This window comes from Aeromonas bestiarum, assembly GCF_000819745.1.
Classification (GTDB): Bacteria; Pseudomonadota; Gammaproteobacteria; order Enterobacterales; family Aeromonadaceae; genus Aeromonas; species Aeromonas bestiarum.
The window spans coordinates 56,167-103,470 of record NZ_CDDA01000029.1 but is presented as its reverse complement, the minus strand read 5'-3'; the positions used below and the strand labels follow the sequence as shown (position 1 = coordinate 103,470).

The following is a 47,304-nucleotide window of genomic DNA, read 5'->3' as shown; positions in this document are numbered from 1 at the left end:
GGGCACCACGCTCAGCACCACCCTGGGTTTGTGCAGTACATAGTGGTCCAGTACCCGCTTTACCTCGGCGGGCGTCACCCGCGCCATCCGGTCGAGATAACGGTGCAGGTAGTTGGGCTCCTGAAACAGGCTGTGGCCCGTGCCCAATAATTCCGCCTTGCCGGCCACGCTGTCCAGCGACCAGACCAGGTTGGCACGCAAGGCATTGGCAGAGTGCTCGAGCCGGGCCCCGGGGATGCCCTCCTGGGCCAGTCTGGCGATGACACCGTCTATCTCACGCTTGATGGGTTCGAGCTCGGCGCCCTGCTCCAGATTCGGAATGGCCTGGATCACCAGCATGCAGGCGAGCACGCCACACTCATGGCGGGCCGAGACGAACACCAGCTTGCCGCTCTGTTGCAACTGTTGTTGCAGCAGGCCACTGGCGGATCCCCCCAGTTGATCGGCCAGCAGATCGAGGGCTTCGAAACTCGGGTCCCGGGCCGAAACGGTCGGATAGGCCAGAACCAGCATGGGGTCCTGTACCGGGGCCGTCAGGGTACGATATCGACTCTTTTTCAGTGCCACAGGCCGGGGCACTGAGCGAGCCTGGCCGGGGGCTGGCGACAAGGCGCCGAAGTAGCGTTCGACCCAGGCCAGGGTTTGCGCCGGCTGGATATCACCGCCGATCACCAGGGTGGCATTGTTGGGGCCATACCAGCGCAGGAAAAACTGGCGCACATCCTCCAGGGTGAGGCGCTCCAGATCCGCCATCCTGCCAAACGGCGTGTTGAAATAGGGGTGATTGGGTGGATAGAGGGTACGGTTCAACACCTCCAGCACCCGGCCATAGGCAGGTGTGTCGACCAGGTCGGCTCGCTCGTTTCTGGCCACGTCACGCTTGGCATCAAACTTTTGCTGGTACAGGGTATCGAGCAGGAAGCCCATCCGATCCGCCTCCAGCCAGAGTACTTTCTCCAGCTGATTGGCCGGCACCGTCTGGTAATAGCGGGTTTGATCCCGTGTCGTCAGCCCGTTGATGTCACGCCCCCCCACCTGCTGCAGCAGGCGGATATGCCCCTCCTCCCCCACATGGGCCGAGCCCTGAAACATCATGTGTTCGAACAAATGCGCCATGCCGGACTGGCCCGGCGCCTCTTCGGCCAGCCCGACCCGATAATTAACTTCCACATGCACCAGAGGATCCGAGTGATCCTGGGTCAGGATCACCGTCAGGCCGTTATCAAGCCGATATTGCTGGTAAGGCACGATCAGCGGATTGGTGCCTTTTTTTTGCTCCTTGACCAGTACCGGGCCAGCCAGAGCCAAGGCACTGAATAAATACAATAAACTCCACGCGACTCTCATTTTGTTTCCCAATTCTCAAGTCTGAACATTATTATTGTTATCTGTTGTTGCACTCACGCCATATTCACGCCGATTCGCCAGCGGCCCCATTATTCATCTCTATTTGTGTGGTGATATGAATCATGCTGGCAGGTCAGTACGCTGGCGACATATCGTCAGATGACTGACCCTTGTATCAATATTTGCACGCCATGGGTGCCATGCCTGCGCACGGGTAGCCCCCGGGGCCAAGGCCACCAGTGTAATCAATCGGGGCCTTCAGGGATATCTCGCGGGCACCGTCATTTGTAACAAGCCATGAGATGACCAGAGAGAAGCGTTAATCATGGCCATCACAACCCTTATTTCCGAGCCGAATGTATCGCCATTTTTCAATGTGTCAAAAGGCGCACGCGGATGCATTTCTCACCGGGTGACTATTTACCATTGAGTCAGGAGAAAATACGCAACCGGTGATGAATAATATCAATTCAATTAATAACGAGACGAGGCCTCTCCATGTACACAATCTAAGTGAATATGCCATTGCGCCGGAACGCCCGCGCTCTGCACGCCAAAATGGGCAAAAAAACAGGGGGCCTAGGCCCCCTGCTTCACACTCACCTCGGTTGGATCAACCGCGATCCAGCAGTATGTTGAGCATGCGGCGCAGCGGCTCGGCGGCGCCCCACAACAGCTGGTCACCCACAGTGAAGGCAGCCAGATATTCCGGACCCATGTTGAGCTTGCGCAGACGTCCCACCGGGATGCTGAGGGTGCCGGTGACGGCAGCCGGGGTCAGCTCGCGGGCCGTGATGTCGCGATCGTTGGGGATCACTTTTACCCAGTCGTTGTGCGCGGCCAGCAGGGCTTCGATCTCGGGGAGCGGCACATCCTTCTTCAACTTGATGGTGAAAGCCTGACTGTGGCAGCGCAGGGCGCCGATCCGCACGCACAGACCATCCACCGGGATGGCGGCATCTTCAATCCCCAGGATCTTGTTGGTCTCGGCCTGGCCCTTCCACTCTTCGCGGCTCTGGCCGTTGTCGAGCTTGGTGTCGATCCAGGGGATGAGACCACCGGCCAGCGGTACGCCAAAGTTGTCCACCGGCAGGGTGCCGGAGCGGGTCTTCTCGGTGATCTTGCGCTCTATGTCGAGGATGGCAGAGGCGGGATCCGCCAGCTCCACCGCCACTTCGTCATGCAGCAGGCCCATCTGGGTGACCAGCTCGCGCATGTGGCGCGCGCCGCCGCCCGATGCGGCCTGATAGGTGGCCACGCTCACCCACTCCACCAGATCGGCCTTGAACAGACCGCCGAGGGCCAGCAGCATCAGGCTGACGGTACAGTTGCCGCCGACGAAGGTCTTGAGCCCCTTGTCCAGCGCCTGCGCTATGACGTCGCCGTTGACCGGATCCAGGATGATGACCGCGTCCTTCTCCATCCGCAGGGAGGAGGCGGCATCAATCCAGTAGCCCTGCCAGCCGGCGGCTTTCAGGCGCGGATAGACATCCTTGGTGTAGTCGCCGCCCTGCGCCGTGATGATGATATCCTGCTTGGCCAGCGCCTCGATATCGAAGGCGTCCTGCAGGGTACCGGCATCGACACCGAAGTTGGGGGCGGCCTCACCGGCCTGGGAGGTGGTGAAGAAGGTGGGTTGAATGCGGGCAAAATCCTTCTCTTCCTGCATCCGGCTCATCAGTACCGAACCCACCATGCCACGCCAACCGACCAAACCTACTTTTTTCATAATGTCCTACCCTGGATAGCTGCTATAGAAAATTGTGTATTGAAACCCGTAACCCCTTGTCCGGCGCGGGCCGTTCACAAACAGATTACAAAATACGTGTTGCGAAAAATGCGTCTATCCACATTACGGATTGTGACGACGGGCGCAAGTCGAATTGCGCAATATTCTGTGCCGTTCGCTGCAATATCCGCCAGCCAGCTCCCGGCTGATGCGATCTCTTGGCACCCGGCGTCAGCTTGGGGCATGATTGAAACCGACTGGCAGCCACTGCCCCCTGGGGACGACCCCTGGGCCTCATGATGTGCAGGGACGACCCTGCTTCCTGCGGAATATCCTTATGTCCTGGTTACTCCTGTTGCTGGCCGGCCTGTTCGAGGTCGCTTGGGCCATTGGCTTGAAATACACCGACGGTTTCAGCCGTCCCCTCCCTACCCTGCTGACCCTGAGTGCCATGGGGGTGAGCGTTGTGCTGCTCGCCATGGCGGTCAAACAGTTGCCGCTCGGCACCGCCTACGCGGTCTGGACCGGCATAGGTGCGGTCGGCACAGTGCTGATGGGGATCTGGCTGTTCAACGAGCCCGCCACCCTGGCACGGGTGCTCTGCCTGATGCTGATCATCGGCGGGATCCTGGGTCTGAAGTTTATCGGCTGAACCAACGGCAGATCCCGGATCTGTGGATAGCTAAACGGGGCTCTTGCCCCGTTTTTTGCCTGCCAAACGCGCCGACCCCTGCTATTATCTGCGGCCAAACATGAGCCAATAAAAATCAGGATATTGTGATGACCGACCACACTTTTATTCCCGGCAAGGACGCGGCACTGGAAGACTCCATCGACCGCTTCCAGACCAAGCTGCAAGCCCTGGGGTTTGATATCGAAGAGGCCTCCTGGCTCAACCCCGTGCCGAACGTCTGGTCGGTGCATATTCGGGACAAGGAGTGCGCCCTCTGCTTCACCAACGGCAAGGGTGCCAGCAAGAAGGCGGCACTGGCTTCGGCCCTTGGCGAATATTTCGAGCGTCTCTCCACCAACTATTTCTTCGCCGACTTCTATCTGGGTGAGCAGGTCGCCAACGGCGACTTCGTGCACTACCCCAACGAGAAGTGGTTCCCCATCGAGGGCGATCAGTTCCCGGCCGGTCTGCTCGACAGCTTCACCCGCAAGTTCTACAACCCGGACGGCGAAGTGGCCGCCGACATGCTGGTGGATCTGCAATCGAACAACGAGGAGCGCGGCATAGTCGCGCTGCCGTTCGAGCGCCAGTCCGATCACCAGACCGTCTACATCCCGATGAACATCATCGGCAACCTCTATGTCTCCAACGGCATGAGCGCCGGCAACACCCGCACCGAGGCCCGCACCCAGGCCCTGTCCGAGGTGTTCGAGCGCCACGTGAAGAACAAGATCATCGCCGAAGCCCTGAGCCTGCCGCTGATCCCGAATGAGGTGATTGCCCGTTATCCCGGCATCAAGGCCTCCATCGATGCGCTGGAAGGCGAAGGCTTCCCCATCTACAGCTTCGATGCCTCCCTGGGCGGCCGCTATCCGGTCATCTGCGTGGTGCTGCTCAACCCGGACAACGGCACCTGCTTTGCCTCCTTCGGTGCCCACCCGCGCTTCGAAGTGGCCTTCGAGCGCACCGTCACCGAACTGCTGCAGGGCCGTGGCCTCAAAGATCTGGACGTGTTCGTGCCGCCGTCATTCGACAACGAGCAGGTGGCGGATCACCACAACCTGGAGACCCACTTCATCGACTCCTCCGGCCTCATCAGCTGGGATCTGTTCAAGCAGGATGCGGACTTCGAGTTCGCCGACTGGGATTTTCGCGGCACCTCGCAGGAGGAGTTCGACCATCTGATCGGCATCTTCCACGAGCTGGAGCAGCCGGTCTACATCGCCGACTACGAGCATCTGGGTGTCTACGCCTGCCGCATCCTGGTGCCGGGCATGTCCGACATCTATCCGGCCGAAGACCTGCTGCTGGCCAACAACAACATGGGCGCCAACCTGCGGGAAGTGATCCTAGCGCTGCCGTCGCTGGAGTGGGATGCCGAGCAATACATGGCGCTGTTCGACCAGCTGGACGAAGAGGGGCACGACGAGCGCACCCGCGTCCGTGAGCTGCTCGGCATCGCCGCAGCCAAGGGTACAGCCCTGCACACCCTGCGCGTCGGCGAGCTGAAAGCCATGCTGGCGCTGGCCGCCGGTGAGCTGGAAACGGCACTGGATCTCATCGACTGGACCATGGAGTTCAACCAGTCGGTGTTCCCGGCGGATCGCGCCAACTACTACCGTGCCCTGCGCGCCTGCGTCGAGCTGTTCATCGACCAAGAGCGGGATCCGGAGCAGTACCGCGCCGTGTTTACCCGCATGTATGGCGAGCAGACCCTGGCCGATGCCTGGGCCAACGCCAGCGGTGAAGCGCGCTTCCACGGGCTGGAGGCGGCCGATCTGTCCCTCGTCCAGTTCCCGCAGCACCAGAAACTGCTGGCAGCCTATGAAAAGCTGCAAAAGGCCAAGCGAGCCCATCATTGGGCCTGATGTGGTAGTATTTGGGGGGGCCTTGATGGCCCCTTCTGTTTTATGGTGCCCCGGCTGGGGATTTGTTATTCAAGGATGAAATAAAAAACAAAAAATACCCCTTAGGGGGTTGCCAACGTCGAGTCCATGATGCGGGGGGGATGCAAAGATGCCTTGCCAGTACCTTTTTTCAGGCTTGACAAATAAATTCTTTAAAATCATTACATTAAAAAATCAGCATTTCTGTTTCAGCTGAAACCTGGTGTAAAGAGAGGCTTCCAGGGGACTCAAATTTTTGTAGTAAAATTACATTCACAATCTGCAATTCTTGATCGGAGTCAATTTTGACGATCTGGCCCTTTGTTATGATTTCCACAGGCAAAACAGCAGGTACATGAGAATTGAAAGCAGAATCTCCCTTTGATTGTCTCAAGCCAGAAGCCATCGCTGCACTGGCAGAAGATATAACCTATGCCAAGGCAACCAAGCCGGCTCATAAGGTCATCCCCCTGGCCATCACAGCAGGCGCTTTCATCGCCATCGCTTTTGTCTTTTTCATCACAGTCACCACGGGTGCCGGCAACGTGGCCTGGGGCCTCAGCAAGCTGGTCGGCGGTCTCTGTTTCTCCCTCGGTCTCATTCTGTGTGTGCTGCTCGGTGCCGAGCTGTTCACCTCCACCACCCTGACGCTGGTGGCCAAGGCGGCCAATCGCATCACCTGGGGTCAACTGCTCAAGAACTGGGGTCTGGTCTACTTCGGCAACCTCATCGGCGGTCTCATCATAGTCGCGCTCATCATCATGTCGGCCGAGTACATGGCGGCGGATGGTCAGTGGGGCCTGAACGCCCTGAAAGTGGCCCAGCACAAGATCCATCACACCTTCTTCGAGGCCCTCGCCCTCGGTATCCTCTGCAACCTCATGGTGTGTCTCGCCGTGTGGATGGCCTTCGGCGCCCGCAGTGCGACCGACAAGGTGATGGTCATGCTGCTCCCCGTCGCCATGTTCGTGGCTTCCGGTTTCGAGCACAGCATCGCAAACATGTTTATGATCCCGGTCGGTATCGCTATCCATGCGGTAGCAGGCCCGGAATTTTGGCAGGCCATCGGCCAGGATCCGGCGACCTTCGCCGACTTGACCGTATCCAACTTCGTCCTACACAACCTCATTCCCGTCACCATTGGTAATATCATTGGTGGTGGCGTCATGGTTGGTCTGACTTACTGGTTTATCTTCCGTCGTCATCATTAAGGATGATTGCGGGATACTACATCAATACCGTGTGAGGTAATGAAAATGGCAGAACTTAACGAACAGTTCCAAAAAGCATGGGAAGGCTTCGCGGCCGGTGAATGGCAGTCCTCTGTCAACACCCGTGACTTCATCCAGAAGAACTACACCCCGTATGAAGGTGACGAGTCCTTCCTGGCTGGCGCGACCGAAGCTACCACCAAGCTGTGGGACAAGGTCATGGAAGGCATCAAAATCGAGAACCGCACTCATGCGCCGGTCGATTTTGATACCGACCTGCCCTCCACCATTACCGCTCACGATGCCGGCTATATCGATCAGGGCCTGGAGCAAATTGTAGGTCTGCAGACCGACAAGCCGCTCAAGCGCGCCATCATCGCCAACGGCGGTATCAAGATGGTTGAGACTTCTTGCAAGGTGTACGGCCGCGAGCTGGATCCCATGGTCAAGAAAATCTTCAGCGAGTACCGCAAGACTCACAACCAGGGCGTGTTTGACGTTTACACCAAAGACATCCTGAACTGCCGCAAGTCTGGCGTCATCACAGGTCTGCCGGATGCCTACGGCCGTGGCCGCATCATAGGTGACTACCGTCGTGTCGCCCTGTACGGCATCGACTTCCTGATGGCTGACAAGCTGTCCCAGTTCAAGTCTCTGCAAGCTGACCTGGAAAACGGCGTCAACCTGGAAGCCACCATCCGTCTGCGCGAAGAGATCTCCGAGCAGTACCGTGCCCTGGCCCAGATCAAAGAGATGGCCGCCAAATATGGCTGCGATATCTCTGTACCGGCTGCGAGCGCCAAAGAAGCCGTGCAATGGACCTACTTCGCCTACCTGGCGGCAGTCAAGTCCCAGAACGGTGCCGCCATGTCCTTCGGCCGTACCTCCAGCTTCCTGGACGTGTACATCGAGCGTGACCTGAAGAAAGGCGTGATCACCGAGCAAGAAGCTCAGGAGCTGATGGACCACATGGTCATGAAGCTGCGCATGGTTCGCTTCCTGCGTACTCCTGAATACGATTCACTGTTCTCCGGCGACCCCATGTGGGCGACCGAGACCCTGGCCGGTATGGGCGTTGATGGCCGTACCCTGGTCACCAAGAACAGCTTCCGTATGTTGAACACCCTGTACACCATGGGCCCGTCCCCTGAGCCGAACCTGACCATTCTGTGGTCCGAGAAGCTGCCGGTCGGTTTCAAGAAGTACTGCGCCAAGGTATCTATCGAGACCTCTTCCGTTCAGTACGAGAACGACGACCTGATGCGTCCGGACTTCAACAACGATGACTACGCCATCGCTTGCTGTGTGTCCCCGATGATCGTCGGCAAACAGATGCAGTTCTTCGGTGCTCGTGCCAACCTGGCCAAGACCATGCTGTATGCAATCAACGGCGGTATGGACGAGAAGCTCAAGATCCAGGTCGGTCCCAAGACCGAGATGGTGACCTCCGAGTACCTCGACTACAACGACGTGATGGATCGTCTGGATCACTTCATGGACTGGCTGGCCAAGCAGTACGTGGCTGCCCTGAACATCATCCACTACATGCACGACAAGTACAGCTACGAAGCCTCCCTGATGGCGCTGCACGACCGTGACGTGTACCGCACCATGGCTTGCGGCATCGCCGGTCTGTCCGTTGCGGCTGACTCCCTGTCTGCCATCAAGTACGCCAAGGTCAAGCCGGTTCGTGACGAAGATGGCGTTGCCATCGACTTCGAAATCGACGGTGAATACCCGCAGTTCGGTAACAACGACTCTCGTGTCGATGACATCGCCTGTGACCTGGTAGAACGCTTCATGAAGAAAATTCAGAAGCTGAACACCTACCGTGGCGCCGTGGCTACCCAGTCCGTACTGACCATCACCTCCAACGTGGTGTATGGCAAGAAGACTGGTAACACCCCGGATGGCCGTCGTTCCGGTGCACCGTTTGGCCCGGGTGCCAACCCGATGCACGGTCGTGACCAGAAGGGTGCCGTTGCTTCCCTGACTTCCGTTGCCAAGCTGCCGTTCGCCTACGCCAAAGATGGTATCTCCTATACCTTCTCCATCGTGCCGAACGCCCTGGGCAAAGACATGGAAGCGCAGAAATCCAACCTGGCTGGTCTGATGGACGGTTACTTCCATCACGAGACCAACCTGGAAGGCGGTCAGCACCTGAACGTCAACGTGATGAACCGTGAAATGCTGCTGGACGCCATGGAAAACCCGGAGAAATATCCGCAGTTGACCATCCGCGTATCCGGTTATGCCGTTCGCTTCAACTCTTTGACCAAAGAGCAACAGCAAGACGTCATCACCCGTACCTTCACCGCTTCTCTGTAATCGCTTATTGCTAAGCAAGAGTCGCAGTGACTAAAAACCGGCGCCCAGGCGCCGGTTTTTTTATGTCTGATTGTCAGCAGGCATCGACTCGAAAGAGTGATGACGGCCCTCCTTCCCCTTCACCCGGAAGTGACCGAGGTGGATTCTCCCCTCACCCCCTTGTTCCCCGTCTCTTCCCTCTTGTCAATGAAACGGAAAGCAGCAACGAGATCCCTCTATAGGCCCCATAGTCCCCGCACTGCGCGCTTGGTGCACTCTCCCGCAGGCAAGGGGACACAGAAGCCTGTCTATCGCTCGCAGCAGGCCACCAGATAGCAACAGGGGCAGAAGAGTATGACTCCCCTGCCCCTGCGGCATATCAATGGCACTGTGGACCGGATAACGGCTTGGCTAGTCTGATTTAACTCGCCCAGGTGATGATGTGATCGATCCACTCACCGGCATGGGCTTCGTGTATCACCTTGCCGCGCACCGACTGTCCAGCCTGATGCATGGCGGAGCGACTGCCGGTGATCAGCGGATGCCACTCAGGCAAGGTCTGCCCCTCGGCCAGCAACCGGTAGGCACAGGTCGAGGGCAGCCAGTCATACTCGGCAATCTTGTCATGGGTGATCTGCAGGCAGTCCGGCTCCTTCTTGAAGCGGTTGCCGTAATCGGAACACTGGCAGGTCTTGGTGTTGAGCAGATCGCAGGCGACATTGGTGAACACCAGTTCGTCGGTATCCTCGTCAATGAGCTTGTTCAGGCAGCACTTGCCGCAGCCGTCGCACAGGGATTCCCACTCCGCATCCGTCATCTGCTGCAGGGGCTTTTCCTGCCAAAAAGGAGTTGGCTGCATTTTCTCGACTTGCTGCATGGAAGGGGCTCGCTAAATAGACCAGTAAAGCGCGTGGTTATACGCCTTATGGCCCAATTTTTCAAGGTCGATGGTAAGTATCAGGCATCATTCATTCCACCGACTCTACTCCATCAAAAGGATCTGACTGATACTTGTCAGCTCTTTATACTGGAATGAAAATTAATTTAAATAGGCAGATCTACCTCAGCTATGCCTTGTTCACTCAATTTATGTCGTTGGGACGCTATCTCTAAAAATAAATCTCGGTCATGCTCCCCTACAAGACATATTACAAACTCCCAACGAGGAGGAAAGCTACTCAAAATCACATTTATTCCAGCTTCTTCTAACAGCGTTGACAACATGTTTGATGCTGGCCTAGTTTCTGATAACCAATATCTGCCATGCTTGTCAATGGATTGAACAGCTGGCATATAATAATTTTTAAAAACAATACTTCTGAGATTGTTATAGTCAACATTCATGTCTAGCCCCTCAACACATAGCCGAACTATACCTTGAAAGAATTAATGAGTTTACTTATTTGCTCGATCCCATCAAACGTAGATGGCAGATTACCATCTTCCGTTACTATCCCTGAGAATATCACTCGTTCAAATCGCTCTAGAGCATCAGCATCTTTACTCTTTATCTCACTAGCATACCCAGAATAACTTTGGATAAATCTGCACAATGTCTTTCTAAGGTCGATCTGTAGTAATTGAGACTTAACCGACTTGTAATTAAATAGAAGAACCCTAAAATAATATATCGATATTGCGACTAAAGATATGGTTGGAAAAATAGATACCAATAGCCCATCTCTGATGACATTTAAGTTATCTATATTAGCATAAATGAATGCAAGCTCAGCTACTATTGGCAAGACTATAACCAAAGACAACAGTCTAAGCCAAAACAAGATCCCATCACGCTCACGTATCTTTTCTTTTGATAAGTCATCAAAACCTTGATACAAGCCAACGAAGTTAAATGCATTCTCATATCTAGATAGAGACGCCTCGATTGTTTTTACTCTACTCTCTTTCTCACTTAAGTCTCTATCCCATTCTTCTTTAAGGTTTTTAGCTTTCGCTGAAACAGCATCAAAATTCTTTAAACTTTCAATTCCCTCACTGTTTGCGATCTCCTTGAAAATACTAATAGGCATGTCACGGATCGCAAACTCAATTTGTTCCTTTGCTGTAACTTCAAATAAGCTTACATTATCAAAAACGAAGCGTCTTGCAGCTTCGAACTCCATCGCCAAGTCATTTTTGGTTGAGAGATACAACTCGAAAAGAAACCTAAAACACATCGAGCAAATTTCATCCAATCGTTCTTTCGTTAGCTCTTTTTCATCAGCAAGCCTATTAATGAATTGATCGCCTATCCACTTTATATTTATCTGGCAGAACGTATTCCATTCATCAGGTCTTTTTTCCATAGCATTAATAATTAGGCGGATAAGACTATTCCGTTGTTTATCGAAGTCATTCGAAGGAACTAAGCCATCAATTTTTTTCCTAAATTTAGAAAGTACAGTTTTACTCTGGTTTGTATCAAATAATTCCATCATAAATATTGCCACTCACAAAATATGAAAAAATTTGTCATTTAGTTAGCCGCTATCCTACGCAGGGATCTATTCAAGATCTAGCTGTAGATAGAATAACTATTCTAAATGTGCCCACCATCATATTCTATCCATAAAAAATGCCGCCCTAGGGCGGCATTTTTCTATCAGAGATAACGGGCTGAAAGGAATTACCAGCCGGTTACTTCACGCAGGGCCTTGCCGATATCGGCGAGGGAGCGCACGGTTTTCACGCCGGCATCTTCCAGGGCGGCAAATTTCTCTGCCGCCGTGCCCTTGCCACCGGCGATGATGGCGCCCGCATGACCCATGCGCTTGCCAGCCGGGGCGGTAACGCCCGCGATATAGGAGACCACCGGCTTGGTGACGTGGGCCTTGATGTAGGCAGCCGCTTCTTCCTCGGCGCTGCCGCCGATCTCGCCGATCATGACGATGGCTTCGGTCTTGGGATCGTTCTGGAACATCTCCAGGATGTCGATGAAGTTGGAGCCTGGGATGGGGTCGCCACCGATACCGACGCAGGTGGACTGGCCGAAGCCCTCGTCCGTGGTCTGCTTGACCGCTTCGTAGGTCAGGGTACCGGAGCGGGAGACTATGCCCACCTTGCCCGGCTTGTGAATGTGGCCCGGCATGATGCCGATCTTGCACTCACCCGGGGTGATAACGCCCGGGCAGTTCGGACCAATCATGCGCACGCCGGTTTCCTGCAGCTTCACCTTGACCTGCAGCATGTCCAGGGTCGGGATGCCTTCGGTAATGGTGACGATGAGCTTGATGCCAGCATCGATGGCTTCCAGGATGGCGTCCTTGCAGAAGGGCGCAGGCACATAGATGACGGAGGCGGTGGCGCCGGTGGCTTCGACCGCGTCACGCACTGTATTGAACACCGGCAGGCCCAGGTGGGTGGTGCCACCCTTGCCCGGTGACACGCCGCCGACCATCTGAGTACCGTAGGCAATGGCCTGTTCGGAGTGGAAGGTACCCTGACCGCCGGTAAAGCCCTGGCAGATCACCTTGGTGTCTTTGTTGATCAGAACGCTCATTATTTGGCCTCCGCTGCTTTAACCACTTGCTGAGCTGCGTCAGTCAGACTCGTTGCGGCGATGATATTGAGGCCGCTGTCGGCCAGTTTACGGGCACCCAGTTCGGCATTGTTGCCTTCCAGACGCACTACCACGGGCACCTTGACCCCCACTTCCTTGACCGCGCCGATAATGCCTTCCGCGATCATGTCGCAGCGCACTATGCCGCCGAAGATGTTGACCAGCACGGCCTGCACCTTGGTGTCAGAGAGGATGATCTTGAAGGCTTCGGTCACGCGCTCCTTGGTGGCGCCGCCGCCGACGTCCAGGAAGTTGGCCGGTGAGCCGCCGTGCAGGTTGACGATATCCATGGTGCCCATGGCCAGACCGGCGCCATTGACCATGCAGCCGATGTTGCCATCGAGCGCCACATAGTTCAGCTCCCACTGGGCGGCGTGCGCTTCGCGGGGGTCATCCTGGGAGGGGTCATGCATCTCGCGCAGCTTGGGCTGACGATAGAGGGCGTTGGCGTCGATGTTGATCTTGCCGTCGAGGCAATGCAGGTTGCCCTGGGCGGTGATCACCAGCGGGTTGATTTCCAGCAGTGCGAAATCGCAATCCAGGAACATCTGGCCCAGACCCATGAAGATCTTGGTGAACTGCTTGATCTGATCGCCGACCAGACCCAGCTTGAAGGCCAGCTCGCGCGCCTGATAGGCCTGCGGGCCCACCAGCGGATCGATGGCGGCCTTGTGAATCAGTTCCGGGGTTTCGTGGGCGACTTTCTCAATCTCCACGCCACCTTCGGTAGAGGCCATGAAGACCACGCGACGGCTGCCACGATCGACCACGGCGCCCAGATAGAGCTCCTTGGCGATGTCGGTGCAGGATTCCACCAGGATCTTGGTAACCGGCTGACCGTTGGCGTCAGTCTGATAGGTCACCAGGTTCTTGCCGAGCCAGTTCTGGGCAAAGGCGCGGATCTCGTCCTTGCTCTTGGCCAGCTTGACGCCGCCCGCTTTACCGCGGCCACCGGCGTGGACCTGGCACTTGACGACCCAGGTATTGCCGCCAATCTTGTCGGCCGCTTCAGCAGCTTCCTGCGGGGTAGCACAGGCATAACCTTCGGAGACCGGCAGGCCATACTCGGCAAACAGCTTTTTTGCCTGATATTCATGCAGATTCATAGATGCTCTATCCGTGTTGTAGGTATTTCCGTCCGGGGCTCGTGTTTCTCAATCCCCTGTGAATGGGGGCCTGGGCGGCCCCTCGTTATCTTTCTAATTCGCTCAGAATGTCGCTGGTTGCCTAGACATCCAGCAACAGACGGGTCGGATCTTCCAGCAGCTCCTTGATGGAGACCAGGAAGCCCACCGACTCGCGACCATCGACGATGCGGTGATCATAAGAGAGGGCCAGGTACATCATCGGCAGGATCTCGACCTTGCCGTCGACCGCCATGGGTCTGTCCTGGATCTTGTGCATCCCCAGGATGGCGCTTTGCGGCGGGTTGATGATGGGGGTGGACATCAGGGAGCCGAACACGCCACCGTTGGTGATGGTGAAGTTGCCGCCGGTCAGTTCGTCCACGGTCAGCTTGCCGTCACGGCCCTTGCCCGCCAGATCCTTGATGGCCTTCTCGATGTCCGCCAGGCTCATGTTGTCGCAATCGCGCAGCACAGGCGTCACCAGCCCGCGCGGGGTGGAGACGGCGATGCTGACGTCGAAGTAGTTGTGGTAGACGATGTCGTCACCGTCCAGCGCAGCATTCACTTCCGGATAGCGCTTGAGGGATTCAACGACCGCCTTCACGTAGAAGGACATGAAGCCGAGCTTGATGCCGTGCTTCTTCTCGAAGATCTCGCCGTACTGCTTGCGCAGCTTCATGATGGGCGCCATGTTGATCTCGTTGAAGGTGGTCAGCATGGCGGTGGTGTTTTTGGCTTCCAGCAGACGCTCGGCGATGCGCTTGCGCAGACGGGTCATTGGCACACGCTTCTCGGTGCGACCGACCAGCGGCGCTACCGCAGCTACAGGGGCAGCCGCGACCGGCGCGGCGGCAGGCTTGTTGCCACCCTTGATGAAGGCTTCCACATCTTCCTTGCTGATGCGACCGCCCTTGCCGGTGCCGGTCAGCTTGGTCACGTCGATGGCGTGCTCGGCCACCAGGCGGCGCACCGAGGGGCTCAGGCCATCGGCGCCGTCATCGGCCACGGCTTCCACCGGCTTCTCCCTGGTCTCTTCACCGGCCACGGGAGCCGGCTTGAGCATGGCGATCAGCTGGCGGGACAACACGGTCGCCCCTTCCGCTTGCAGGATGTCGCCGAGGACGCCGGCTTCCGGCGCCGGGACTTCCAGCACGACCTTGTCGGTCTCGATGTCGACCAGTACTTCGTCACGGGCAACCAGATCACCCGGTTTCTTGTGCCAGGTGGCGATGGTGGCGTCCGCCACTGATTCCGGCAGGTCCGGTACCTTGATCTCGATAGTCATGTAATCAGTTCCTTGTTACTTCTTGTTCAGGGCTTAGGCCAGAGTAAGGGCGTCTTCCACCAGGGCTTTTTGCTGCTTGGCGTGGACCGACATGTAACCGACGGCCGGTGAGGCCGAGGCCGGGCGACCGGCATAACGCAGACGGGCATGGCTTGGCAGCACGCTGTCATAGTGATGACGGGTGCTGTACCAGGCGCCCTGGTTCTGCGGCTCTTCCTGACACCAGACGAAGTCGGTGACGTGGGCATAGTCGGCCAGAATGGCGCGCACTTCCTCCTCCGGGAAGGGGTAGAGCTGCTCGATCCGCACCAGGGCCACATCGTGCTGCTCGGCCTTGCGACGGGCATCGAGCAGGTCGTAGTAGACCTTGCCGGAGCAGAACACCACCCGCTTGACCCCCTTGGGATCCAGGGCGTCGATTTCGCCAATGGCGTTCTGGAAGGTGCCGGTCGCCAGCTCGTCGAGCTTGCTCACCGCCAGCGGGTGGCGCAGCAGGGATTTGGGCGTCATGACGATGAGCGGACGGCGCATCGGGCGCACCACCTGACGGCGCAGCATGTGGAACACTTGCGCCGGGGTGGACGGCACGCACACCTGCATGTTGTGCTGGGCACACATCTGCAGATAGCGCTCGAGACGGGCGGAGGAGTGCTCCGGGCCCTGCCCCTCATAACCGTGGGGCAGCAGCATGGTCAGACCGCACATCCGGCCCCACTTCTGCTCGCCGGAGGAGAGGAACTGATCCACCACCACCTGGGCGCAGTTGGCGAAGTCGCCGAACTGGGCTTCCCAGATGGTAAGACCGGCCGGCTCGGCGCTGGCGTAGCCATATTCAAACGCCAGTACCGCGTTTTCGGTCAGCACTGAGTCGTAAATTTCAAAGGGACCTTGCTCGTCGTGCAAGTTGCACAGCGGAGTGTAGGTACTGGCATCGCTCTGGTTGTGCAGCACGGCGTGGCGGTGGAAGAAGGTGCCACGGCCGGAGTCTTCCCCGGTGAAGCGGATGCGAGAGCCCTTGTCCACCAGGGTGGCGTAGGCCAGGGTCTCGGCAAAGCCCCAGTCCAGCAGCTTGTCGCCGGCGGCCATCAGCCGTCTGTCTTCGTAGATCTTCTCGACCTGGCGCTGCAGCACGTGGGTGGCCGGATACTGGCTGATGCGCTCGCCCAGGGATTTCAGGTGATCCATGGGCACAGTGCTGTCATAGCTCATGGCCCAGTCGTGACCGAGATAAGGGGTCCAGTCGACGGAGTGCAGCTCCATTGGACGCCACTCCTTGCTCACCCGCTCGCCCCGATCCAGGGTATCGCGATAGTCGTTGACCAGGGTGGTGGCCAGCTCCTGACTGATGCTGCCTTCCGCCACCAGCTGGTCGGCGTAGATCTTGCGCGGGGTCGGGTGCTGTTTGATCTTCTGGTACATCAAGGGCTGAGTTGCACTGGGCTCGTCGGCCTCGTTGTGACCGTGACGACGGTAGCAGACCAGCTCGATCACCACGTCGCGCTTGAAGGTGTTGCGATAATCCAGCGCAATCTGGGTCACCAGCACCACGGCTTCCGGGTCATCCCCGTTGACGTGCAGCACGGGGGCCTGCACCGCCTTGGCGATGTCGGTACAGTATTCGGTGGAGCGCAGGTCACGTTGATAGGAGGTGGTGAAGCCTACTTGGTTGTTGATGACGATGCGCACAGTGCCGCCGACGCCGTAGGCACGGGTCAGGGACATGTTGAAGGTTTCTGCTACTACGCCCTGCCCCGCGATGGCGGAGTCACCGTGGATGGTGATGGGCAGGACGCTGGAGCCATCCTTGTCGCCGCGTCTGTCCATGCGGGCACGGACCGAGCCGATGACCACGGGGTTGACGATCTCGAGGTGAGACGGGTTGAAGGCCAGCGCCAGGTGGACGTTGCCGCCCGGGGTGGCGAAGTCGGAGGAGAAGCCCATGTGGTACTTCACATCCCCTGTGCCCCAGGATTCACCGTGCTTGCCGGCGAACTCGTCGAACAATTCTTGCGCCCGTTTGCCGAGCACGTTGATCAGCACGTTCAGGCGACCACGGTGGGCCATGCCGATGACGGCCTCTTTGCAGCCCTGCTCACCGGCGCGGCGAATAAGCTCCTTGAGCATGGGCACCATGGCATCGCCCCCTTCCAGGGAGAAACGCTTGGCCCCCGGGAACTTGGCGCCCAGGTATTTTTCCAGCCCTTCGGCCGCGGTCAGGCTCTCGAGGAAGCGGGTCTTCTCCTCTGTGCTGTAGTTGCCCGTGGCTTCGATGGATTCAAGACGGTCTTGCAGCCAGCGCTTCTCCTCGGTAGAGGTGATGTGCATGTAGTCTGCACCTATGCTGCCGCAATAGGTTTTCTTTAGCGAGGCGTAGAGATCGGAGAGCACCATGGTCTCGCGACCTATGGCGTAGGAGCCCACGTTGAAGGTGGCCTCCATGTCGGCGCCCTGCAGATTGTGGAAGGCAGGATCCAGTTCGGCAACGGTTTCACGGGTCCAGAGTCCAAGGGGATCCAGATTGGCATTCTGGTGACCACGGAAGCGGAAGGCGTTGATCAGTTGCAGCACGCGCACCTGTTTCGCATCCACTTGCGGATCGGACACGGGGGCACTGTAACGGGAGGGATCCTTGGCCAGACGACGGAAATAATCGCGGACTTGGGAGTGAGGTTGTTCAACCGCATGGCCATTGACCTGGGGCAGCGAGCTAAACAGGCTGCGCCACTCGTCGGCTACGGATTCGGGGTCTTCCAGGAAGGATTCGTACAAATCCTCAATATAGCTTGCATTCGCACCAGCCAGGTGAGATGACTCCAACCAGGCCTTCATCACGCCGTTATGCATTTCTATCCCTTGTACATCTTGTTCACTGCAGCGCAGCTTGTAGGGTTTAAATAGCCATCCAGCCATGGGGTCGGATGGCTATCCAGAGGTCGGGCCTGGCGCGTGACGCCCTGGCCCTGATACTAAACAGCCCGATTGAGCAGCATCGACTTGATCTGACCGATGGCCTTGGTCGGGTTCAAGCCCTTGGGACAGACGTTCACGCAGTTCATGATGCCGTGGCAACGGAACACGCTGAAGGCGTCATCCAGGTTACCCAGTCGTTCGCTGGCGGCGGTGTCGCGGCTGTCGGCCAACCAGCGATAGGCGGCGAGCAGCCCGGCCGGGCCGATGAACTTGTCCGGGTTCCACCAGAAGGAGGGGCAAGAGGTGGAGCAGCAGGCACAGAGAATACACTCGTACAGGCCATCCAGCTTGGCGCGCTCTTCGGGGGATTGCAGGTGCTCACGCACGGGCGGCAATTTCTCATCGTTGATGAGGAAGGGTTTGACCTTCTCCCACTGGGTGTAGAACTGGGTCATGTCGATCACCAGATCGCGGATCACCGGCAGGCCGGGCAAGGGGCGAATAACGACGCTATTGCCCTTCTTCAGCAGATCGGAGAGCGGGGTGATGCAGGCAAGACCGTTCTTGCCATTCATGTTGAGACCGTCTGATCCACAGACCCCTTCGCGGCAGGAGCGGCGGAAGGCGAGCGTGGGATCCAGCTCTTTCAGCTGGATCAGTGCATCGAGCACCATCATGTCGGAACCTTCAGGAATATCAAGACGATATTCCTTCATATAGGGGACGTTATCAACATCCGGATTGTATCTGTAGACAGAGAATGTGACGTTCATGTTGTTTGGCTCCGCAATCGTTAAGTCCGCACCTTGGAGAAGAGAGATGGGAATGCCTCCCACCTCTTCACAGACCGGTACATGCTGCGATAAGCCGACTGTCTGCTCTTCATGGTGCCTGTCTCCGCCATCGGTCAGTAAGTCCGGACCTTGGGTGGGAATGCCTCACGGGTTTTCGGAGACATGTTGACAGCGCGACGGGTCATGGACTCTGTGTCCGGATGATAGAGGCTATGGCACAGCCAGCCCTCATCGTCACGATCCGGGAAATCGAAGCGGCTGTGGGCACCCCGACTCTCGGTACGGAAGTTGGCCGCCACCGCGGTGGCAAACGCCGTCTCCATCAGGTTGTCCAGCTCCAGGCACTCGATGCGCTGGGTGTTGAACTCCTTGGAGGTGTCGTCCAGACGGGCATTCTTCAGCCGCTCGCGGATGCGTTTCAGCTCGGCCAGCCCTTCGGCCATGGCGTCACCTTCACGGAACACGGAGAAGTTGTTCTGCATGCAGGTCTGCAGATCCTTTCGGATCTGGGCCGGGTCTTCGCCGTCGCGGTTGTTTTCCCAGCGATTGAAACGGGCCAGCGCGGCGGCCAGATCAGACTCGGAAGCCTCGCGACCATGTTCCATCTCGCCCAGGGTGTTGACCAGGTGCATGCCCGCAGCGCGGCCAAACACGATCAGATCCAGCAATGAGTTGCCGCCCAGACGGTTGGCTCCGTGCACGGAGACACAGGCTATCTCGCCCACCGCGAACAGACCGACCACGGGGACGTCGTTGCCGTCCTTGTCCTGGGTCAGACACTGGCCATTCACGTTGGTCGGCACGCCGCCCATCATGTAGTGGCAGGTAGGTATGATGGGGATGGGTTCCTTGACCGGATCCACGTGGGCGAAGGTGCGAGAGAGCTCGCAGATGCCAGGCAGACGGGATTCCAGTACCTCTTTGCCGAGGTGATCCAGCTTGAGCTTGATGTGCGGGCCCCAGGGACCGTCACAGCCACGGCCTTCGCGGATCTCGATCATGATGGAACGGGCCACCACGTCGCGACCGGCCAGATCCTTGGCGTTCGGCGCGTAACGCTCCATGAAGCGTTCGCCGTCTTTGTTGAGCAGATAACCGCCTTCACCACGACAGCCTTCGGTCACCAGCACCCCTGCCCCGGCGATGCCGGTCGGGTGGAACTGCCAGAACTCCATGTCCTGCACGCCGACGCCGGCGCGCAGCGCCATGCCGACGCCATCACCCGTGTTGATGTGGGCGTTGGTGGTGGACTGATAGATGCGACCGGCGCCGCCGGTGGCCAGCACGGTTGCCTTGGCCTTGAAGTAGACGACTTCGCCACTCTCCATGTCGATGGCGGTGCAGCCAACGATGTGGCCGTCCTGGTTTTTCACCAGATCCAGCGCATACCACTCGGAGAAGACGGTGGTCTTGTTCTTGACGTTCTGCTGATAGAGGGTGTGCAGCAAAGCGTGACCGGTACGGTCCGCTGCGGCTGCGGTACGAGCCGCCTGCTCGCCACCAAAATTCTTGGACTGGCCGCCAAACGGACGCTGGTAAACGGAGCCGTTGTCGAAGCGGGAGAAGGGCAAGCCCATGTTCTCCAGCTCATAGACAGCCTCGGGGCCCGTCTTGCACATGTATTCGATCGCTTCCTGGTCACCGATATAATCGGAGCCCTTGACGGTGTCATACATGTGCCATTGCCAGTTGTCGTCGTGGGCATTGCCCAGCGCAACCGTGATCCCGCCCTGGGCAGAAACCGTGTGAGAACGGGTCGGGAAGACCTTGGACAACAGAGCGCAGCTCTTGCCGGACTGGGCAATCTGCAGCGCGGCGCGCATGCCAGCACCACCGGCACCGATCACGACCGCATCAAATTCACGAGTTGGAATAGTCACCTTACACCCCCCACAGCACAACGAAGCCGGTCATCAGGTAGACAAACAGCACCACTACCAAGGCAAATTGCAGCGCACCGCGCAGCCCCACCGGCTTGATATAGTCGGTCAGCACCTGCCACAGACCGATCCAGGCGTGGATCAGTACGCACAGCAGCGCCAACAGGGTGAATACCTTGGTGAAGGTTTTGGCGAAGAAGCCGGTCCACACCTCGTAGCTGATGTCATTGAACGCGACAAAGCCAACCAGATAGAGGACGTAAGCCGTCATGATGAGGGCGGTGGCGCGGATCAGGATGTAATCATGAACACCGCTGCGCCCGAATGTTGCAGAATTGGTTACCATACCAGTACTCCCGCCAATACCGCCAAAACCGCGGTGATCACGAAGGCCACACGGGCACTCTGATTACCGGATTCCAGCTCTTCCCAATAGCCCATATCCATGACCAGATGACGCAGACCGCCCACAATGTGGTAAGCCAGCGCAGTCAGGATCCCCCACAACACGAATTTGACCAGGAAGTTGTCCATGATGGACACCACGGTTTCAAATCCTTCGGGAGAGGCGAGTGAAGTACCAAGCATCCACAGCAAGATAGAGAGCGCCACAAAGGTGATCACCCCTGAGACACGATGCAAGATGGAAGCGATGGCGGTGACAGGAAAGCTGATCGTCTGTAGGTCGAGGTTTACAGGTCTCTGTTTATTTTTCACGGCTTTGCCCACTCAGCTCCATTGAGCACGTTAGTTATTGTTTTTACACGCTTATGAGGGCACGGAGTGGCGTTTGTTAGGTTTTTGTTACCAAAACGACTCAAAAAAGCCAAAAACAACATTTTCAATATCGCATCCGACTTTGCGCAAGCGTTTCAAACACCGACAGCCATCACCCACGAGGCGCAGTATATCGGCGGGCTTAACCAATGACAATCAATTAGCTACAAAGAAAACCCAAAACCGTAAACCAGATCTCACAACTCATTTAACAACTCATTAATGATCATCCAGAAAAATTGACAGCGCCCCTGAACTCTGTTTCAAATAAGGCGCTCCAGCCGCCCTGGTACGGGTCAGAACCTTTGCCAGCGTCATCAAACTCGTAATAAAGTAGAGCTGGAATCAAATTATAAAAGAGCAAAGGAGACGTGCTATGGCTGATAAGATAGCCACCCTACATCTGCCCGGTAAAGACCCGGTAGAACTACCGATCCTGTCAGGGACTGTCGGACCCGACGTGATCGACGTCAGAAAATTGGGCGCGCAAGGGTACTTCACCTTTGACCCCGGTTTTATGGCCACCGGTGCTTGTAAATCATCCATTACCTATATCGATGGCGATCAGGGTGTCTTGCTGCACCGTGGTTACCCCATCGCCCAGTTGGCCACCCAGGCCAGCTACCTCGAAGTCTGCTATATCCTGCTGTACGGCGAGGCGCCCACCAAGGCGCAGTACACAGAGTTTGAACGTCTGGTCACCCGCCATACCATGGTGCACGAGCAGATCGCCTTCTTCTTCCGCGGCTTCCGTCGTGACTCCCACCCCATGGCAATCATGTGTGGCGTGGTCAGTGCGCTGTCCGCCTTCTATCACGATGCGCTCGACATCAACAACGAAGAGCACCGCGAGATCTGTGCCTTCCGTCTGCTCTCCAAGATGCCGACCCTGGCCGCCATGTGCTACAAGTACTCCATCGGTCAGCCGTTCATGCAGCCGCGCAACGCCCTCTCCTATGCCGGCAACTTCCTGCACATGATGTTTGGCGTGCCGACCGAAGAGTACAAGGTCAACCCCATAGTCGAACGCGCCATGGACCGCATCTTCACCCTGCATGCGGATCACGAGCAGAACGCCTCCACCTCCACAGTGCGTCTGGCCGGCTCCTCCGGTGCCAACCCGTTTGCCTGTATCGCCGCCGGGATCGCCTCCCTGTGGGGACCGGCTCATGGCGGTGCCAACGAAGCCTGCCTCAAGATGCTCGAAGAGATAGGCTCAGTGGAGCGCATCCCCGAGTTCATCGGCCGCGCCAAGGACAAGAACGATCCCTTCCGTCTGATGGGCTTCGGTCACCGGGTCTACAAGAACCACGATCCCCGTGCCACCGTGATGCGCGAAACCTGCCACGAGGTATTGACAGAGCTGCAGATCAAGGATCCGCTGCTGGATGTGGCCATGGAGCTGGAGCGCATCGCGCTGTCGGACCCCTACTTCATCGAGAAGAAGCTCTACCCGAACGTGGACTTCTACTCCGGCATCATCATGAAGGCCATCGGCATCCCCATGTCCATGTTCACCGTGATCTTCGCCATCTCCCGCACCATCGGCTGGATCGCCCACTGGAACGAGATGCACTCGGACCCGGATCAGAAGATCGGCCGTCCCCGTCAGCTCTATACCGGCCTGGCCCAACGGGAATTCACCCCGCTCGATCAGCGTTGATGCGCTGAGTCGACACGGTTTGTTACTAAGGCGGTCATTGACCGCCTTTTTATTTGCCGCTCTAATGCCCCCTTTCGATTTAGAAGGAGTCCATCATGAGACCATTGTTCATCAGCGCCGCCCTGCTGCTCAGCGCCTGTCAGAGCGCACCGACCCCGTCACAGGGGGAAACCCTCTACATCAACAGCCAGCTGGTACACTGCGTCGGTGTCGGCCCCATGCAATGCATGCAGGTTCGCAGCGACGAGCAGCAGGCCTGGACTCTCTTTTATCAGCAGATAGAAGGCTTTCAGTTTGAACCCGGCTACCAGTACCAGCTGACCGTCAGCAAGGAGCAACTCAGCGACGTGCCGGCGGATGCCCCTTCCCTGCGTTATCGCCTGATCAAGCTGGTCAGCAAGCAGGCCGCTCGTTAAGACGCCCACCATAATGGGCATCGTTTGGAAATGATTGTTCAGTTCATGGCCGCATTCTGATACGCTGGCTGACGCACACATTATTTAATCAGCGTACCCAGGCAGCGATGCCCCATGACTATGATCCAGATCCGCACTACCCGGGCCAATGACTGGCCTACCATCATGGCCATTCAGGATGAGTGTTATCATCAGCTGGATCCTGAACCCCTCGAGGTCATGAGCAACAAGGCCGAACTGGCTCCCGACTGCTGTTGGGTGGCCGAATATCAGGGCAAGGTACTGGGTTACCTGCTCTGCCATCCCTGGCGCGCCCATCAGCCGCCCTCCCTCTCGGTACCCATGCAGACACTGGCGGGGAACGACGAGTTCTATCTGCACGATCTGGCCGTGTCAGCGCAGGCGCGCGGCAAGGGCATAGGCCAGCGGCTGCTGGAAACCGCTCTCGCCTTCGCCAGCGCGGAAGGTTACGAGCATGCCGGACTGGTGGCGGTGCAGGATGCCCCAGCCTTCTGGCGCAAGCAGGGCTTTGTGCCCACCAAGACCCCAAAATCATTGGACGAGTACGGTGAGGGCGCCGTCTATATGCGGCTGCCCTTGACCGATCTCGCCTGAGGGTCGCCCGATTGCCAATAAAAAAGGCGCCTTGCGGCGCCTTTTTTCACATCATCGACTCATCAAGCCTTGAACTTGCTGAATACCAGGGATGCGTTGGTACCGCCAAAGCCGAAGCTGTTGGACATGACGGTATTGAGATCGGCCGCTTCGTACTCACGTACTATGGGCAGCCCCTCGGCCTTCTCGTCCAGGGTCTCGATGTTGATGCTGGGGGCGATAAAGCCATGCTCCATCATCAGCAGGGAGTAGACGGCCTCGTGTACGCCGGCGGCGCCCAGCGCATGGCCTGTCATCGCCTTGGTGGCGGAGATCTTGGGACCCTTGGTGCCAAACAGAGTCTGGATGGCTTCCAGCTCCTTGGTATCACCAACCGGGGTAGAGGTGCCGTGGGTGTTGATGTAATCCACAGTGCCAACACCCTGCATCGCCATCTTCATGCAACGCACGGCGCCTTCACCGCTCGGGGCGACCATGTCGTAGCCATCGGAGGTGGCACCGTAACCGGTCAGCTCGGCATAGATGTGAGCACCACGGGCCAGGGCATGTTCCAGCTCCTCAACCACCAGGATGCCGCCGCCACCAGAGATGACGAAACCATCGCGGTCGGCGTCATAGGTACGAGACGCTTTTTCCGGGGTGTCGTTGTACTTGGTGGACAGGGCGCCCATGGCGTCGAACTGTATGGTGGAGGACCAGTCCAGCTCTTCACCGCCGCCAGCGAAGACCACGTCCTGCTTGCCCAGCTGGATCAGTTCCATGGCGTGACCGATGCAGTGAGCAGAGGTGGCGCAAGCGGAACTGATGGAGTAGTTCACACCCTTGATCTTGAACGGCGTGGCCAGACAAGCGGAGGTGGTGGAAGACATGGTGCGCGGCACCATGTAAGGGCCCACCCGCTTGACGCCTTTCTCGCGGGCAATGTCGCAAGACTCGGAGGTGTTCTTGCCGGAGGCACCACCGGAACCGACTACCAGGCCGGTACGCTCGTTGGAGACCTGATCTTCCGGCAGACCGGCATCTTCGATGGCCTGCTGCATGGAGAGATAGGCATAGGCCGCAGCGTCACCCATGAAACGCATGACTTTACGGTCGATCAGTTCAGACGGCTCGAGTTTGATGTTACCCCAGACACGGCTGCGCAGGTTGTGCTGCTCGAACTGCTCGGAATAGGTGATGCCGGATTTACCTGCTTTCAGGGAGGCCAGCACTTCTTCCTTGTTGTTGCCGATACTGGAGATGACGCCGATACCGGTGATCACTGCTCTTCTCATTAATTCATCTCGTCTGGAAAAACTGGCACCGAGTCTACCCGCTTTCGGCTGCCAAACTGGTCTGCTTTCACGTAGAATGCCCGCGTTCTTATGACGCGAGCAGAGGAAAACGTGAGTCAAACATCCTTACATCATGCCCGATTGGACTGGAATGAAGCGGGAACTCCAGTCTCCAGTGACTTCGGGGATGTGTACTTTTCCAATGATAACGGTCTAAGTGAAACCCGCTACGTCTTTTTGCAGCAAAATCGGTTGCCAGCGCGATTTTCGCACCACGATAGTGACAGTTTCGTGATAGGTGAAACAGGTTTCGGCACAGGCCTTAACTTTCTGGCGACAATGGCCGCCTTCCTGGAACAGGCGCCTCAAACCGGCAACGGCGCCCGCCTGCACTTCATCAGCTTCGAGAAATATCCCCTCACCCAGCGCGATCTGAGCAAGGCGCTGGCGGCCTGGCCCGAGCTTGCTCCCTTGAGCCAGGATCTCATCGCCCAGTGGCCGCTGCCGGTCCAGGGCTGCCATCGCCTGCAGTTTGCCAAGGGCCGCATCCGGCTCGATCTCTGGTTTGGCGACATCAAGGAGATGTTGCCGCAAGTCCCCCATCAGGAGGGCGGGCTGGTGGATGCCTGGTATCTGGACGGCTTCTCCCCCGCCAAGAACCCCGAGATGTGGACGCAAGCATTGTTCGATGGCCTGGCCCGTCTCGCTCGCCCCGACGCCTCCATTGCCACCTTTACCTGCGCCGGCTTCGTTCGCCGCGGCCTGATTGCCGCAGGCTTTGCCATGAAAAAGGTCAAGGGCCACGGCAGCAAGCGGGAGATGCTGATAGGGGATCGCACCGACAAGCAACCGGTGCAGACCATAGCCCCCTGGTATGCCCGCCCCGCAGGCCCGGACGGCGAGGTGCTGATCATAGGTGGCGGCATCGCCTCGGCCATGACGGCGCTCTCGCTGGTGGAGCGGGGCCGCAGGGTGACGCTCCTGTGCGAAGGCCGCGAGCCCGCCACCGGTGCCTCCGGCAACCGGCAGGGCGCCCTCTATCCCTTGCTCAATGGCGAGCACGATGCGCTGTCGCGCTTCTATTCGCTGGCCTTTGGCTATGCGCGCCAGCGGCTGCTGGCCCTGGCCGAGCGCCACCCCATCGCCTTCGATCTGTGCGGCGTGGTGCAGCTCGGCTATGACGACAAATCCAGCGCCAAACTGGCCAAGATGGGTCAGGGTCCCTTCCCTCCCGAGCTGATGCACTCCCTTTCGGCCACAGAGGCCGAACGGATCGCGGGCCTGCCCAGCGGCCATGGCGGCGTCAGCTATCCGCTGGGGGGCTGGCTCTGTCCGGCCGATCTCACCCGCGCGGCCATCAGGGAGGCGCAGGCCAGCGGCCTGCTGCAGGTGGAATATGACACCCCCATCACGACGATCGATGAGCGAGCGGATGGCTGGCGGGTGGAGAGCGACACCGGCCGCCAATGGCAGGCTCCCATTCTGGTGGTCGCCGCCGGCCACCAGTTGCCCGCCCTGCTCCCCTTTGCCGAACTGCCGCTCTATCCGGTGCGCGGCCAGGTGAGCCATGTGCCGACCACGGCCAGTTTGAGCCGGCTCAAGACGGTGCTCTGTTACGACGGCTACCTCACGCCCGCGCACAACCACCAGCACTGCATCGGCGCCAGCTACGGCCGCAACCAGAACAGCCTCGAGTTTCGCGCAGAAGAACAGCAGCAGAACCAGGCCAGGCTGCAAGCCTGCCTGCCGGATCAGAGCTGGCCAGCCGAAGTGGATGTGAGTGGCAATGAGGCGCGGGTGGGTGTGCGTTGCGCCAGTCGGGATCACCTGCCGGTGGTGGGGCCAATCGCCAGATTGGCAAACCTGGCGGATCACTACGCCCAGCTTCAGCGTGATCAGCAAAACGCAGCACCACTGCCGCTGCACCCCGGCCTCTATGTGCTGGGGGCGCTCGGCTCACGGGGCCTCTGCTCGGCACCGCTATGTGGCGAGCTGCTCGCCAGCGAGATCTGTGGCGATCCACTACCGCTATCTGCCGATCTGCTGGAGGCGCTCCATCCGACGCGCTACTGGGTGCGCAAGCTGCTCAAGGGCAAACCCCTCAACTGACCGCCAGCTCCGGTTGGCAGATCCAGTCCAATAAAAACGGGCTCCCCAGCGGGAGCCCGTTTTTATCTCAGTCAACAGCGACCGATGCGCTAGATGCCCTTGGGCCAGATCAGCCCCAATTTGCGGCCGTGATCCGTCTGCTGCTGCAACCGGGTGAAACGCTCGCGCGAGCTGGCCAGCACCCCCTGCCCCTGTTGCCAGGCCTGATATTGCAGGGCGGCGCAATCACGCTCCACCGGCAGTTGTGCCAGCTGGATGCCAAGCTGGCTGACGCTTTCCAGCAAGATGTCCTTGTGACGGCTCTCATAGTCGAACATGGCGGCCACCAGCTTGTCCCACTTCTGGCGCTCGGCGGCGGATGCCCTGGCCTTGTCCATCCAGTTCGGCACCATCACCTTGATCCGGGTGGTGACCCTCACCTGCTCCAGCGCGCAGCGATCGACCTCGGGGCGGGTCTGCAACTGCCAGGAAAGTTGGTAGCTGGCCATGCCGATATGGCCTCTGGCCTGGGTTTGTCCCTGCTTTGCTATCTGGCGGGCCACGCTGACCACATCCGGTCCAAAAACCCGGTAAAACTGGAAATCAACCTTGATGTCAGGCGCGACCTTGATGCCGGCATAACGGGAACTTTCGGCCCCTGCCGCGGCGGCATACAACAAGGCTGCCACCATGAAAACTTTGCTGACCATTCCCATTTCTGCTGCCTTGACCTCGTTGATGACCGGGGTGTTATTTTAATTAATAATCAACGTATTAATACTCGAAGCAGGAGATTAACCGCGATCCCCGCGACTGTCACCTACTCCCGTCACAAAGCCTAAGTGTCAGGTTGACAAGTCGCAACCCCGCGCCTTCATTGATTTGCAAGCAAGATCACAAGTGATGATGGACATCATGGTGGCTTACCCCTTATTGGATAATAATCACCGAGTTTTATGTCGATACAGTTCGGGATTGGCCAGATTAACCTCCAAGTTGACGCCAAAAATGTATCCACCTTCATTTCGTACTCAGGAACTCACTCTATGATGGAACTCCTTATTGGCACCCTGGTCACCCTGGCCGTGGGTCGCTACATCTTCAAGGGCTACTCGGCCACCGGAGTGCTGCTCAGCGGCGGTCTGCTGCTGCTGACCATTACCGCCCTGATGGGCAAGGCCGTACTGCCTGCCAGCGTCACCTCCACCGGTCACGTGGCCACCGACGTCTTTGAATATGTGCGCTTCCTGCTGGTGGATCGTGGCGGTGGCCTTGGCATGCTGATCATGGTGTTGTGCGGCTTCGCCGGCTACATGAGCCACATAGGCGCCAACACCATCTTGGTGAAGCTGGCCAGCAAACCGCTCGGTATCATCAAGTCCCCCTACATACTGCTGGTCGCCGCCTATCTGGTGGCCTGTGCCATGTCGCTGGCGGTGAGCTCCGCCACCGGCCTCGGCGTGCTGCTGATGGCCACCCTGTTCCCGCTGATGGTCAACATGGGGATCTCCCGTGGCGCGGCGGCGGCGGTGTGCGCCTCTCCGGCCGCCATCATACTGGCGCCCACCTCGGGGGATGTGGTGATGGCCGCCCAGGCCGCCAACATGGAGCTGCTCGACTTTGCCTTCAAGCTGACCCTGCCCATCTCGCTGGTGGCCATCGCCGCTATGGCGGTGACCCACTTCTTCTGGCAGCGCTATCTGGATCAGAAATCGGGCGAGCACAATGAGCCTGTCGCCCCGAGCGATCTCATCACGGATGCCCCCGGCTTCTACGCCATACTGCCGTTCACCCCCATCATAGGCGTGCTGCTGTTTGATGGAAAACTGGGCCCCAAGCTCGACATAGTGACCATCATCGTCATCTGTCTGGTGCTGGCCGCCCTGCTGGAACTGGCGCGCAAGCGCAATGGCAAAGAGCTGCTCGACGGTCTGCAGGTGTGCTGGCGCAGCATGGCTGACGCCTTCGCTGGCGTAGTCATGCTGCTGGTGGGTGCCGGTGTGTTTGCCCAGGGTCTGATGGGGCTCGGCTTCATCGCAAATCTGCTGGATCTGGCCCAAAGCTTTGGCACAGGCGGCATCGTCATCATGCTGGTTCTGGTGGTCATCACCACATTGGCGGCCTTTACCACGGGTTCCGGCAACGCCCCCTTCTACGCCTTCGTGGAGCTAATTCCCCATCTTGCCACCAGTCTGGGCGTCAATCCCGCCTACCTGGTCATCCCCATGCTGCAGGCTTCCAACCTGGGTCGCACCATATCCCCGGTCTCCGGCGTGGTGGTCGCCTGTGCGGGCATGGGCAACCTCTCCCCGTTCGAGGTGGTCAAGCGCACCTCGGTGCCGGTCGCCGTCGGCCTGGTGGTGGTGATCCTCGCCACCCAGATCATGGTCCCCGCCTGACATTCGGCCTGCACCAGCGCGGGGCCTGACCCAGGGCCCCGCCTGATCTGGCGATTGTTTCACCAGCCTGGCGTCCTGCCGGGCTGGTATCTTCCCCCGAGCTTGGAGTAGACTCTGTGCTCTTTTTTCTCTAAGGAGGACCGAGATGAGTATTACGGTTCAACTTGCCCATTTCAGTGACTGCCACTCCCATTTCGATGGCGCCCCCATGCGCTTCTCCCCCGTTGGCGAGTCCGAGTGGCGCACTCAGTGTGGCGGCTATGCCCGCATCCTTTCCCGGCTCACCGCCCTGCGCCAGCAGGCCGACGCGGCGGGTCAGACCTGCCTGTTCCTGCACGGCGGTGACACCTTCCAGGGTTCGCTTTATTTCAACCGATTCAAGGGACGCGCCAACGCAGATCTGCTGAGCCTGCTGCGACCGGATGCCATGGTGATCGGCAATCACGAGTTCGATCTGGGCAACGGTCCTCTGGTGGAGTTTTTGCGCCAGCTCGACTTCCCTGTGCTTGCCGCCAACCTGGACAGCAGTCAGGAACCGGCCGATACCCCGTTGCGGCTGAGGGGGCTGCCCATGCTGCATGATGCCAGCCGCCCCTGGCACAAGCGCATCATAGACGGCGTACCCTTCGCCCTGCTCGGCATCACGCTGCCGCAGATGGCCGCCATCGCCAACCCGGATGCCTATACCCATTTTCACGGCATAGAGGAGACGCTGGTTGCTGCGCTAGCGGAGATCAAGGCCGAAGGCATACACCACATCATCTTGCTGAGCCACCTGGGGCTGGAGCAGGATAAGCGTCTGGCGGCCCGCTTTCCCGAACTCAGCCTCATCATAGGCGGCCACACCCACAGTCAGCTGGGGGATCTGGCGCCGCTCGGGCTCGAGAGCGACGGCAGCTATCCGCTGATGGTGAACGAGGTGGCGATATTGCACGCGGCCCACAGCGCGCTCTGTCTCGGGGTGTGCGAGCTGGAATTTGACGCCCGTGGCCGGGTGCAACGCAGTCAGGGCCGGCTGGAGTGGCTGCCCTGGCAACCCTGGCCGTTTGACTCTGTGCCGCCGGCCGGACTGCACTTCTGCGAGCCGGCTCCCGCACTTGAGCTGCATCTGGCCAAGCGCTACCGGCCCGAGCTCGAGACCATGACCCAGCGCATCGTGACCCGGCTCGCCGGGCCGCTGCACCATCAGCGCCTGCCCGATGCCAATTTGCCCGCCGGCAGCCAGGTTGCCCCCCTGGTGGCCCACGCCATGCTGACCGGCGCCCGCGAGCAGGTCGGTCAGGTGGATTTCGCCCTGCACAACGCCGGGGGCGTGCGCTGCTCCCTCGAACCCGGCCCCTTGAGCGAGGCGGACATCGCCGGTCGCCTGCTGCCCTTTGCCATTCCGCTCACCCTCTATCGGGTGCACGGCCATGAACTGGCCGAGGCGCTGGAGGGGGCCATCGACAACGCCACCAACAACGGTGTGACGGGCAACGGCAGCGGCAGCTTTCCTTATACTGCCGGGGTCCGTTTCAGCTACCAGGCAGACAAGCCCAAGGGGGCCAGGATCACCCGGCTGGAGTGGGAGGCGAGCCCAGGTCAGTGGCAACCGGTCGAGGCAGATGCCATCTATCGTGGCGTCTCAAGCGCCTATACCGCCTCCGGCAAGGAGGGCTACACGGCGCTGGCCCGCACCCTGACCCAGCACAATCAGGAGCTCGGCATCACGCTGGCGGATGCCTTCATCCGCTGGGCCCGCTATCTGCCCGAGCTGAGTGTCATGCCGCCGCTGCTGGCGTATCAGGGCCCTGGCGTAGTGTCGTGACCCCTGGGGGACTCAGGCCACAGCTTCTGCCGCGTTCGTCATGAAAAAGTGCCGCTTTCTTGCCAGAAGGCGGCACTTTTGCAAATTATTTCAAGCACATCTCCCTCGCCCATTGCATAGCGCAGTCAGGCTCGGCAAGATAGGCCCGCTTTCGAGACTTCCCAGCAGGAACAGGTCACCCATGAATCATGCCATCCGTTTTACTCCTCCTCGTGTCAATCCGGGCCTGCGGCCCTTGGTGATCCTGCTCACCGGCCTGCTGGCCTTGCTGTTCTGCCTGCGCAACCCGCTGTTTCATGGCATGGCTCCCGGCTTCGATGCGTCCTTGTTCGCTGTGATGGGCAAGATGTGGAGTGAGGGGGGCGTGCTCTATCGGGACATGATCGACATCAAGGGCCCCATGATCTTCGCCCTCGATGCACTCGGCTACAACCTGGCTGGCTTCTTCGGGATCTGGCTGCTGGAGTGGGCGCTCTGCTGGCTCGGTCTGCTGGCCAGCTGGCAGGCATTCGGCCAGCTCGGCCTCTCCCTGCGCGCCCGCCTCGGCACCATGCTGGCGGTGCTGGCGCTCTACAGCACCCGTTATTACTACGGCAACATGACCGAGGACTGGACCTTCCATCTGGCCCTCCTCGCCCAGTGGGCCTTCATCACCATGCTGCTGGACAAGCGCTTCAGCTGGGGACCGGCTCTGGTGGCGGCGCTGACCTTCGCCATCGTGGCCTGGATGCGCACCAACAACGGCGCCTTCTGGGGCGCCTGGTATCTGGTGCTGTTCTGCCACTGGTGCCTGCGCGAGCAGTGGCGCTGCGCCTTCGCCCTGCTGTTCTCCAGCCTGCTGGGTCTGGCCCTGATAGGCGGCCCCCTGTTCGCCTACTTCCAGCACCACAGCCTGCTGGCCGAATTCAAGTATTACGCCTTCGACATCTTCTTCGAGGGGAGCTACGGCAACGGCTTCTCGCCGGATGTGGGCAGCGTCGGCCTGCTGCGTACCGGCCTCATCATGCTGCTGCCCGCCTTCATCGTACTCATGATGGGCCGGCGACAGGAGTGGTATCTGCCCGCCCTGTGCGCCACCCTGTTCGGCGTGGTGTTTACCCTGGTCGCCAACTCCGTCTCCGGCCATGTGTTCGATCACTACGATGTGCTCTATCTGCCGCTGGCCCTGCTGCCGCTTGCCTGCCTGCTGGATCGCAGCGAACAGCAGGCCGATGGCCTCGGCCTGCTCTGCATCTCGCTGGTGGTACTGACCGCCAGCTGGCTCTTGGCCCAGCAGCTCGGATACGGCTGGAGCACCAAGGAGTGGTCGCTGGAGCGGGTGCGGGAAGTGCTCGGCAACAGCCTGTTGTGGGCCCTGCCCGTGCTGATCCTGGTGCCCCTGTGGCGCGCCTGGGATGTGCGCAGTGCCACCCCCTGGCTCGCCTCGCTGGCCATGCTGGCCCTGCTGCTCAACAACGCCTGGGAAGGCAGCCTGAAGGGCAGGCCGTTCAACCCGCCGGCCCAGGTACGGGTCGATCGGATCAAGGCCGAAACCGGCCCGACCGACAAGATCTGGGTCGATGGCATACAGCCGCAATATTATCTGTGGACCGATCGCCAGCCGGCCTCCGCCTATCTCTTCTTTGCCAACGTCAATCCGCCCTACGACGTGCGTGAACGTGTGCTGGCCGACATCAAGCGCCAGAGTCCCAAGTTCATCATCGCCAAGCCGGAACGGATTGCCGACGAGCTGAAAAAACCGAGCTCCCCTTCCAGCCTCGCCTTCTATCAATATCTGGTGAGCCAGTATGAAGAGGTGGACCCGGGCCTCTATCGCAGGCGCTGATCCCGCACCATCGCCAGCCAGGGCCGTCATTGATCACAATGACGGCCCTTTTGCTTGGATGAACACACGCCGGGAAGGGAGCAAGCCCTACCCAAGCCGAGACAGGATGACTACAATGGCGCTCTTTTTGATGTGACGAGTGACAAACCATGGTGGAACTGACCTATCTCGGGGGCTACCCGGACCCGCTCAAGGCCCAGGTACAACAGCTGATCGCGGCCGGCAAGCTGGGCGACATGCTGGAGAAACGCTACCCGGACAGCCACCTGATCCAGAGTGACAAGGCGCTGCTGGGTTACGCCATGGAGTTGAAGAACCGCTATCTGAAAAGCTCGGCGCCGCTCTCCAAGGTGATCTTCGATGGCAAGATCAACGTGATCAAGGATGCCCTCGGCCTGCATACCTATGTCAGCCGGGTGCAGGGCAACAAGCTCAAGGCCAAGAACGAGATCCGCATCGCCGCCCTGTTCAAGGAGGCTCACCCCGCCTTCCTGAAGATGATAGTGGTGCACGAGCTGGCCCACCTGAAGGAGAAGGATCACAACAAGGCCTTCTACCAGCTCTGTCAGCACATGGAGCCGGACTATCATCAACTGGAGTTTGATCTCAGGCTCTGGCTCACCTGGCGCGATCTCGAGCGTGCCGCACGCTGACTGACTGCCGTTTCAAGGAGGAAACATGATCCCGTTGCGCCATCCGCTGCTGCCCCGTGCCCGCGCACTCAAGGGCTGCTTGATGGGCGTGTGGAGCCTGGTGATGCTGCTCCCGTTGCTTCCCCTGCACGCCGCCGAACGCTGGCAGAGCGATGCCTATCTGACCCAAAGCTTCTTCGAAGTCGCCATGAAACGGGAATATGGCCACGAGCAGGGGGTACGCTTCTCCCGCTGGCAACAGCCCATCCGTCTCAGGCTCATCAACGAATTTGGCGACAAGCCGCTGCAGGCCGAGGTGGTCAAGATCCAGAGCCAGCATCTGGCCAGCATCATAGGCCGTCCCATCACGCTGGTGAACGACAAAGCCAACATCACCCTGATCATGACCCAGCGCTCGCAGATGGCGAGCTGGGCCAGCCGCACCATGGGCCAGGATGCCTCCATCAAGACGGCGCTCAAGGAGGGGCTGTGCATGGCCAATTTCGCCACCAATGCCCGCCATGAGATAGCCCGCGCCACCATCATCATTCCGGTGGATTACAGCCGGGCCAAGGGGCGTTTTCTCGATTGCGTGGTGGAGGAACTCACCCAGGTGATGGGGCTGCCCAACGACTCGGACAAGGTATTTCCCTCCATCTTCAACGACAACAGCATCGACAGCTTCCCGACCGGACTCGACTATGTGCTGCTCAAGCTCGCCTATCACCCCGCCCTGCAGGCCGGCATGACGGCCGCCGAGATACGCGCCGCCCTGCCCGACGCCATCAAGGCGCTACGCACCCATGGCGAGATAGCCCAGGCCGACCAGCGGGTTCAGGTCAACAGCCTCAAGCGCTGGGCCGGGTTGTAAGGCACGGGCTCCCCCTTCCTGTACGCAGTGAGCAAGCCAATCCCCCGAGTGATCAGAAACGAAAAACGCAGCCCGGGGCTGCGTTTTCTCTGATCCGGATTGAGTCAGGCTGGCGTCTGCCATACACGACTCACGCGGCTGCCAGCGAGCCTCAGGAGGCGGCGTTTTCCGGCATCCAGCTGTCGGCGTTCTCCCACACCTCCTGCACCATGGCCTCTGCCAGCTCCTTGTCTTCCTTGCTGGCACGGCTGACCGTCATCGCCATGGCACCGCCCGGCGCGACCCGCACATGCAGGTCGGGGAATTTCTCGCCCAACTGCTTGAGCAACTCCTGACGCAGCGCCTCCATGGTGGTGGTAGGGATCTGATGTTTCTTGTCGATGATGATTTCCAGACGCATAGGATAAGTCTCCATGATTTATACCTGTATTTTTATACAGTAAAAATCAAAAGTAAAGGGGGCATTATCTGCTTCCACAGACAGGCCTTCAATCAAAGTCGCAGCGACGCGGCAGATAACCGGACTTCCCCGCTCCCAGGCGGTGCACGCCAGCCGGTTTTTCCTCTATGCCGGCCCGGCCCCCAGGTGTCATTCCAAAAATTTGTTGATATTCATTCTCAACAGGAGCATGATTTAATTGTTATAAGATAACATACCAATTAATTGAGCGAGTATCATGCGTCCCGACATACACCCCGAATACCGTCAGGTCCTGTTCCACGACCTGACAGGCAATACCTATTTTCTGGTGGGTTCCACCCTCAAGACAGATCGCACCAAATTGTGGGAAGACGGCAAGACCTACCCCTATGTGACCCTGGATGTCTCCAGCGCGTCACACCCCTTCTACACCGGCAAGCAGAAGCAGGTCAGCAAGGAAGGTCAGGTAGCCCGCTTCGGCCAGCGCTTTGGTCAGTTCTTCAACAAAGGAAAAGACAAGTCATGAAAGTGCTCTCCTCCCTCAAATCAGCCAAGTCGCGCCACCCCGATTGCCAGATTGTCCGCCGACGCGGCAAGTTGTTCGTGATCTGCAAGAGCAACCCCAGGTTCAAGGCTCGCCAGCGCTGAACCGCAGCACAATAAAAATAAGGCCCTCATGCGAGGGCCTTGTCAATTCATCACTCCGGCATCAGGCCAAACCTGCCGCTGTTGAAGTCATCGATGGCCTGCACTATCTCCTCATGGCTGTTCATCACGAAGGGGCCGTGACCCACTATGGGTTCCTCGATGGGCTCACCGCTGAGCAGTAACACCACAGCCTCGCTGTTTGCCTCGATCATGACCTGGCGCCCCGCCCTGTCCAGCACCACCATCTGTGCCTCCCGAGCGATGGTACTACCGTTGACCTGCACGGTCCCCTTGAGCACGATGAGCGCGCCGGTCCAGCCTTCGGGCAACTCGAGTGTGCTGACGCTGCTCTGCACCAGCCGCAGATCCCAGACATGCAGCGGGCTGAAGGTACGGGCCGGGCCGCGGTGCCCCTCGAACTCCCCGGCGATGACCCGCACAGTGCCTGCGCCCTTGGCCAGCGTCACCGTTGGAATATCCCGATCGAAGATGGCCTGATAGCCAGGCGGCGTCATCTTGTACCGGCTGGGCAGGTTCACCCACAGCTGCACCATCTCGAGCTCGCCGCCCGACTCGCTGAAGGCCGGTGCGTGAAACTCCTCGTGCAGGATGCCGGCACCGGCGGTCATCCACTGCACATCGCCGGGACCGATCACGCCACCTTGGCCGGTCGAATCCCGGTGCGCCACCTCCCCCTTGTAGACGATGGTCACCGTCTCGAAGCCGCGATGGGGATGCTGACCCACGCCGCGCGGCTGGCTGGTCGGCGTAAAGCTGGCCGGGCCGGCATAGTCGAGCAGCAGGAAGGGGCTCAGCTGCTTGCCGTGGCTGCTGTAGGAGAAGAGAGAGCGTACGGGGAAGCCGTCGCCAACCCAGTGAGGGCGGGGTGCGCTGTAGACGCCGAGGATCTTTTTCATCTGTAGCTCCTGAATTATCCGGTGGATTTCATCGTTGGAGATAGCTTAGTTTCGAGACTAATCCATGGGTAGACTGCTAAATTGAGCATCAGCGTCCTATTTTTGGAACGATGAGAGCACCCTATGCAGGATCTGAACGATCTCTACTACTTCGTCCAGGCGGTGGATCATGGCGGCTTTGCCCCCGCTGGCCGCGCCATCGGCATGCCGAAATCCCGGCTCAGCCGCCGCATCGCACTGCTCGAAGAGCGGCTCGGCGTGCGGCTGATCCAGCGCTCGACCCGCCAGTTCGCTGTGACCGAGCTGGGCCGCACCTATTACGAGCACTGCAAGGCGATGCTGGTGGAAGCCGAGGCAGCGCAAGCCGCCATTGAGGTGACCCGCGCCGAGCCCTGCGGCCTGATCCGCCTGAGCTGCCCCATCGCCCTGCTGCACACCCATGTCGGCCCCATGCTGGCGGATTTCATGGCGCACCATCCGCAGGTCAGCGTGCAGCTGGAGGGAACAAACCGGCGGGTGGATCTCATCGCAGAAGGGGTGGATGTGGCGATCCGGGTCAGGCCGCCGCCGCTGCAAGACAGCGAGCTGGTAATAAGGGTGCTGGCGGATCGCAGGCAATGCCTGGTGGCGAGCCCGGCACTCATAGCACAACATGGGTTTCCCGCCGCCCCTTCCGAGCTGAACGGCTGGCCCAGCATGGGGTTGGGCACCTTGCAGCAGAGCCATCACTGGTCGCTGTTCGGGCCGGGTGATGCCCATGCCAGCGTCGTCCACCAGCCCCGTTTCGTGACCACCGACATGGTGGCACTGCGCAGCGCCGCCCTGGCCGGGGTAGGCGTGGCCCAGTTGCCGCTATTGATGGTGCGGGAACAGCTGGCCGCCGGTGATCTGGTGCAAGTGGTGCCCGAATGGGAGCCAAGGCCCGAGATCATCCACGCCGTCTTCCCCTCCCGCCGCGGCCTGCTCCCCTCGGTGCGGGCGCTGATCGACTATCTGGTCGAGCGCTTTGCCGCCATCGATGAAGAGTGACGGAACGGGAAGCACCATCAAGCAAAGGCCGTCATAGCGGGGTGGCGCATTTGCGGTATTCGGTGGGGCTGACCCCCACCCGTTTCCTGAACACCCGAGAGAAGTAGAGCTGATCGTCATAGCCCACCTGCTGGCCTATGGTGGCCACCGACATGGGGGTGGTCTGCAGCAGCAGCTTGGCCCGCATGATGCGCTGATCCTCGCGCCAGCGCACTATGCTCACCCCCACCTGCTCGCGAAACAGGTGAGCGAGGCGTGAAGGAGACAAAAACACCTGCTCCGCCAGCGCCTCCACCGAGATCTCGGCACAGAGCGACTCGCTCAGGATCTGGCACGCCTGGTGAACTCTGTGATCTATGGTGGGGTAGGCATTGAGGGAAGAGGCCTCGTAGCAACGGATGAGCAGCCGCTCCAGCAGGTTCATCGCCAGCTGCTCCGACATGGGTCTGAGCTGCTGGTGGGTCTCTTCGATGTCGAGGAACAGGGCATCGAACTCGGCGAGCAACTGGCTGTCCGCCAGTTGCAGACGCCCCACCCGCTCAGTGACCTGCGGCCACTTGAGCCAGTCGGCCCAATAGGCTCTCGGCCGGAAATAGACCCAGCGGTGATACCACTCCCGCGCATCCGGCGCCCGGCCGTAATGGTGTACCGCCGCCGGCGGGAACAGCAACAGATCGCCGGGCTCCACCGTGAAGGCCTGCTCCCCCTGAAAGATCTGCCCCTTGCCCCTGATGGTCAGATTGACGATGAAGCCCTTCATGCCCAGGGGGCGGTCGATGATGAAGTCGAGCGCACTCCCCTGCTCGATGGGGGTCATGCCCGAGACCAGGAAGACATCGAAGGCGTACCCCGGCAACAGGGGGTTGAGTTGTTTCGGTTTCTCTTTTTGCATCGAGGACATGGCGGAAAACAGCGCTTGGGTAAAAAAATCGGCTTGGGCCATTGTAAAGACTCACCTTGGGAACGCGCCATCCGGCGCTCGGCGTCGTGTGAAATTGTTGAACTGGCTCACAATGGCATGGGCCGTGCGCCATGGTGTCACCGGTCATCATGGGACCATCGGCAATCAGGCCCGCAGAATGCGGGCCCGGGCCGGTTGAAGGGAGGTCAGACACGCGCCTTGCGCACCTGCTTGTAGCGATCGAACAGCACGGCGGCGAGCAGGATCAGGCCGCGCACCACGTACTGGGCGAACGGGGATATGTTGAGCAGGTTCATGGCGTTCTCCATCAGCCCCAGGATCAGTACACCGGCGATGATGTAGGAGATCTTGCCAATCCCCCCCTTCATGGAGACCCCGCCCAGCACGCAGGCCGAGATGACCACCAGCTCGAAGCCGATGGAGGTCATGGGCTGGCCCGAGGTCATGCGCGACGCGAGTATGATGCCGGCGATGGAGGCAATCAGCCCGGTCATGGTGAAGATGATGATCTTGGTGCGCACCACATTGACCCCGGCGAGGCGCGCCGCCTCCTCGTTGCCCCCCATGGCCAGGGTGTTGCGGCCGAAAGTGGTCTTGTTGAGCAACAGGCCAAACAGCACGAAGCAGAGCGCCGTCAGCCAGACCGGCGTCGGGATGCCGAGCAGGGCTGAGTTGCCGAGTTCGAAGAAGCCCTCTTCCACTATGCCGACCGCCTTGCCGTCCGAGATGATGTAGCCCACCCCGCGCGCCATCTGCATGGTGGCCAGGGTGGTGATGAGGGCGTTGATCTTGAATTTGGCCACCACTATGCCGTTGATGAGGCCAAACAGCACCCCCACCGACATGCCGGCCAGTATGCCGACCGTGATGCTCTCGGTGGCGTTGATGCCCACCGCGCAGGCGACGCCCGAGCAGGCCACCACTGAGCCGACCGACATGTCGAACTCGCCGGAGGCGAGGCAGAACAGCATGCCGCAGGCCACCATGCCCGACATGGAGACGGCGAGCCCCAGGCCGCGCATGTTGATCAGGCTGGCAAAGTTGGGCACCAGCACGCAGGCCAGCAGGAACAGGATGGCGAAGATCACCAGCATGCCGTATTGATCCCAGATCCGGGCCAGTTGCACTCTGGAGCCGCTCGTCGCAGAGACGGTCGCGGCCTGACCGACTGAGGTAGTTGTTGTCATGGTATTTCTCCTGAAGTTTCCGGGTGCTATCGCGTTGCAGTCACGGGGGATTAACGGGCCGGCATGGCCAGATTGAGCGCCTTGACCTCGTCGGCCTCATCGTGGGAGAGCTCGCCTGCGATCTCCCCCTCCCGCATGACCATGATCCGATCCGCGATGCCCAGCACCTCCGGCAGCTCGCTCGAGACCACCACCACGGCGATACCCACCTTGGCCAGATCGTAAATCACGTTGTAAATCTCGTTTTTTGCCCCGACGTCTATGCCGCGGGTCGGCTCGTCGAGCAGGATCACCTTCATGTCTTCGGAGAGCCAGCGGCCCAGAATGGCCTTCTGCTGGTTGCCGCCGGAGAGGTTCATGATGGCCTGATGGGGGGACGGGGTCTTGACCCGCATGTCGCGGATCCTGAGCCTGGCGTTCTCGTCCTCCCATTTCTGGTTGATCCAGAAGCCCCCCCACGCCTTGTGGCGGCGGGCGCTGATGTTGATGTTCTCCTGCACCGAGTGGATGGGGATGATGCCGAGGGCCTTGCGGTCTTCGGTACAGAGCATGATGCCGCTGTGAATGGCATCGATGGGGTTGCGGATGGGCACCGGCTTGCCAAACACGGTAATCTTGCCCCCACGCGCCTTCTCGGCGCCGAAGATGAGCTTCATCAGCTCGCTGCGACCGGCCCCCACCAGCCCGAAGATGCCGAGGATCTCCCCCCGTTTCACCTCAAACGAAATGGGCGCTTTCAGGCCCGGCCCCATCAGGTTCTCTACCTTGAGGCCCACTTCCCCAAGCGGCCTCGGGCTGTAGCCGTAGATGTCGGTCAGCTCGCGCCCCACCATGGTCTTGACCAGCAGATCCCGGCTGACCTCGGCCATGGAGGCGAAGGTGCGCACGAACTGGCCATCCTTGAAGACGGTGATGGCATCGCACAGGGCGAAGATCTCGTCCATCCGGTGGGAGACATAGAGGATCACCTTGCCCTCGTCGCGCAGCTGGCGAATGACCCGAAACAGCTGATCTATCTCGCGGGACGACAGGCTGCTGGTCGGCTCGTCGAAGGCGATGACGCTGGCGTCCCGGGTCAGGGCCTTGGCGATCTCCACCATCTGCCATTGACCGAGCGACAGGTACTTCAGCGGCGTCTCGGGCGACACATCCATGCCGAGGCGCGCCAGCTGTCTGGTCGCATCCCGGTACAGTTTTTCCCGATCGATGACGCCGTGCCGGGTCGGCAGCTGACCGAGATAGATGTTCTCGGCGATGGTCATCTCGGGCACCAGGTGCAACTCCTGATAGATGATGGCGATCCCGCTCTCCAGCGCGTCGACCGTGCTCTGAAAGACCTTCTCCTGGCCTGCCAGCTTCACCACCCCTGTGGTGGGGGCCTGAAAGCCGCTCAGGATCTTGAGCAGGGTGGATTTGCCCGCGCCGTTTTCCCCCATCAGCGCGTGCACCGAGCCCTGCTGGCAGCAGAAGGAGACGTTCTGCAGCGCCTTGACGCCGGGAAACTCCTTGCTGATGCCGCAAAACTCCAGATAAGGAACCTGATTCATGTGTTCACTCCAGCCAACCGGCATGACGCCACAGCGTCATGCCGGTCTCGGTGTCAGGGTTTAAATGGCGTCAATCACAGACCTTTCTTCTGCAGCTCGACCTTGAAGTTGTCGCGGGTAATGAGCACAACATCGGTCACCTCGGTGAACTTGGCCGGCTCTGCTCCGTTGACCACCCAGTCATGGAGCATCTGGATGCTCTTGTAGCCGTGCACGTCCGGGCTTGGCAGCAAGGAGCCGAGGAAGCCGGTGGCGCTGGACTTGGAGAGCTCGTTCACCGCATCCACTCCATTGATGCCGATGCCGATGACGTTCTCGGCCTTGAAGCCCTGCCCTTCGGTGGCGCGCACGCCGCCGAGCACCGTATTGTCATTCATGCCGACGATGAGCCAGTTCTTCACCTCGGGGTGTTGCACCAGCATGGAGTTGGCGGCATCCAGGGCCCCCGGAATGTCGTTGGCCTTGGTCGGTGAGCGGTAGATCTGCCCCTCGGGGAAACCGGCGGTCTTGAGCGCGCTCAAGGAGCCTTCGACCCGGCGACGGGCGGTATCGAGCTCGTCGGCGGTGATGGCGAGCACCCCGGTCGCCTTCACATCCCACTGGCGTTTTTGCATCTCCTTGTAGAGCTCCTGACCCTGGCGTTCGCCAATCTTGGTGGCGGCCATCATCACCAGCGGCACCTGCTCCATGGGCTGGCCCTTGGCGTTGACGAACTGGTCATCCACAGTGATGACCTTCAGATCCATGCTGTTGGCCTTGGCCATGATGGCGGCCCCGAGCTTGGGATCCGGGGTACAGATGACGAAGCCCTTGGCGCCGTTGGCCGCCAGGCTGTCGATGGCATTGAGGGTCTTCTCGCCATCGGGGACGGCTATCTTGATCACCTCGAAGCCGAGATCCTTGCCCGCCTTGTCGGCGAAGTTCCATTCGGTCTGGAACCAGGGCTCCTCCGGCTGCTTGACCAGATAGCCCAGCTTCAGTGCCTCGGCCGAGAAAGCAGAATTTGCCATACCAAGGGCAAACCCCATTGCGATCATGCTGTTAACGATTTTGTTCATGCGAGTGTCTCCAGGTGTTCTATCAATCCATGTATCCACGCAGTGCTGCTCCTTGAGTCAATCAAGTCGCAGCCATATAAAAACATGCTTAAACAGGACGTTATTGTTGTTGCTAGTTGAGCGAACCAAGTTGTAATCGTTTTCACATGGAAAAATGGAGAGCAGGATCACGCCATGAAATTGCAGCCGTTTTGTCTATGTTTTCAGCAAAATAATCACATAGCCGATCTTCGATGGCCGTCACCCTCTTGCCGGCATAGCGTTTAAATCCATATTTCCAGCAGCCAATGGCTAACCGCCCGTCCGCTCCATCTCCTATGGTTCCTCACCAGTCACCCCTCATTGATGGTCAGGAGCACTTATGTCTGAGCACCCCAGGTCCGAGCACATCACCATCGGACTCGATTTCGGCAGCGATTCGGTCAGGGCACTCGCCGTGCGCTGCCACGACGGCGCCGAGCTGGCAACCCAGGTCGTCTATTACCCGCGCTGGCAGGTCGGTCGTTACTGCCAGCCGGTCACCAACCAGTTCCGCCACCACCCCCTCGACTATCTGGAATCCATGGAGCAGGCGGTGGTGGCTGTGGTGAGCCAGCTCACCCCGAGTCAGCGCGCCGCCGTGCATGGCATAGGGGTGGACAGCACAGGCTCGACGCCGGCCCCCATCGATGCAGAGGGGCATGTGCTGGCCCTGCGTCCGGAGTTTGCCGACAACCCCAACGCCATGTTCGTGCTGTGGAAGGATCACACCGCCATCGAGGAGGCCGAGGCCATCACCGCCCTTTGCCACAGCGGCCAGTTCCCCGACTACAGCCGCTACATCGGCGGGGTCTACTCCTCCGAGTGGTTCTGGGCCAAGATACTGCACGTCTCCCGCAGTGATGCGGCGGTGCGCGCCGCCGCCTGCAACTGGGTCGAGCTGTGCGACTGGGTCCCCGCCATCCTGAGCGGCACCCAGGCCCCGGCCGACATCCGACGCGGGCGCTGCTCCGCCGGCCACAAGTCTCTCTGGCATCCGCGCTGGGGCGGCCTGCCCCCCGCCGAGTTTCTCAACGCGCTGGATCCGCTGTTGACCGAGGATCTCGACTGCCCGCTCTTTACCGACAGCTGGACCGCCGACCTGCCGGTCGGCACTCTGACTCCCGAGTGGGCGGAGCGGCTGCATCTCTCCTGCGAGGTGGTGATCGCCGGCGGCGCCTTTGACTGCCACATGGGGGCTGTGGGGGCCGGGGCCGGCAACAATGCGCTGGTCAAGGTCATCGGTACCTCCACCTGCGACATCCTGATCGCCGACGAGGCCACCATAGGCGATCGCGCCATTGCCGGGATCTGCGGCCAGGTGGACGGCAGCGTAGTGCCGGGCATGGTGGGGCTGGAGGCGGGACAATCGGCGTTCGGCGACATCTATGCCTGGTATCAGCGCCAGCTCGGCTGGCCGCTGGAGAGCCTCGCCGCCCAGTACCCTGAGCTGCGCACCGCCATCGAGGCCCACAAGCGGGAGCTGCTGCCAAGCCTCGCCGCCGCCTGGGAGCAGCAGCGCGATCTGGCCCACTTGCCGGTGGTGCTCGACTGGTTCAACGGTCGCCGCACCCCTTACGCAAACCAGCGCCTGCAAGGCACCGTCACCGGGCTCAACCTCGGCACCGATGCACCCGATCTGTTCGGTGCCCTGGTGGCCTCCACCGCCTTCGGGGCCCGCAGCATCATGGAGTGCATGACCAGTCAGCAGGTGCCGGTGGAGCAGGTGATCGCCCTTGGCGGCATCGCCCGCAAGTCGGCCACCGTGATGCAGACCTGCGCCGACGTAATGAACAGGCCCATCCAGGTGGTGGCTTCGGATCAGTGCTGCGCCCTGGGGGCGGCCATCTTTGCCGCCGTGGCGGCCGGGATCCACGCCGATGTGGCCAAGGCCCAGCACCACATGGCGAGCGCCGTGGAGCGCACCCACCAGCCTGACCCCGAGCGGGTCGCCGAGTATGAGCGCCTCTACCAGCGCTACCTTGCCTGGGGCGCCGCCGCCGAGCCACTCTACAACCGGGGGATACCGGCATGAACCTCAAGATGCTCAAGGAGCAGGTGCTCGTCGCCAATCTGGATCTGCCGCGCCACGAGCTGGTGACCTTCACCTGGGGCAACGTGAGCGGCATCGACCGAGAGCGCAATCTGGTGGTGATAAAGCCAAGCGGCGTCAGTTATGAGCGGATGCTGCTCGAAGACATGGTGGTGCTGGATCTGGCGGGCAAGCAGGTGGAAGGCGCCTTGCACCCCTCCTCCGACACCGCTACCCACCTGGTGCTCTATCGCGCCTATCCGGAGCTTGGCGGCGTGGTGCACACCCACTCCACCCACGCCACCGCCTGGGCCCAGGCGGGGCGCGCCATCCCCATTTTCGGCACTACCCAGGCCGACTACTTTCACGGCGAGATCCCCTGCTCGCGCCTGCTCACCCCGGGTGAAGTGGAGGAGGATTACGAGGGGCTGACCGGTCATCTCATCGTCGAGACCCTCAAACAGACCCCCATCCTCACCATGCCGGGGGTGCTGGTGGCCAACCATGGCCCCTTCAGCTGGGGCAAGAGCGCCGAGGACGCGGTACACAACGCCGTGGTGCTGGAAGAGGTGGCCCGCATGGCCTGGCTCACCGGCCAGATCAACCCTGCGGCCCGTCCCCTGCCCGATTACCTGCTGGAGAAGCACTACCAGCGCAAACATGGCAAACACGCCTATTACGGCCAGACAAAAGCATAAACAGAGGACACCAAGATGGAATTCATGAAACAGCTGGAAGTGTGGTTCCTGGTCGGCAGCCAGCACCTGTATGGCGCCGCCACCCTGAAGCAGGTGGCCGATCACGCCCACACCATCACCAGCCAGCTCAACGAGCGCGCCGGTCTGCCGGTCAAGATAGTGCTCAAGCCCACCGGCACCACCCTCGACGAGATAAGCGCGGTGGCCCGCGATGCCAACCACGACCAGCGCTGCATAGGTCTCATGGTGTGGATGCACACCTTCTCCCCCGCCAAGATGTGGATCCCGGCGCTGAGTCAGTTGCAAAAACCCCTGCTGCAATTTCACACCCAGTTCAACCGGGATCTGCCGTGGAGCGAGATCGACATGGACTTCATGAACCTGAACCAGACCGCCCACGGTGGCCGTGAGTTCGGTTTCATGGGGGCTCGCCTGCGGCTGCCGCGCACCGTGGTGGTCGGTCACTGGCAGGATGAAGAGGCCCACCGCAAGCTGGGCAACTGGATGCGGGTCGCCGCCGCCATTCACGACAGCCGCCACCTGAAGATCGCCCGATTTGGCGACAACATGCGCAACGTGGCGGTCACCGAGGGCGACAAGATTGAGGCCCAGATCCAGTTCGGTTATCAGGTGAACTACCACCCGGTCGGGGATCTGGTGAAGGTCATCGACGCCGTGCCCGCAAGCGACATCGAGGCGCTGCTGGCCGAATACGAAGAAACCTACACCCTGACCGAGGCGGTGCAGGCGGGCGGGGAGCTTCGCGCTTCTCTGTATGAGGCGGCGCGCCAGGAGCTGGGGATGAAGAAATTCCTCACCGACGGCGGCTTTGGCGCCTTTACCACCACCTTTGAAGACCTTCACGGCCTGCACCAGCTGCCGGGGCTGGCCTGTCAGCGCCTGATGCAGCAAGGCTTCGGCTTTGGCGCGGAAGGAGACTGGAAGACCGCGGCCCTGCTGCGCACCCTCAAGGTGATGGGTGCCAGTCTTGCAGGCGGTACCTCCTTCATGGAGGACTACACCTACCACCTGGAGGCGGGCAACAACCTGGTGCTGGGAGCTCATATGCTGGAGGTTTGTCCCTCCATCGCGGCCGATAAACCCGTGCTGGATGCCCAGCATCTGGGCATAGGCAAGAAGGCCGATCCGGCCCGCCTGCTGTTTGCGGCCCCCGCCGGCAAGGCGGTCAACGCCAGCCTGATCGATCTGGGCAACCGCTTCCGGCTGGTGGTCAATCAGCTGGAGGTGGTGGACTTGCCAGAGGCCATGCCGAAACTACCGGTGGCGAGCGCCCTGTGGAACCCCATGCCGGATCTGCAAACCAGCGCCGAGGCCTGGATCCTGGCCGGGGCCGCCCACCACTCTGTGTTTACCCAGTCGGTGGATATAGCGCAGCTGCGCACCTTCGCCGACCTCATGGGCATAGAGTTAGTGGTGATCGACGAGCACACCCGCATTCCCGAGCTCAAGCAGACCCTGCAGTGGAACGAGGTCTACTACAAGATCTGCCGCTAACGCCTTCTTAGGCCAGCGGCCACCAGCATGACAACAGCCCCGCCAGCGGGGCTGTTGCTTTGCTTGCGCGGACAGATGTCACCCCGCCAGACGAGGCGCTGACAGCGATCAGGGATGGTCGCGGCTCTCCAGCAACCAGTGACAGGTGCGGGCCACCCCCTGGCGCTGGCTGTCGGGGCGGGCGAGCAGGGCGTACTCATGATCCGTGCTGAGCACGGGGGCAAAGGGTGCCACCAA

The 47,304-nt window shown here is 59.9% G+C and carries 41 protein-coding genes (1 of these 41 only partly in view); 19 read left to right on the top strand and 22 right to left on the bottom strand.

Translation table 11 applies throughout. From position 1 onward, the window contains the following. Both BN1118_RS15085 and asd read right to left on the bottom strand, forming a co-directional pair. Positions 1-1,347 (bottom strand): M16 family metallopeptidase (locus tag BN1118_RS15085; protein WP_043556904.1); only part of this gene is annotated, 1,347 nt, incomplete at its 3' end. A gap of 613 nt (positions 1,348-1,960) precedes the next feature. Beyond that, the gene (gene asd / locus BN1118_RS15080; protein ID WP_043556900.1) at positions 1,961-3,076 is read right to left on the bottom strand and encodes an aspartate-semialdehyde dehydrogenase; all 1,116 of its coding nucleotides are present in this window, start codon (positions 3,074-3,076) and stop codon (positions 1,961-1,963) included. Between the two features lie 337 nt (positions 3,077-3,413). Between asd and sugE the strand changes: the two genes are divergently transcribed. The 4 genes from sugE (at position 3,414) to pflB (ending at position 9,174) form a co-directional block, all read left to right on the top strand. Further along, positions 3,414-3,728: a quaternary ammonium compound efflux SMR transporter SugE gene (sugE, locus tag BN1118_RS15075; RefSeq protein WP_043136213.1), complete on the top strand. Its 315-nt coding sequence runs from the start codon at positions 3,414-3,416 to the stop codon at positions 3,726-3,728. A gap of 128 nt (positions 3,729-3,856) precedes the next feature. Beyond that, a complete protein-coding gene (gene ycaO / locus BN1118_RS15070; protein WP_043556899.1) occupies positions 3,857-5,617 on the top strand; it encodes a 30S ribosomal protein S12 methylthiotransferase accessory factor YcaO in 1,761 nt (586 codons plus the stop codon). Positions 5,618-5,997: 380 nt separating this feature from the next. Next, the gene (gene focA / locus BN1118_RS15065; protein WP_042866521.1) at positions 5,998-6,846 is read left to right on the top strand and encodes a formate transporter FocA; all 849 of its coding nucleotides are present in this window, start codon (positions 5,998-6,000) and stop codon (positions 6,844-6,846) included. A gap of 45 nt (positions 6,847-6,891) precedes the next feature. Then, the gene (pflB, locus tag BN1118_RS15060; RefSeq protein ID WP_043556898.1) at positions 6,892-9,174 is read left to right on the top strand and encodes a formate C-acetyltransferase; all 2,283 of its coding nucleotides are present in this window, start codon (positions 6,892-6,894) and stop codon (positions 9,172-9,174) included. A 400-nt stretch (positions 9,175-9,574) separates the two neighbouring features. Here pflB and BN1118_RS15055 read toward each other — a convergent pair whose 3' ends face one another. The 11 genes from BN1118_RS15055 to sdhC all read right to left on the bottom strand — a co-directional run bounded on the left by BN1118_RS15055 (position 9,575) and on the right by sdhC (position 21,437). Then, the gene (locus tag BN1118_RS15055; protein ID WP_043556903.1) at positions 9,575-10,012 is read right to left on the bottom strand and encodes a YcgN family cysteine cluster protein; all 438 of its coding nucleotides are present in this window, start codon (positions 10,010-10,012) and stop codon (positions 9,575-9,577) included. A 185-nt stretch (positions 10,013-10,197) separates the two neighbouring features. Continuing rightward, on the bottom strand, positions 10,198-10,497 hold the full coding sequence (locus BN1118_RS21845) for a hypothetical protein (RefSeq protein ID WP_156995031.1): 300 nt from the start codon (positions 10,495-10,497) through the stop codon (positions 10,198-10,200). Positions 10,498-10,523: 26 nt separating this feature from the next. Further along, positions 10,524-11,591 carry a hypothetical protein gene (locus BN1118_RS15050; protein ID WP_043556897.1) on the bottom strand — a complete coding sequence of 356 codons (1,068 nt, stop codon included), beginning with the start codon at positions 11,589-11,591 and terminating at the stop codon, positions 10,524-10,526. Positions 11,592-11,779: 188 nt separating this feature from the next. Beyond that, the gene (gene sucD, locus BN1118_RS15045) at positions 11,780-12,652 is read right to left on the bottom strand and encodes a succinate--CoA ligase subunit alpha (protein ID WP_042649072.1); all 873 of its coding nucleotides are present in this window, start codon (positions 12,650-12,652) and stop codon (positions 11,780-11,782) included. After that, positions 12,652-13,818 carry an ADP-forming succinate--CoA ligase subunit beta gene (gene sucC / locus BN1118_RS15040; RefSeq protein WP_042872307.1) on the bottom strand — a complete coding sequence of 389 codons (1,167 nt, stop codon included), beginning with the start codon at positions 13,816-13,818 and terminating at the stop codon, positions 12,652-12,654. The genes sucD and sucC overlap by 1 nt, the downstream gene beginning before the upstream one ends. Before the next feature lie 121 nt (positions 13,819-13,939). Further along, complete coding sequence (gene odhB / locus BN1118_RS15035; RefSeq protein ID WP_043136195.1) at positions 13,940-15,124, bottom strand: 2-oxoglutarate dehydrogenase complex dihydrolipoyllysine-residue succinyltransferase; 1,185 nt, start codon at positions 15,122-15,124, stop codon at positions 13,940-13,942. A 33-nt stretch (positions 15,125-15,157) separates the two neighbouring features. Then, complete coding sequence (gene sucA, locus BN1118_RS15030) at positions 15,158-17,968, bottom strand: 2-oxoglutarate dehydrogenase E1 component (RefSeq protein ID WP_043556896.1); 2,811 nt, start codon at positions 17,966-17,968, stop codon at positions 15,158-15,160. Positions 17,969-18,090: 122 nt separating this feature from the next. Next, complete coding sequence (locus BN1118_RS15025) at positions 18,091-18,807, bottom strand: succinate dehydrogenase iron-sulfur subunit (RefSeq protein ID WP_043556895.1); 717 nt, start codon at positions 18,805-18,807, stop codon at positions 18,091-18,093. A 134-nt stretch (positions 18,808-18,941) separates the two neighbouring features. Further along, complete coding sequence (sdhA, locus tag BN1118_RS15020; protein ID WP_043556894.1) at positions 18,942-20,708, bottom strand: succinate dehydrogenase flavoprotein subunit; 1,767 nt, start codon at positions 20,706-20,708, stop codon at positions 18,942-18,944. Position 20,709: 1 nt separating this feature from the next. After that, positions 20,710-21,054 (bottom strand): succinate dehydrogenase, hydrophobic membrane anchor protein, encoded by a 345-nt coding sequence (gene sdhD / locus BN1118_RS15015; RefSeq protein WP_042872296.1) that lies wholly within the window; start codon positions 21,052-21,054, stop codon positions 20,710-20,712. Continuing rightward, a complete protein-coding gene (gene sdhC / locus BN1118_RS15010; RefSeq protein WP_011705795.1) occupies positions 21,048-21,437 on the bottom strand; it encodes a succinate dehydrogenase cytochrome b556 subunit in 390 nt (129 codons plus the stop codon). Before sdhC ends, sdhD begins: the two co-directional genes overlap by 7 nt. Before the next feature lie 424 nt (positions 21,438-21,861). On the opposite strand from sdhC, the gene BN1118_RS15005 reads away from it, so the two are divergent. The 3 genes from BN1118_RS15005 to BN1118_RS14995 all read left to right on the top strand — a co-directional run bounded on the left by BN1118_RS15005 (position 21,862) and on the right by BN1118_RS14995 (position 24,179). Continuing rightward, positions 21,862-23,148 (top strand): citrate synthase, encoded by a 1,287-nt coding sequence (locus BN1118_RS15005; RefSeq protein ID WP_042872295.1) that lies wholly within the window; start codon positions 21,862-21,864, stop codon positions 23,146-23,148. A 95-nt stretch (positions 23,149-23,243) separates the two neighbouring features. After that, on the top strand, positions 23,244-23,564 hold the full coding sequence (locus tag BN1118_RS15000; RefSeq protein ID WP_043556893.1) for a DUF4377 domain-containing protein: 321 nt from the start codon (positions 23,244-23,246) through the stop codon (positions 23,562-23,564). Between the two features lie 120 nt (positions 23,565-23,684). Then, positions 23,685-24,179: a GNAT family N-acetyltransferase gene (locus BN1118_RS14995; protein ID WP_043556892.1), complete on the top strand. Its 495-nt coding sequence runs from the start codon at positions 23,685-23,687 to the stop codon at positions 24,177-24,179. A gap of 62 nt (positions 24,180-24,241) precedes the next feature. Here BN1118_RS14995 and fabB read toward each other — a convergent pair whose 3' ends face one another. After that, on the bottom strand, positions 24,242-25,453 hold the full coding sequence (fabB, locus tag BN1118_RS14990; RefSeq protein WP_043556891.1) for a beta-ketoacyl-ACP synthase I: 1,212 nt from the start codon (positions 25,451-25,453) through the stop codon (positions 24,242-24,244). Between the two features lie 90 nt (positions 25,454-25,543). Between fabB and mnmC the strand changes: the two genes are divergently transcribed. Continuing rightward, positions 25,544-27,562: a bifunctional tRNA (5-methylaminomethyl-2-thiouridine)(34)-methyltransferase MnmC2/FAD-dependent 5-carboxymethylaminomethyl-2-thiouridine(34) oxidoreductase MnmC1 gene (mnmC, locus tag BN1118_RS14985; protein WP_209428878.1), complete on the top strand. Its 2,019-nt coding sequence runs from the start codon at positions 25,544-25,546 to the stop codon at positions 27,560-27,562. A gap of 89 nt (positions 27,563-27,651) precedes the next feature. Here mnmC and BN1118_RS14980 read toward each other — a convergent pair whose 3' ends face one another. After that, on the bottom strand, positions 27,652-28,251 hold the full coding sequence (locus BN1118_RS14980) for a DUF922 domain-containing Zn-dependent protease (RefSeq protein ID WP_172955331.1): 600 nt from the start codon (positions 28,249-28,251) through the stop codon (positions 27,652-27,654). A gap of 336 nt (positions 28,252-28,587) precedes the next feature. Between BN1118_RS14980 and dcuC the strand changes: the two genes are divergently transcribed. The 5 genes from dcuC to BN1118_RS14955 all read left to right on the top strand — a co-directional run bounded on the left by dcuC (position 28,588) and on the right by BN1118_RS14955 (position 35,075). Further along, complete coding sequence (dcuC, locus tag BN1118_RS14975; RefSeq protein WP_043556888.1) at positions 28,588-29,940, top strand: anaerobic C4-dicarboxylate transporter DcuC; 1,353 nt, start codon at positions 28,588-28,590, stop codon at positions 29,938-29,940. A 145-nt stretch (positions 29,941-30,085) separates the two neighbouring features. Next, positions 30,086-31,747: a bifunctional metallophosphatase/5'-nucleotidase gene (locus tag BN1118_RS14970; RefSeq protein WP_043556887.1), complete on the top strand. Its 1,662-nt coding sequence runs from the start codon at positions 30,086-30,088 to the stop codon at positions 31,745-31,747. A gap of 181 nt (positions 31,748-31,928) precedes the next feature. Beyond that, positions 31,929-33,572, top strand: a complete 1,644-nt coding sequence (locus BN1118_RS14965; protein WP_043556886.1) for a hypothetical protein — start codon at positions 31,929-31,931, stop codon at positions 33,570-33,572. Positions 33,573-33,721: 149 nt separating this feature from the next. Further along, positions 33,722-34,225 (top strand): M48 family metallopeptidase, encoded by a 504-nt coding sequence (locus BN1118_RS14960; RefSeq protein WP_042872274.1) that lies wholly within the window; start codon positions 33,722-33,724, stop codon positions 34,223-34,225. A gap of 25 nt (positions 34,226-34,250) precedes the next feature. Beyond that, a complete protein-coding gene (locus BN1118_RS14955) occupies positions 34,251-35,075 on the top strand; it encodes a DUF2927 domain-containing protein (RefSeq protein ID WP_043556885.1) in 825 nt (274 codons plus the stop codon). Positions 35,076-35,226: 151 nt separating this feature from the next. Here BN1118_RS14955 and BN1118_RS14950 read toward each other — a convergent pair whose 3' ends face one another. Beyond that, a complete protein-coding gene (locus tag BN1118_RS14950; RefSeq protein ID WP_021140432.1) occupies positions 35,227-35,475 on the bottom strand; it encodes a DinI family protein in 249 nt (82 codons plus the stop codon). A 277-nt stretch (positions 35,476-35,752) separates the two neighbouring features. Between BN1118_RS14950 and BN1118_RS14945 the strand changes: the two genes are divergently transcribed. Continuing rightward, entirely contained in the window at positions 35,753-36,022 is a 270-nt protein-coding gene (locus tag BN1118_RS14945) for a type B 50S ribosomal protein L31 (protein ID WP_043556884.1), read from the top strand. After that, the gene (gene ykgO / locus BN1118_RS14940; protein WP_005300174.1) at positions 36,019-36,144 is read left to right on the top strand and encodes a type B 50S ribosomal protein L36; all 126 of its coding nucleotides are present in this window, start codon (positions 36,019-36,021) and stop codon (positions 36,142-36,144) included. Before BN1118_RS14945 ends, ykgO begins: the two co-directional genes overlap by 4 nt. 50 nt (positions 36,145-36,194) lie before the next feature. On the opposite strand, the gene BN1118_RS14935 is transcribed toward ykgO, so the two are convergent. Next, complete coding sequence (locus BN1118_RS14935) at positions 36,195-37,061, bottom strand: pirin family protein (RefSeq protein ID WP_043556883.1); 867 nt, start codon at positions 37,059-37,061, stop codon at positions 36,195-36,197. Between the two features lie 123 nt (positions 37,062-37,184). Here BN1118_RS14935 and BN1118_RS14930 point away from each other — a divergent pair, with 123 nt between their 5' ends. Then, a complete protein-coding gene (locus tag BN1118_RS14930; protein WP_043556882.1) occupies positions 37,185-38,090 on the top strand; it encodes a LysR family transcriptional regulator in 906 nt (301 codons plus the stop codon). Between the two features lie 31 nt (positions 38,091-38,121). Here the strand turns inward: BN1118_RS14930 and araC are convergent, their stop codons facing one another. The 4 genes from araC to BN1118_RS14910 all read right to left on the bottom strand — a co-directional run bounded on the left by araC (position 38,122) and on the right by BN1118_RS14910 (position 42,804). After that, positions 38,122-39,033 (bottom strand): arabinose operon transcriptional regulator AraC, encoded by a 912-nt coding sequence (gene araC, locus BN1118_RS14925; protein WP_052449204.1) that lies wholly within the window; start codon positions 39,031-39,033, stop codon positions 38,122-38,124. Positions 39,034-39,197: 164 nt separating this feature from the next. Further along, positions 39,198-40,199 (bottom strand): L-arabinose ABC transporter permease AraH, encoded by a 1,002-nt coding sequence (gene araH / locus BN1118_RS14920; protein ID WP_043556881.1) that lies wholly within the window; start codon positions 40,197-40,199, stop codon positions 39,198-39,200. Between the two features lie 50 nt (positions 40,200-40,249). Beyond that, a complete protein-coding gene (gene araG, locus BN1118_RS14915; RefSeq protein ID WP_043556880.1) occupies positions 40,250-41,746 on the bottom strand; it encodes an L-arabinose ABC transporter ATP-binding protein AraG in 1,497 nt (498 codons plus the stop codon). A 74-nt stretch (positions 41,747-41,820) separates the two neighbouring features. After that, the gene (locus BN1118_RS14910; RefSeq protein WP_043556879.1) at positions 41,821-42,804 is read right to left on the bottom strand and encodes an arabinose ABC transporter substrate-binding protein; all 984 of its coding nucleotides are present in this window, start codon (positions 42,802-42,804) and stop codon (positions 41,821-41,823) included. A gap of 361 nt (positions 42,805-43,165) precedes the next feature. Between BN1118_RS14910 and BN1118_RS14905 the strand changes: the two genes are divergently transcribed. Genes BN1118_RS14905 through araA form a run of 3 tightly spaced genes read left to right on the top strand, consistent with a single transcriptional unit; the run spans position 43,166 to position 47,067 of the window. Then, a complete protein-coding gene (locus tag BN1118_RS14905; protein WP_043556878.1) occupies positions 43,166-44,857 on the top strand; it encodes a ribulokinase in 1,692 nt (563 codons plus the stop codon). Next, the gene (locus tag BN1118_RS14900; protein ID WP_043556877.1) at positions 44,854-45,552 is read left to right on the top strand and encodes an L-ribulose-5-phosphate 4-epimerase; all 699 of its coding nucleotides are present in this window, start codon (positions 44,854-44,856) and stop codon (positions 45,550-45,552) included. Before BN1118_RS14905 ends, BN1118_RS14900 begins: the two co-directional genes overlap by 4 nt. A 15-nt stretch (positions 45,553-45,567) precedes the next feature. Further along, a complete protein-coding gene (araA, locus tag BN1118_RS14895) occupies positions 45,568-47,067 on the top strand; it encodes an L-arabinose isomerase (protein WP_043556876.1) in 1,500 nt (499 codons plus the stop codon). Positions 47,068-47,175: 108 nt separating this feature from the next. Here araA and BN1118_RS14890 read toward each other — a convergent pair whose 3' ends face one another. After that, positions 47,176-47,304 carry the final stretch of a LysR family transcriptional regulator gene (locus BN1118_RS14890; RefSeq protein ID WP_043556875.1) on the bottom strand. 762 nt of this gene lie beyond the right edge of the window, so the window shows 129 of its 891 coding nt (coding positions 763-891); its start codon lies beyond the right edge, outside the window; its stop codon occupies positions 47,176-47,178.

Excerpts from the sequence above, each read along its gene's own strand:
- asd (WP_043556900.1), bottom strand. The coding sequence starts at position 3,076 with ATGAAAAAAGTAGGTTTGGTCGGTTGGCGTGGCATGGTGGGTTCGGTA.
- sugE (WP_043136213.1), top strand. The coding sequence starts at position 3,414 with ATGTCCTGGTTACTCCTGTTGCTGGCCGGCCTGTTCGAGGTCGCTTGG.
- ycaO (WP_043556899.1), top strand. The coding sequence starts at position 3,857 with ATGACCGACCACACTTTTATTCCCGGCAAGGACGCGGCACTGGAAGAC.
- pflB (WP_043556898.1), top strand. The coding sequence starts at position 6,892 with ATGGCAGAACTTAACGAACAGTTCCAAAAAGCATGGGAAGGCTTCGCG.
- BN1118_RS15055 (WP_043556903.1), bottom strand. The coding sequence starts at position 10,012 with ATGCAGCCAACTCCTTTTTGGCAGGAAAAGCCCCTGCAGCAGATGACG.
- BN1118_RS21845 (WP_156995031.1), bottom strand. The coding sequence starts at position 10,497 with ATGAATGTTGACTATAACAATCTCAGAAGTATTGTTTTTAAAAATTAT.
- BN1118_RS15050 (WP_043556897.1), bottom strand. The coding sequence starts at position 11,591 with ATGATGGAATTATTTGATACAAACCAGAGTAAAACTGTACTTTCTAAA.
- sucD (WP_042649072.1), bottom strand. The coding sequence starts at position 12,652 with ATGAGCGTTCTGATCAACAAAGACACCAAGGTGATCTGCCAGGGCTTT.
- sucC (WP_042872307.1), bottom strand. The coding sequence starts at position 13,818 with ATGAATCTGCATGAATATCAGGCAAAAAAGCTGTTTGCCGAGTATGGC.
- odhB (WP_043136195.1), bottom strand. The coding sequence starts at position 15,124 with ATGACTATCGAGATCAAGGTACCGGACCTGCCGGAATCAGTGGCGGAC.
- sucA (WP_043556896.1), bottom strand. The coding sequence starts at position 17,968 with ATGCATAACGGCGTGATGAAGGCCTGGTTGGAGTCATCTCACCTGGCT.
- BN1118_RS15025 (WP_043556895.1), bottom strand. The coding sequence starts at position 18,807 with ATGAACGTCACATTCTCTGTCTACAGATACAATCCGGATGTTGATAAC.
- sdhD (WP_042872296.1), bottom strand. The coding sequence starts at position 21,054 with ATGGTAACCAATTCTGCAACATTCGGGCGCAGCGGTGTTCATGATTAC.
- BN1118_RS15005 (WP_042872295.1), top strand. The coding sequence starts at position 21,862 with ATGGCTGATAAGATAGCCACCCTACATCTGCCCGGTAAAGACCCGGTA.
- BN1118_RS15000 (WP_043556893.1), top strand. The coding sequence starts at position 23,244 with ATGAGACCATTGTTCATCAGCGCCGCCCTGCTGCTCAGCGCCTGTCAG.
- BN1118_RS14995 (WP_043556892.1), top strand. The coding sequence starts at position 23,685 with ATGATCCAGATCCGCACTACCCGGGCCAATGACTGGCCTACCATCATG.
- fabB (WP_043556891.1), bottom strand. The coding sequence starts at position 25,453 with ATGAGAAGAGCAGTGATCACCGGTATCGGCGTCATCTCCAGTATCGGC.
- mnmC (WP_209428878.1), top strand. The coding sequence starts at position 25,544 with ATGACGCGAGCAGAGGAAAACGTGAGTCAAACATCCTTACATCATGCC.
- BN1118_RS14980 (WP_172955331.1), bottom strand. The coding sequence starts at position 28,251 with ATGGTCAGCAAAGTTTTCATGGTGGCAGCCTTGTTGTATGCCGCCGCG.
- dcuC (WP_043556888.1), top strand. The coding sequence starts at position 28,588 with ATGATGGAACTCCTTATTGGCACCCTGGTCACCCTGGCCGTGGGTCGC.
- BN1118_RS14970 (WP_043556887.1), top strand. The coding sequence starts at position 30,086 with ATGAGTATTACGGTTCAACTTGCCCATTTCAGTGACTGCCACTCCCAT.
- BN1118_RS14965 (WP_043556886.1), top strand. The coding sequence starts at position 31,929 with ATGAATCATGCCATCCGTTTTACTCCTCCTCGTGTCAATCCGGGCCTG.
- BN1118_RS14960 (WP_042872274.1), top strand. The coding sequence starts at position 33,722 with ATGGTGGAACTGACCTATCTCGGGGGCTACCCGGACCCGCTCAAGGCC.
- BN1118_RS14955 (WP_043556885.1), top strand. The coding sequence starts at position 34,251 with ATGATCCCGTTGCGCCATCCGCTGCTGCCCCGTGCCCGCGCACTCAAG.
- BN1118_RS14950 (WP_021140432.1), bottom strand. The coding sequence starts at position 35,475 with ATGCGTCTGGAAATCATCATCGACAAGAAACATCAGATCCCTACCACC.
- BN1118_RS14945 (WP_043556884.1), top strand. The coding sequence starts at position 35,753 with ATGCGTCCCGACATACACCCCGAATACCGTCAGGTCCTGTTCCACGAC.
- ykgO (WP_005300174.1), top strand. The coding sequence starts at position 36,019 with ATGAAAGTGCTCTCCTCCCTCAAATCAGCCAAGTCGCGCCACCCCGAT.
- BN1118_RS14935 (WP_043556883.1), bottom strand. The coding sequence starts at position 37,061 with ATGAAAAAGATCCTCGGCGTCTACAGCGCACCCCGCCCTCACTGGGTT.
- BN1118_RS14930 (WP_043556882.1), top strand. The coding sequence starts at position 37,185 with ATGCAGGATCTGAACGATCTCTACTACTTCGTCCAGGCGGTGGATCAT.
- araC (WP_052449204.1), bottom strand. The coding sequence starts at position 39,033 with ATGGCCCAAGCCGATTTTTTTACCCAAGCGCTGTTTTCCGCCATGTCC.
- araH (WP_043556881.1), bottom strand. The coding sequence starts at position 40,199 with ATGACAACAACTACCTCAGTCGGTCAGGCCGCGACCGTCTCTGCGACG.
- araG (WP_043556880.1), bottom strand. The coding sequence starts at position 41,746 with ATGAATCAGGTTCCTTATCTGGAGTTTTGCGGCATCAGCAAGGAGTTT.
- BN1118_RS14910 (WP_043556879.1), bottom strand. The coding sequence starts at position 42,804 with ATGAACAAAATCGTTAACAGCATGATCGCAATGGGGTTTGCCCTTGGT.
- BN1118_RS14905 (WP_043556878.1), top strand. The coding sequence starts at position 43,166 with ATGTCTGAGCACCCCAGGTCCGAGCACATCACCATCGGACTCGATTTC.
- BN1118_RS14900 (WP_043556877.1), top strand. The coding sequence starts at position 44,854 with ATGAACCTCAAGATGCTCAAGGAGCAGGTGCTCGTCGCCAATCTGGAT.
- araA (WP_043556876.1), top strand. The coding sequence starts at position 45,568 with ATGGAATTCATGAAACAGCTGGAAGTGTGGTTCCTGGTCGGCAGCCAG.